At 69.9% G+C, this 57,671-nt stretch carries 46 protein-coding genes (1 of these 46 only partly in view); 26 read left to right on the top strand and 20 right to left on the bottom strand.

All coding sequences use genetic code 11. The features are described 5' to 3' along the window. The first annotated feature begins 53 nt into the window (after positions 1–53). The 3 genes from ASC98_RS11205 (at position 54) to ASC98_RS11215 (ending at position 3,953) form a co-directional block, all read left to right on the top strand. Positions 54–452: a hypothetical protein gene (locus ASC98_RS11205; protein WP_157597865.1), complete on the top strand. Its 399-nt coding sequence runs from the start codon at positions 54–56 to the stop codon at positions 450–452. A gap of 97 nt (positions 453–549) precedes the next feature. After that, on the top strand, positions 550–1,815 hold the full coding sequence (locus tag ASC98_RS11210; protein WP_056804089.1) for an HlyD family secretion protein: 1,266 nt from the start codon (positions 550–552) through the stop codon (positions 1,813–1,815). 2 nt (positions 1,816–1,817) lie between these two features. Continuing rightward, the gene (locus ASC98_RS11215) at positions 1,818–3,953 is read left to right on the top strand and encodes a peptidase domain-containing ABC transporter (RefSeq protein WP_056804093.1); all 2,136 of its coding nucleotides are present in this window, start codon (positions 1,818–1,820) and stop codon (positions 3,951–3,953) included. A 3-nt stretch (positions 3,954–3,956) separates the two neighbouring features. Here ASC98_RS11215 and ASC98_RS11220 read toward each other — a convergent pair whose 3' ends face one another. The 4 genes from ASC98_RS11220 to ASC98_RS11235 all read right to left on the bottom strand — a co-directional run bounded on the left by ASC98_RS11220 (position 3,957) and on the right by ASC98_RS11235 (position 7,194). Continuing rightward, the gene (locus ASC98_RS11220; RefSeq protein WP_056804097.1) at positions 3,957–4,718 is read right to left on the bottom strand and encodes a DNA-binding domain-containing protein; all 762 of its coding nucleotides are present in this window, start codon (positions 4,716–4,718) and stop codon (positions 3,957–3,959) included. Beyond that, complete coding sequence (locus tag ASC98_RS11225) at positions 4,715–5,563, bottom strand: DUF692 domain-containing protein (RefSeq protein ID WP_056804099.1); 849 nt, start codon at positions 5,561–5,563, stop codon at positions 4,715–4,717. Before ASC98_RS11225 ends, ASC98_RS11220 begins: the two co-directional genes overlap by 4 nt. 64 nt (positions 5,564–5,627) lie before the next feature. Continuing rightward, positions 5,628–5,885 (bottom strand): hypothetical protein, encoded by a 258-nt coding sequence (locus ASC98_RS11230; protein WP_056804103.1) that lies wholly within the window; start codon positions 5,883–5,885, stop codon positions 5,628–5,630. Positions 5,886–6,000: 115 nt separating this feature from the next. After that, a complete protein-coding gene (locus ASC98_RS11235; protein WP_056804106.1) occupies positions 6,001–7,194 on the bottom strand; it encodes an amino acid aminotransferase in 1,194 nt (397 codons plus the stop codon). Positions 7,195–7,357: 163 nt separating this feature from the next. Between ASC98_RS11235 and ASC98_RS11240 the strand changes: the two genes are divergently transcribed. After that, positions 7,358–9,466 (top strand): diguanylate cyclase, encoded by a 2,109-nt coding sequence (locus ASC98_RS11240; RefSeq protein WP_056804109.1) that lies wholly within the window; start codon positions 7,358–7,360, stop codon positions 9,464–9,466. Here ASC98_RS11240 and ASC98_RS11245 read toward each other — a convergent pair. The 3 genes from ASC98_RS11245 to ASC98_RS11255 form a co-directional block, all read right to left on the bottom strand. Next, a complete protein-coding gene (locus ASC98_RS11245) occupies positions 9,403–9,888 on the bottom strand; it encodes a glutathione peroxidase (protein WP_056804112.1) in 486 nt (161 codons plus the stop codon). The two genes, ASC98_RS11240 and ASC98_RS11245, sit on opposite strands and share 64 nt — an antisense overlap. Positions 9,889–9,899: 11 nt before the next feature. Then, positions 9,900–11,087 (bottom strand): acyl-CoA dehydrogenase, encoded by a 1,188-nt coding sequence (locus ASC98_RS11250; protein WP_056804115.1) that lies wholly within the window; start codon positions 11,085–11,087, stop codon positions 9,900–9,902. 63 nt (positions 11,088–11,150) lie between these two features. Continuing rightward, entirely contained in the window at positions 11,151–12,695 is a 1,545-nt protein-coding gene (locus tag ASC98_RS11255; RefSeq protein WP_056804118.1) for a 3-hydroxyacyl-CoA dehydrogenase, read from the bottom strand. A 147-nt stretch (positions 12,696–12,842) separates the two neighbouring features. Between ASC98_RS11255 and ASC98_RS11260 the strand changes: the two genes are divergently transcribed. The 5 genes from ASC98_RS11260 (at position 12,843) to ASC98_RS11280 (ending at position 18,730) form a co-directional block, all read left to right on the top strand. Further along, complete coding sequence (locus tag ASC98_RS11260; RefSeq protein WP_056804121.1) at positions 12,843–14,549, top strand: long-chain fatty acid--CoA ligase; 1,707 nt, start codon at positions 12,843–12,845, stop codon at positions 14,547–14,549. Then, on the top strand, positions 14,546–15,532 hold the full coding sequence (locus tag ASC98_RS11265) for a tripartite tricarboxylate transporter substrate binding protein (protein WP_056804124.1): 987 nt from the start codon (positions 14,546–14,548) through the stop codon (positions 15,530–15,532). The genes ASC98_RS11260 and ASC98_RS11265 overlap by 4 nt, the downstream gene beginning before the upstream one ends. A 2-nt stretch (positions 15,533–15,534) precedes the next feature. After that, positions 15,535–16,473 carry a glyoxylate/hydroxypyruvate reductase A gene (locus ASC98_RS11270; RefSeq protein WP_235581233.1) on the top strand — a complete coding sequence of 313 codons (939 nt, stop codon included), beginning with the start codon at positions 15,535–15,537 and terminating at the stop codon, positions 16,471–16,473. Positions 16,474–16,501: 28 nt separating this feature from the next. Further along, positions 16,502–18,010, top strand: a complete 1,509-nt coding sequence (locus ASC98_RS11275) for a class I adenylate-forming enzyme family protein (RefSeq protein ID WP_056804127.1) — start codon at positions 16,502–16,504, stop codon at positions 18,008–18,010. Between the two features lie 183 nt (positions 18,011–18,193). Then, positions 18,194–18,730, top strand: a complete 537-nt coding sequence (locus tag ASC98_RS11280; RefSeq protein WP_056804130.1) for a porin family protein — start codon at positions 18,194–18,196, stop codon at positions 18,728–18,730. A 97-nt stretch (positions 18,731–18,827) separates the two neighbouring features. Here the strand turns inward: ASC98_RS11280 and ASC98_RS11285 are convergent, their stop codons facing one another. Further along, positions 18,828–19,187, bottom strand: coding sequence for a hypothetical protein (locus tag ASC98_RS11285; protein WP_056804133.1), 360 nt, complete (start codon positions 19,185–19,187; stop codon positions 18,828–18,830). A gap of 248 nt (positions 19,188–19,435) precedes the next feature. Here ASC98_RS11285 and ASC98_RS11290 point away from each other — a divergent pair, with 248 nt between their 5' ends. The 6 genes from ASC98_RS11290 (at position 19,436) to ASC98_RS11315 (ending at position 26,984) form a co-directional block, all read left to right on the top strand. Further along, positions 19,436–20,962 (top strand): DUF4331 domain-containing protein, encoded by a 1,527-nt coding sequence (locus ASC98_RS11290; protein WP_056804136.1) that lies wholly within the window; start codon positions 19,436–19,438, stop codon positions 20,960–20,962. Positions 20,963–20,972: 10 nt separating this feature from the next. Continuing rightward, entirely contained in the window at positions 20,973–21,239 is a 267-nt protein-coding gene (locus tag ASC98_RS11295) for a hypothetical protein (RefSeq protein WP_056804139.1), read from the top strand. 37 nt (positions 21,240–21,276) lie between these two features. Beyond that, positions 21,277–22,524, top strand: a complete 1,248-nt coding sequence (locus ASC98_RS11300; RefSeq protein ID WP_056804142.1) for a hypothetical protein — start codon at positions 21,277–21,279, stop codon at positions 22,522–22,524. Continuing rightward, positions 22,521–23,657 (top strand): HupE/UreJ family protein, encoded by a 1,137-nt coding sequence (locus tag ASC98_RS11305; RefSeq protein ID WP_056804145.1) that lies wholly within the window; start codon positions 22,521–22,523, stop codon positions 23,655–23,657. The genes ASC98_RS11300 and ASC98_RS11305 overlap by 4 nt, the downstream gene beginning before the upstream one ends. A 36-nt stretch (positions 23,658–23,693) precedes the next feature. Further along, positions 23,694–24,515, top strand: a complete 822-nt coding sequence (locus tag ASC98_RS11310) for a transporter (protein ID WP_082541825.1) — start codon at positions 23,694–23,696, stop codon at positions 24,513–24,515. An 81-nt stretch (positions 24,516–24,596) separates the two neighbouring features. Further along, positions 24,597–26,984 (top strand): DUF3772 domain-containing protein, encoded by a 2,388-nt coding sequence (locus tag ASC98_RS11315; protein ID WP_056804148.1) that lies wholly within the window; start codon positions 24,597–24,599, stop codon positions 26,982–26,984. A 16-nt stretch (positions 26,985–27,000) separates the two neighbouring features. Here the strand turns inward: ASC98_RS11315 and ASC98_RS11320 are convergent, their stop codons facing one another. Beyond that, complete coding sequence (locus tag ASC98_RS11320; protein WP_082541826.1) at positions 27,001–27,903, bottom strand: AraC family transcriptional regulator; 903 nt, start codon at positions 27,901–27,903, stop codon at positions 27,001–27,003. Between the two features lie 11 nt (positions 27,904–27,914). Between ASC98_RS11320 and ASC98_RS11325 the strand changes: the two genes are divergently transcribed. Further along, on the top strand, positions 27,915–28,463 hold the full coding sequence (locus ASC98_RS11325; protein ID WP_056804151.1) for a GNAT family N-acetyltransferase: 549 nt from the start codon (positions 27,915–27,917) through the stop codon (positions 28,461–28,463). A 25-nt stretch (positions 28,464–28,488) separates the two neighbouring features. On the opposite strand, the gene mdeB is transcribed toward ASC98_RS11325, so the two are convergent. Beyond that, a complete protein-coding gene (gene mdeB / locus ASC98_RS11330) occupies positions 28,489–31,182 on the bottom strand; it encodes an alpha-ketoglutarate dehydrogenase (protein WP_056819957.1) in 2,694 nt (897 codons plus the stop codon). Positions 31,183–31,328: 146 nt separating this feature from the next. Between mdeB and ASC98_RS11335 the strand changes: the two genes are divergently transcribed. The 4 genes from ASC98_RS11335 to ASC98_RS11350 all read left to right on the top strand — a co-directional run bounded on the left by ASC98_RS11335 (position 31,329) and on the right by ASC98_RS11350 (position 36,585). Then, on the top strand, positions 31,329–33,779 hold the full coding sequence (locus tag ASC98_RS11335; RefSeq protein ID WP_082541827.1) for a penicillin-binding protein 1A: 2,451 nt from the start codon (positions 31,329–31,331) through the stop codon (positions 33,777–33,779). Between the two features lie 37 nt (positions 33,780–33,816). Then, on the top strand, positions 33,817–35,658 hold the full coding sequence (locus ASC98_RS11340; protein WP_056819961.1) for a DUF885 family protein: 1,842 nt from the start codon (positions 33,817–33,819) through the stop codon (positions 35,656–35,658). A gap of 21 nt (positions 35,659–35,679) precedes the next feature. Continuing rightward, on the top strand, positions 35,680–36,270 hold the full coding sequence (locus tag ASC98_RS11345; protein WP_056804165.1) for a hypothetical protein: 591 nt from the start codon (positions 35,680–35,682) through the stop codon (positions 36,268–36,270). Between the two features lie 135 nt (positions 36,271–36,405). Continuing rightward, positions 36,406–36,585, top strand: coding sequence for a hypothetical protein (locus ASC98_RS11350; RefSeq protein ID WP_056804169.1), 180 nt, complete (start codon positions 36,406–36,408; stop codon positions 36,583–36,585). A gap of 27 nt (positions 36,586–36,612) precedes the next feature. On the opposite strand, the gene infA is transcribed toward ASC98_RS11350, so the two are convergent. After that, positions 36,613–36,855, bottom strand: a complete 243-nt coding sequence (infA, locus tag ASC98_RS11355) for a translation initiation factor IF-1 (protein ID WP_047501667.1) — start codon at positions 36,853–36,855, stop codon at positions 36,613–36,615. A gap of 11 nt (positions 36,856–36,866) precedes the next feature. Beyond that, a complete protein-coding gene (locus tag ASC98_RS11360; RefSeq protein ID WP_056804172.1) occupies positions 36,867–37,148 on the bottom strand; it encodes a hypothetical protein in 282 nt (93 codons plus the stop codon). A gap of 337 nt (positions 37,149–37,485) precedes the next feature. On the opposite strand from ASC98_RS11360, the gene ASC98_RS11365 reads away from it, so the two are divergent. Further along, positions 37,486–37,803 carry an addiction module antidote protein gene (locus tag ASC98_RS11365; RefSeq protein WP_056804174.1) on the top strand — a complete coding sequence of 106 codons (318 nt, stop codon included), beginning with the start codon at positions 37,486–37,488 and terminating at the stop codon, positions 37,801–37,803. A gap of 2 nt (positions 37,804–37,805) precedes the next feature. On the opposite strand, the gene ASC98_RS11370 is transcribed toward ASC98_RS11365, so the two are convergent. The 7 genes from ASC98_RS11370 to ASC98_RS11400 form a co-directional block, all read right to left on the bottom strand. Continuing rightward, positions 37,806–38,819: a LacI family DNA-binding transcriptional regulator gene (locus tag ASC98_RS11370; protein WP_056804177.1), complete on the bottom strand. Its 1,014-nt coding sequence runs from the start codon at positions 38,817–38,819 to the stop codon at positions 37,806–37,808. Positions 38,820–38,921: 102 nt separating this feature from the next. Next, a complete protein-coding gene (locus tag ASC98_RS11375) occupies positions 38,922–40,154 on the bottom strand; it encodes an alginate lyase family protein (protein WP_056804180.1) in 1,233 nt (410 codons plus the stop codon). A 29-nt stretch (positions 40,155–40,183) separates the two neighbouring features. Then, positions 40,184–42,121, bottom strand: coding sequence for a chitosanase (locus ASC98_RS32110; RefSeq protein ID WP_082541828.1), 1,938 nt, complete (start codon positions 42,119–42,121; stop codon positions 40,184–40,186). 27 nt (positions 42,122–42,148) lie between these two features. Beyond that, a complete protein-coding gene (locus ASC98_RS11385; protein ID WP_056804182.1) occupies positions 42,149–45,130 on the bottom strand; it encodes an RICIN domain-containing protein in 2,982 nt (993 codons plus the stop codon). 358 nt (positions 45,131–45,488) lie between these two features. Then, positions 45,489–46,709: a URC4/urg3 family protein gene (locus ASC98_RS11390; RefSeq protein ID WP_056804185.1), complete on the bottom strand. Its 1,221-nt coding sequence runs from the start codon at positions 46,707–46,709 to the stop codon at positions 45,489–45,491. Then, positions 46,702–48,009, bottom strand: a complete 1,308-nt coding sequence (locus ASC98_RS11395) for a GTP cyclohydrolase II (protein ID WP_056804188.1) — start codon at positions 48,007–48,009, stop codon at positions 46,702–46,704. The genes ASC98_RS11390 and ASC98_RS11395 overlap by 8 nt, the downstream gene beginning before the upstream one ends. A gap of 66 nt (positions 48,010–48,075) precedes the next feature. Continuing rightward, the gene (locus ASC98_RS11400) at positions 48,076–50,856 is read right to left on the bottom strand and encodes a polysaccharide deacetylase family protein (protein WP_056804191.1); all 2,781 of its coding nucleotides are present in this window, start codon (positions 50,854–50,856) and stop codon (positions 48,076–48,078) included. 69 nt (positions 50,857–50,925) lie between these two features. On the opposite strand from ASC98_RS11400, the gene ASC98_RS11405 reads away from it, so the two are divergent. After that, positions 50,926–52,533 (top strand): hypothetical protein, encoded by a 1,608-nt coding sequence (locus ASC98_RS11405; protein ID WP_157597868.1) that lies wholly within the window; start codon positions 50,926–50,928, stop codon positions 52,531–52,533. A gap of 48 nt (positions 52,534–52,581) precedes the next feature. Next, complete coding sequence (purB, locus tag ASC98_RS11410; RefSeq protein ID WP_056804198.1) at positions 52,582–53,964, top strand: adenylosuccinate lyase; 1,383 nt, start codon at positions 52,582–52,584, stop codon at positions 53,962–53,964. Between the two features lie 6 nt (positions 53,965–53,970). Here purB and ASC98_RS11415 read toward each other — a convergent pair whose 3' ends face one another. Beyond that, a complete protein-coding gene (locus tag ASC98_RS11415; RefSeq protein ID WP_056804201.1) occupies positions 53,971–54,585 on the bottom strand; it encodes a glutathione binding-like protein in 615 nt (204 codons plus the stop codon). 78 nt (positions 54,586–54,663) lie between these two features. On the opposite strand from ASC98_RS11415, the gene ASC98_RS11420 reads away from it, so the two are divergent. The 3 genes from ASC98_RS11420 to ASC98_RS11430 all read left to right on the top strand — a co-directional run. After that, positions 54,664–55,551: a LysR family transcriptional regulator gene (locus tag ASC98_RS11420; RefSeq protein WP_056804203.1), complete on the top strand. Its 888-nt coding sequence runs from the start codon at positions 54,664–54,666 to the stop codon at positions 55,549–55,551. Beyond that, positions 55,548–56,378 carry an orotidine-5'-phosphate decarboxylase gene (pyrF, locus tag ASC98_RS11425; RefSeq protein WP_056804206.1) on the top strand — a complete coding sequence of 277 codons (831 nt, stop codon included), beginning with the start codon at positions 55,548–55,550 and terminating at the stop codon, positions 56,376–56,378. The genes ASC98_RS11420 and pyrF overlap by 4 nt, the downstream gene beginning before the upstream one ends. Positions 56,379–56,562: 184 nt before the next feature. Further along, positions 56,563–57,671: the 5' end (the start) of a PAS domain-containing hybrid sensor histidine kinase/response regulator gene (locus ASC98_RS11430; RefSeq protein WP_157597869.1), read on the top strand. Its footprint extends 2,077 nt past the window's final position; 1,109 of the gene's 3,186 nt are visible here — the first part of the coding sequence; the start codon lies at positions 56,563–56,565; the stop codon falls past the right edge of the window.

Below are 57,671 nucleotides of genomic sequence, written 5' to 3' on the forward strand. Positions count from 1 at the left end.
TAATAGGCCGCACAAGAGAGAACGCGTGGGCATTTTCATTTTTGGCAGCCATCGTGGCCATCCTGCCGCCCTTCGTCTTGCTGTTGATATTAGGAGACAGAATTCCATCGCCGGAAACTGCGTCCCACCACCCGATCATTGACAGCATCACGACCCTGATCGCCGCGCCACTTTTTGAATCAGCCCTATTGGTCCCGATGATGGTGATGGCGGAGAGAATAGTCCGCGGAAGAATCGCACCATCCCTCCTGTGCGCCTCTATATGGGCAGCACTGCACGGAATGATAATTCCGGCTCAGGCGATCGTGGCATTCTGGGCATTCCTGATATTCAGCCTCACGCTTCTGCACTGGCGCGAAAGATTGCCCAACTCATACTATTGGGTGCTGGTTTTGACTCATTTCTTCGCCAATCTGCCATCAACAATTCTGCTCGCGTTCGATCTTGTCTAGCCATGCGACACCGAATCCGCTGGTGTCTCATGATGAAACCATTCCGAAGCAGTCCCGACTTATCGCTGCCCCATCGGCCTCTTCAATATCGTTTCCCATGACGCTCCCGCTGTTCAGAGAGCAAGCCCTGCAGCGAGCCACCGACCGCAGCTACGGCGACATCCTGCTCACCCGCCCTCCCTCCTTCGCGTTGCTGACCGGCCTCTTCACCGCGCTTGCCATTGCGATCGTCCTGTTCTTCGCGTTCTTCAGCTACACCCGCAAGGCCCAGGTGTCTGGCGTGATCCTGCCGAGCGCCGGGATGATTCGCGTCGTGGCGCCGCAGCGGGGCCTGATCGCCGAGCGCCGAGTGGTAGACGGGCAACCCGTGAAGGCGGGTGACGTGCTCTTCGTGCTGAGCAGTGAGCGCACCACCGAGACGCAAGGCAATGCCGAGCAGGCGGTGTCCGAACTGCTGCAGTCTCGGCGCGACAGTCTTCAAGTCGACGCTGCCCACCAACTGCGCCAATCGGCCCAGCGCAAGCAAGCCACGCAACGTCGTGCGCGCGACCTGGTCGACGAAGTCCGTCGAGTCGATGAACAGCGCGCGCTCCAGGTTCGGCGCGTCGCTCTCGCCGATGAAGCGGTCCGCCGCTACACCGACCTGCAGGCTGCCCACTTCATTTCTGCCGCGCAGTTGCAAGACCGCTTGGCCGAACTGCTCGACCAGCGGCAACGCCTCGGCGATCTCGAGCGTGCCGCGGCTTCGGCCGCGCGCGAACTCGCGAGCACCCAGGCCGAGCTTCGCGATCTCGTCGTCCAAGGCGAGCGCGACCAGCAAGCAACGCGCCGCAGCATCGCCGTCATCGAGCAGGATCTCATCGAAAGCGAAGCCCGTCGCCGGATCTGGGTGCGAGCGCCGCACGACGGCATCGTCGCGGCCGTCGCGGCGGAGCCGGGTCACGCCGTGGCACCGAACCAGGCCCTGGCCATCGTGTTGCCGCAAAACGGGCAACTCGAAGCCGAGCTCTACGCCCCGTCGCGCGCCGCTGGATTCATCCAGGCCGGCATGACCGTCATGCTGCGCTACCAGGCGTTCTCGCACCAGAAGTTCGGCCAGCACGCGGGCCGCGTGCGAGAGGTGTCCCGCACCGCGATGCGCCCCGAGGAAATTCCGTTTCCGGGTATCGTCGCGTCGACGGGTTCCGCATCGGAGCCGCTCTACCGCATCCGCGTCAGCCTCGGCCGACAGGACGTCCAGGCTTATGGCCTCGCGCAGCCGCTCAGACCGGGCATGGCACTGGAGGCCAGTGTGCTGCTCGATCACCGCCGGCTCTACGAGTGGATCCTCGAGCCGCTGTACAGCATCACCGGCCGCGCCTGAGCATGGCGTTGCGTCAGCCGAACTTCGCCTTCTGGCGCACACCACGCCTGCCCGTGATCCTGCAGACCGAGGCGGCCGAATGCGGCCTCGCCTGCCTTGCCATGGTGGCCGGTTTCCACGGTCATCGGATCGATCTGGCGCACATGCGCATGCGCTTCCCGGTCTCGCTGAAGGGGGCGACGCTGAAGAGTCTCATCGCGATCGCACGCGGCCTGCAGTTGCAGACACGCCCGTTGAAGCTGGCGTTGGAGCACATCGGTGACCTGAAGCTGCCCTGCATCCTGCACTGGGACATGAACCATTTCGTGGTGCTGAAGGCCGCGAAGGCGGGGCACGTGACCCTTCACGATCCCGCCGTCGGCGAACGGCGCCTCACGATCGACCAACTCGGAAAGCACTTCACCGGCGTCGCGCTCGAGGCCTTGCCCGACGCGCAATTCACGAAGCGTGAGGAACGGCGGCAGTTCAACCTGTTGTCGCTGATGGGCCGGGTGAGCGGGCTGCGAGCCGGGCAGCTGCAGTTGCTATTGCTCGGTCTCGCCATGCAGGTCTGCGCGCTCACCGCTCCGTTCTACCTGCAATGGGTCATCGACGAGGCGGTGGTGTCCGCCGACCGCGACCTGCTGACCGTTCTCGGCATTGGCTTTCTGTTGCTGGTGCTCCTGCAAGGCGCGCTGTCGGGCGTGCGATCGTGGGTTACCACGGTGCTCGCGACCCACCTCAACTTCCAGTGGCTCAGCCATGCCTTTGGGCACCTGATGAAGCTGCCGCTGGCCTGGTTCGAGCGGCGACACCTGGGCGACATCGTCTCGCGCTTCGGCTCGATCCAGACCATCCAGCGCAGCCTGGCCACGCAGTTCGTCGAAGGTGTCATCGATGGCGTGCTGGTGCTCGGCACGCTGATCGTGATGGCTCTCTACAGTCCGCGGCTCACGGCGGTGGCCGGCGCGGCGGTGCTGCTGTATGCGCTGTTGCGGTGGACGACCTTCCGCTCGATGCGCGAAGCCACCGCCGAGCAGATCATCCACGCCGCCCGGCAGCAAAGCCATTTCATCGAATCGACCCGCGGCGTGCAAAGCCTGCGCCTGTTCAACCGCATCGACGAGCGTCGCATCGGTTACATGAATGCGCTGGCCGACCAGTTCAATGCCGACCTGCGGATCGCCCGGCTCAGCATCTCGTACCAGACGGTCAACACGCTGCTGTTCGGCGCCGAGCGCGTGATCGTCGTCTGGCTGGCGGCGCTCGCCGTGCTCGACGCGCGCTTCTCGGTTGGCATGCTGTTCGCCTTCATCAGCTACAAGGATCAGTTCACGCAGCGCACGGCCGCGTTGATCGACAAGCTCTTCGAATTGCGCATGCTGCGCCTGCATGGCGAGCGCGTGGCCGACATCATGCTGACGCCGCCTGAAGACGAATCGCATGATGTCGAGGTGGACCTCGGGCACGTGCAGCCGGAGATCGAGTTGAAAGGCCTGGCGTTTCGCCATGCCGATGGCGAGCCGTGGCTGCTGGAAGACGTGTCGCTGAAGATTCCCGCTGGGCAGTTCCTTGCGATCACCGGGGCCTCGGGCTGCGGCAAGACGACGCTGGTCAAACTGCTGCTGGGCCTGCTGGAGCCAACGGCTGGCGAGGTGCTGGTGGGCGGCGTCAAGCTGAAGCAACTGGGGTTGCGCAATTTTCGTGCGATGGTGGCCACGGTGATGCAGGACGACCAACTCTTCGCCGGGTCGATCGCCGACAACATCGACCTGTTCGATCCCTCACCGGACCTCGAACGCATCGAAACCTGCGCGCGGCTCGCGTCGATCCATGACGAGGTCAACGCGATGCCGATGCGCTATCACACGCTGGTTGGCGACATCGGTTCAGGCCTCTCGGGCGGGCAAAGGCAGCGCCTGCTGCTGGCGCGTGCGCTCTACAAGAATCCGAGGATCCTGGTGCTGGACGAGGCGACCAGCCACCTCGACGTGTGGAACGAACAACAGGTCAACGCATCGATCAGGCAGCTTGCACTCACACGCATCGTCGTGGCCCATCGCCCGGAAACCATCGCGATGGCGCAACGCGTGGTGGTGCTGCAGCACGGACGTATCGTGCGAGATCTCGAACAACCGGCGTTGCAAGGCGCGCACTGAGCGCTAGAGGATCAGCACGCCCTCAGTGGTCCACTGCTGGACCACGCCGACCACCGCGACCGCATCGCCAGCGATCTCGCACAGCGCGCTGAAATCCTCGCCCTGCATCGTCGCGGCGAGCAACTGCGCTTCGACCGCGCTCGTCATGGACCGCCAGCGCGTCTCCAGCACCGGCCGCCAGACGATCAGTTGGTGCTCGCCCGCTTCGGGCGCGGCCAGCTCCGGCTCGTCGTCGCCCTGCAGCGCGCGCCATGCGGGCTCGACATGCCAGTCGAGCGTCAGCACCTGCACGCTCGGGTGGAACCGCAGCACGCGCTGCGGCCACCCATCGGCGGGCAGCGCCGCCAGTTGGGCAGGCGTCATCGGCGTCGCATCCGCCGCATCGAAGGCTTCGCGCAGCGCCCACTCCATGCGCGCCAGGTCGACGAAGGCTGGATGCGGCACCAAGTCGGGGTTCGCCGCCATGAACTCCGCCAGCCGGTACCCGAACCAGCGGATCGACGGATGCCGCGACGGATGCGCCTGCAGGTAGGCCTCGGCCAGCGCGTCGAAGGCCTCGTCGCCCATCGCGCGCGGCAGCACGCCGTGGTTGTCGCGTAACGCCGCGACCAGCCGGGCGCGGTAGGCGTTCTGGTAGATGCGCAGCAGCGGCTCGTGCTGCGTGGGTTCGCGCAGCAGGCCGGGCCCGGCCGGTGCGCCGAGCATCGCGGCGTGCAGCGCGCGCTGCTGGTCCGCGAGCGGCACCGCGGCGGCATCGGCTCTCATGCCGCAACCGCCTCGTTCAGTGCCGCCGCTTCCACGGCACGCGCCTGGTCCAGCTCGGCCACCAGCTCCGCCAGCGGCGGGATGTGGTCGTCGCGCTCGATCATCGCCGGCACGCGGCCCAGGCGCCGCACCGTGTACCCATAGAGATCCCACACCGCCTCGCACACCGGATGGTCGTGCGTGTCGATCAGGTAGCTGCCATGGTCCTCGTGGCCGGCGAGGTGGATCTGCCGCACCCGCTCGCGCGGCATCGCGTCGATGAAGCGGTGCGCGTCGAAGCCATGGTTCACGCTGCTGACGTGCACGTTGTTGACGTCCAGCAGCAGCTCGCAGTCGGCGCGCTGCAGCAGCTCGGCGATGAACTCCCATTCGCTCATCTCGTCGGCCGCGAAGCTGACGTAGCTCGACACGTTCTCCAGCACCAGCCGCCGGCCGAGCACATCCTGCACCTGGCGCACGCGCGGCACCAGGTGGCGCAGCGCCGCCTCGGTGTACGGCATCGGCATCAGGTCGTGCAGGTTGTGGTGGTCGACGCCGGTCCAGCACAGGTGGTCGGAGACCCACGCCGGCTCGATGCGCTGCGCCAGCGCCTTCAGGTCGCGCAGGTAGCCGGCATTCAGCGGGTCGGTGCTGCCGATCGACAGCGACACGCCGTGCATCGCCATCGGGTGGTCGCGGCGGATGCGGTCGAGGTGGTGCAGCGGCTTGCCGCCGGGCACCATGTAGTTCTCGGAGATCACTTCCAGCCAGTCGACGCGCCGTCGCAACGACGCATCGCCGTCGCAGAAATCGCGGTAGTGCTCGGTGCGAAGACCGAGCCCGAAGCCGTGCAGCGAAGCGTTCATGGAGGTGTCCACCGAACGAAAAGAGGCCGGCACGGGAGCAGGGCCCGCCGTGCCGGAAGCGTTTTTACTTCAGCACGGTGCCGCCGGCGCTGGTGCACTCCGAGGCGGTCTTCTTGCCGACCCAGCCCTGGCCCTTGCAGCCGTTCTGGCCCTTGCATTCGCTCTTGGCGGTCTTGCAGTCGGACGTGCCCTTGCAGCTGTTGACGCCGGCGCACTTGACGCTGCCTTCGTCGGCGGCTTGGACGCTGGTGGCAACGGTGCCCAGCGAGAACAGGGCGGCAGCGGTGGTGGCCAGGGCGAGGCCGGACTTCAGGTTCAGCATGATCGGTTTCCTTCAGGTTGGTGTGGGGTGCTGCGCGGGATCCATCCCCGCGCTGGCCGGACTCTGTCGGCGCCCGGCCAGCGCCCTTACACGCCCACCTGAAAGAACTTGTGTGCTACTTCAGCACCTCGGCCATCGCGACCGCCGTCGCTTCGACGTTCCCCGAGTTCAAGCCGGCCACGCACATGCGCCCCGAGCGCACCAGGTACACCGCATGCTCCTCGCGCAGCCGGTCGCACTGCTCGGCGCTCAACCCGGTGTAGCTGAACATCCCGCGCTGGCTCAGGAAATACCCGAAGTCGCGGCCCGGCAGCTTCGCGCTCAGCACCGCGTGCAGCTTCTCGCGCATCGCCTTGATGCGCACCCGCATTGCGTCGAGCTCGGCGGCCCACTGTTCGTACAGCGCCGGCGTCTGCAGCACCCGCGCGACGATCTGGCCGCCGTGCGTCGGCGGGCTGCTGTAGTTCTTGCGGATCGTCGCCTTCATCTGGCCCAGCACCAGCGCCGCCTCGGCTGCGTTCGGGCACACCACGCTCAGGCCGCCGCAACGCTCGCCGTACAGCGAGAAGCTCTTCGAGAACGAGCTCGCGACGAAGAAGCTCAGCCCCGCATCGGCCAGCGCGCGGATCGCGAACGCATCCTGCGAGATGCCGTCGCCGAAGCCCTGGTACGCGATGTCGACGTAGGGGATCAGCTTGCGCTGCGCCAGCACCGGGATCAGCTCGGCCCATTGCGCCGCGCTCAGGTCGACGCCGGTCGGGTTGTGGCAGCAGGCGTGCAGCAGCACGATGCTCTTCTCGGGCAGCACCGACAGCGCTGCCAGCATCTCGGCAAAGCGCACGCCGCCGGTGGCCGCGTCGTAGTACGGGTAGGTGCCGACGGTGAAGCCCGCGCCTTCGAACATCGCGCGGTGGTTGTCCCAGGTCGGGTCGCTGACCCACACGTTGGAATTCGGGAAGTAGCGCTTCAGGAAGTCGCCGCCCACCTTCAGCCCGCCGGAGCCGCCGAGCGTCTGGATGGTCGCGACCCGGCCGCTGGTCACCGCCTCGTGCGTCGCGCCGAACAGCAGGTGCTGCACCGCCTGGCGGTAGTTGGCGGCGCCTTCCATCGGCTGGTAGGGGCGTGCGCCAATCGTCTGCAGCATCGCCGATTCGGCCTCGCGCACCGCCCGCATCACCGGCAGCCGGCCGGCGTCGTCGAAGTAGATGCCGATGCTCAGGTTGATCTTGTGCGACCGGGGATCGCGGCCGAAAGCCTCGTTGAGGGTCAGGATGGGGTCGCCCGCGTAGGCGTCGACGTGCTCGAACATGGTGGCTGCCTTGGGTGGAGAAGTCGGTGTCGGATGCAAATTATCGGCGACGCCCTACACCCCCGGTCGGTGCGGCCGATATCCCTCGGGCGAGGCGCCGCCGATGTCCGGCCGGTGCCCGCATCCGCCCCGGCGCAGGGCCTGAGACAAGCGAGTTTTCCGAGTGACTGTCAGATCGATCCGCAGCAAGGCGCACTGGGCCGCTTACCTCACCGTGGTGACACTGGCGGTGGGCATCTTCGTGGCCGCCTGGTCGGCGCGCCAGGACCGGCTGTGGGGCGACATGCAGGACGCCGCGCACGAGGCGGCGCGCGAGGTCGGGCTGTCGACCCGCACCGCCCGCAACAGCGTCTTCATGCTGCAGGGCGTTGCGAACGGCCTGTTCCAGCAACAGGGGCTTGCGCTGTCGAAGGAGCACCAGGCGGCACTCGCCGAGCGGCTGGACATTCCCGGCACCACCGTGCTGCTGCCGATCACGCGCGCCGCGCACCACACCGCGCGCGCGTCGGTCAACAACCATTCCGATTCGCCGGCCTTCAGCATGGCCGGCCCGAAGACGCTGGCCGACGACGAGGCCGGTCGAGAAAAGGGCCGCGAGATCGAGATCGCGCTGTCGCTCGGCCCGGCGCTGATCCAGGCCAAGGCCACGCAATCGGCCGCCGCCGCGGTCTACTACCTGTCGGGCCGCGGCTTCCACCTGATCTACCCGCCGGCCTCCGACGACCTGCAGCTGTTCACGCCCGACATGCTGGCCCGCGACCCGTACCGCGACAGCCTGGTCGAACGCAACCCCGGCCGCGCGCCGGTCTGGTCGGCTTCGTACGACGACCCGAAGGGCAACGGCCTGATCAGCACGCTGGCGATCCCGATCGACGATGCCGACGGCCAGCATCGCGCGATCGCGGCGATGGATTTCCAGCTCGACAGCCTGTCGCAGTACGTGCGCCGCCCGGCCCTCGGCATCGCGACCGCCTTCATCCTCGACGACCGCGACCGCGTGATCGCGCACCCGACGATGGTCGGCGGTGCGTCCGACAAGGCGCCGACGCTGCAGCAGGTCGCGCAGCGCGCCGGGGCGGCGGGCGACTGGAGCGCGCTGCGCACTGCGCCGGCCAACAACCGGCAGGAACTGGCGGCCGACTGGGCGCTGGTCTACGACATCGAATCCACGCCGTGGCGCTACGCGATGGTGGTCGACCGCGCGCAGCTGCGCTGGGCTGCGCTGCGCACGATGCCGCTGGAGGCCGGCGCGCTCGCCGCGCTGCTGTTGCTGCTGGGCTATGCCGAGAAGCGCCGCCGCGAGGCGCTGGTGTCGCTGCGCCGCAAGGCCGCCGAAGACGTGCTGCAGGCCGCGCCGGCGCCGGTCGCGGTGCTGCGCCAGGCCGACCTGTCGATCGTGATGGCCAACGCGGCGCTGCTGCGCCTGTTCGGCGACGACGGCACCACCGACGCGGCGAGCGCCCGCCAGAGCGCGCACGAGCAGTTGCACGACCTGATCAAGAGCCTGTCGTCGCAGGAGCAGATCGAGGCCGGCCGCGTCAGCGAGATGTGCCTGCAGCGCGGCGACAGCACGCCGTTCTGGGTGCTGGTGCGCTGCGTGCCGCTGGTGCATGAAGACGAGCCCGGCTGGCTGTGCAGCCTGACCGAGGTGACGGCGCTGAAGCAGGCGCAGGACCAGCTGGAGACGCTGGCCACCACCGACCCGCTGACCGGCGCGCTGAACCGCCGCGCGATCGCGGTGCGCGGCGGCGTCGAGGTGAAGCGCGTCGACCGCACCGCGGCGAGCTTCTCGGTGCTGCTGCTCGACATCGACCATTTCAAGCGCGTCAACGACGAGCATGGCCACCCGTCCGGCGACCGCGTGCTGCAGGCGGTGTCGCGCGCGTGCCAGGGCGCGCTGCGCGAGCTCGACGTGTTCGGCCGCTGGGGCGGCGAGGAGTTCGTCGCGCTGCTGCCCGACACCGGGCACGACGGCGCGGTGGCCGCCGCCGAGCGCTTGCGCGTCGCGATCGAGGCCTTGAGCGTCGATGACGATGCGGGCAGGCCGATCCGCACGACGGTCAGCATCGGCGTGGCGGTGATCGTGCCGGCGGGCGATTCGCTCGAGGCGCTGCTGTCGCGCGCCGACACCGCGCTCTACGTCGCGAAGGCGGCCGGCCGCAACCGCGTGTGCGTGGCGCCCGCGGGCAACACGCCGGCCGAGGTGGTTCAGGCCGCGAGCGCCGCCTCGATGTCGGCCGACAGCGATTCGGGCGTGTCGGTGGGCGCATAGCGCTTGATCACCTGGCCGTCCTTGCCGACCAGGAACTTCGTGAAGTTCCACTTGATCGCCTTGGTGCCGAGGATGCCCGGGGCTTCGGCGGTCAGCCACTTGTAGAGCGGGTGGGCATCGCCGCCGTTCACGTCCGTCTTGGCCATCATCGGGAAGCTGACGCCGTAGTTCAGCTGGCAGAACGACGAGATCTCGTCGTTGCTGCCGGGATCCTGGTGGCCGAACTGGTTGCTCGGGAAGCCGACCACCACGAGGCCCTTGTCGGCGTACTTCTTCCACAGCGCCTCCAGCCCGGCGAACTGCGGCGTGAAGCCGCAGGCGCTCGCGGTGTTGACGATCAGCAGCACCTTACCGCGTTGCGCGGCGAGCGGCGCCGGCTTGCCGTCGATGGTGGTGGCTTCGAAGTCGTAGGCGGTGGTCATGTCGTTCCCTTTCAGTTTGAGAAAGCCGCGATGCCGGTCTGGGCCCGGCCGAGGATCAGCGCATGCACGTCGTGCGTGCCTTCGTAGGTGTTGACCACCTCCAGGTTCACCAGGTGCCGCGCGACGCCGAACTCGTCGCTGATGCCGTTGCCGCCCATCATGTCGCGCGCCAGCCGGGCGATGTCGAGGCTCTTGCCGCAGGAGTTGCGCTTCATGATCGACGTGATCTCGACCGCGGCCGTGCCCTCGTCCTTCATGCGGCCGAGCCGCAGGCAGCCCTGCAGGCCGAGCGTGATCTCGGTCTGCATGTCGGCCAGCTTCTTCTGCACCAGCTGGTTGGCCGCGAGCGGCCGGCCAAACTGCTTGCGGTCGAGCACGTACTGGCGCGCGCGGTGCCAGCAGTCCTCGGCCGCGCCGAGCGCGCCCCACGCGATGCCGTAGCGCGCGCTGTTCAGGCAGGTGAACGGGCCTTTCAGGCCGCGCACCTCGGGGAAGGCGTTCTCCTCGGGGCAGAACACGTTGTCCATCACGATCTCGCCGGTGATGCTGGCGCGCAGGCCGACCTTGCCGTGCACCGCCGGGGCGCTCAGGCCCTTCCAGCCTTTCTCGAGCACGAAGCCGCGGATCGCACCGCTGTCGTCCTTGGCCCAGACCACGAACACGTCGGCGATCGGGCTGTTGGTGATCCACATCTTCGCGCCGCTCAAGCTGTAGCCGCCATCGACCTTGCGCGCCCGCGTGACCATGCTGCCGGGGTCGGAGCCGTGGTCGGGTTCGGTCAGCCCGAAGCAGCCGATCCACTCGCCGCGCGCCAGCTTCGGCAGGTACTTCTGCCTGGTCGCCTCGTTGCCGAACTCGTGGATCGGCACCATCACCAGCGAGGACTGCACGCTCATCATCGAGCGGTAGCCGGAATCGACGCGCTCGACCTCGCGGGCCACCAGCCCGTAGCAGACGTAGTTCAGCGCGGCACCGCCGTAGGCCTCGGGGATCGTCGGGCCGAGCAGGCCCAGCTCGCCCATCTCGCGGAAGATCGCCGCATCGGTCTTCTCATGGCGGAACGCTTCGAGCACGCGCGGCGCGAGCCGGCCCTGCGCATAGTCGTGCGCGGCGTCGCGCACCTGGCGCTCGTCGCTGGTGAGCTGCTGGTCGAGCAGCAGCGGGTCGTCCCACTGGAAAGCGGCTTTGGGCGTGGACATGGCGGAATCTCCGGGGGGTGTTTCGGGTATCGATGGCACAGGGTAACGCTTGTCGGCGCGTTCTCAGCCCTGTCCCTCGTCGGCCAGCAGCGACAGCCCGAGCAGCGCGCGCCGCTTCAGCCACGGGCTCGGGCGGTAGCGCGGGTCGCCGCTGAAGGCGTGCATGCGTTCGAGGATCGTGAGCACGGTGCGCGCCCCGAGCTTGTCGCCCCAGGCGAGCGGCGGCAGCGGGTAGTTGAGACCGAGCTTGACGGCGAGGTCGATGTCGGCCGGCGTCGCGATGCGCTGCTGCGCGATGTCGCAGGCGATGTTGACGATGGTTGCGACGACGCGCTGCGCGACGAGGCCGGCACTGTCGCGGATCACCGTGACCGGAACGCCGTCGGCCGCGAACAGGCCGTGCGCGGCATCGCGCCATGCGGCGGTGGTGGCCGGCGTGGTCATCACGACGCGGCGGCGCGACAGGTCGAACAGCGTCTCGACCGCGACGCAGCGCTGCGCATCCAGCCCGAGGCGCTGCACGCAGGTGGTGGCGTCGTCGCCGACCGGCGCGACGACGCACAGGCTGTCGGCATGCGGCGTGGCGCCGTCGTCGAGCGGCACGCCCAGCGTGGCCACGAGCGCGCGCAACGCAGCCGGCACGTCGGGCGACAGCCACACCGAGGCCGGGCGCGCGGCAGGCGCCGGCGCTTCGGCGATCGCCTGCTTCTGCCCGCCGTCGTAGCGGTAGAACCCGCGCCCGGCCTTGCGCCCGACCAGCCCGGCCGCGAGCATCTGGCGCGTCAGCGGCTGCGGCCGGTAGCGCGGCTCGTCGTAGTACTGGCGGTAGATCGATTCCATCACCGGGTGCGACACGTCGAGCGCGGTGATGTCCATCAGCTCGAACGGGCCGACGACGAAGCCGGCCACGTCGCGCAGCACGCGGTCGACGTCGTGGAACTCGGCGACGCCTTCGGCCAGGATGCGCAGGCCCTCGGTGCCGAAGCCGCGGCCGGCGTGGTTGACGATGAAGCCCGGCGTGTCCTTCGCGCGCACCGCGGTGTGGCCCAGGCGCCGGCCGAGCGCGAGCAGGTTCAGCGTGACGGCCGGGTCGGTCAGCAAGCCGTCGACCGCCTCGACCACCTTCATCACCGGCACCGGGTTGAAGAAGTGGAAGCCGGCCACGCGCGACGGCCGGCGCAGCGACGCGGCGATCGCGGTGACCGACAGCGACGAGGTGTTGCTCGCGAGCACGCAGTCGTCGCGCACCAGCGCCTCGAGCTGCGCGAACAGCGCCTGCTTGGCGCCGAGGTCTTCGACGATGGCCTCGATGACGACATCGCAGTCGCGCAGCGCCTCGAGCGTGGCGACCGGTGCGAAGCGCTCGGTGGCCGCGGCCGCCTGTGCGGCGCTCAGCTTGCCGCGCTCGTGCAGCGTGCGCAGCGTGGCGGCCAGCTTGTCGCAGCCGGCCGCCGCGCCGCCGTCGCGTGCATCGAAGACCCGCACCGCCAGCCCGGCCTGCGCCGCGATCTGCACGATGCCCATGCCCATCACGCCGGCCCCGACCACGCCGAGGGTCAGCGCGTCGGTCGCGAAACGGGGTTGTTCGGCGCGGGAATCGGTTGGCATGGCGGAACCACTTCGGCAGGCTGGAGACAGCCGCCGATTGTTCATGGTGCCGTCTTCGACTGTCAAACGCCTCGCGGCTGACACCTTGGCGACAGCGGGATTCACCGTGTTTACAAGCCCCCGCAGCGCTCCTAGCATCGCTCTCCCATGCCGCACGCCCACCTTGCCCACTGGCCCCCCGGCCTGCCGCACCACCTGACGCTGCCGCAGACCAACGTCTTCGACAACCTGCAGGTCTCCGCACGGCGCTACCCGGACAAGGCGGCGGTCATCTTCTACGACAGCGTGATGACCTATGCCGAGCTGCTGGCCGGCAGCGAGCGCCTCGCCGGCTGGCTGCAGCAGGCGGCCGGCGTGCAGGCCGGCGACCGCGTGCTGCTCTACCTGCAGAACAGCCCGCAGTGGGCGATGGCGTTCTACGGCATCCTGCGCGCCAACGCGGTGGTGGTGCCGGTCAACCCGATGAACCGCAGCGAGGAGCTGCGCCACTACGTGCACGACAGCGGCGCGCGCGTCGCGATCGTGCCGCAGGACCTGCTGCCGCAGATGCAGCCGCTGCTGGATGACGTCGGCGACGCGGGGCTGCAGCAGCTGCTCGTCGTCACCTATGCCGACGCGCTGACCACGCCCACCGACTTGCCGGTGCCCGAGGTCGTCTCGGCCGCGCCGCTCGCGCTGCACGGCCCGGGCCTCACCGCGTGGCGCGATGCCGTCGCGCCGTCGCACGACCTGCGCCCGGGCCCGCTGACCACCGGCCCGCAGGACCTGTGCGTGATGCCCTACACCTCCGGCACCACCGGCCAGCCGAAGGGCTGCATGCACACCCACCGCAGCGTGATGAGCACGCTGGTCGGCGGCGTGCAGTGGTTCGGCCGCACGCAGGATGCCGTCTACCTGTCGGTGCTGCCGTTCTTCCACGTCACCGGGATGGCCGGCAGCCTGAACGGCCCGCTGTTCCTCGGCGCGACGATGGTGGTGCTGGCGCGCTGGGACCGCGACGCCGCCGCGCAGTGCATCCAGCGCCACCGCGCGACGGTGCTGCAGGCGATCTCGACGATGGTGGTCGACTTCCTGTCGAACCCGCGTCTTGCGGACCACGACCTGTCGAGCCTGCAGGGCATCCGCGGCGGCGGTGCGGCGATGCCGGCCGCGGTGGCCGCGCGGCTGCGCGAGCTGACCGGGCTCGACTACGTCGAAGGCTACGGCATGACCGAGGCGATGGCCGCGACCCACATCAACCCGCCGCACCGGCCGAAGCCGCAGTGCCTGGGCATCCCGGTGTTCGACGTCGATGCGCGCGTGGTCGACCCCGTGACGCTCGCCGAGCTGCCGGCCGGCGAGACCGGCGAGGTGGTGGTGCACGGCCCGCAGGTGATGCGCGGCTACTGGAACGACGAGGCCGCGACCCGCGCCGCCTTCGTCGAGATCGACGGCCGCGCCTTCCTGCGCACGGGCGACCTCGCGCAGGTCGACGCCGACGGCTACTTCTTCATGGTCGACCGGCTGAAGCGGATGATCAACGCGTCCGGCTTCAAGGTCTGGCCGGCCGAGGTCGAATCGCTGATGTACCGCCACCCGGGTGTGCTCGAGGCCTGCGTGATCGCCGCGCACGACGAGCGCCGCGGCGAGACGGTGAAGGCGCTGGTCGTGCGGCGCGCCGGCCATGAGGCGCTGACCGCGCAGGCGCTGATCGCCTGGAGCCACGAGCACATGGCCGCGTACAAGAGCCCGCGCATCGTCGAGTTCGTCACGGCGCTGCCGAAGTCCGGCAGCGGCAAGGTGATGTGGCGCGAGCTGCAGGAGCGCGAACTCGCCGCGGCCCCATCAACGACACCACGAGGAGACACCCGATGACGAACTTCCCCCTGCTGCGCCGGCGTTCGCTGATCGTCGCCGCCGGCGGCGCGGCGCTCGCGGCACCGCTGCGCGTGCTGCGCGCCGAGAGCTTCCCGAGCAAGCCCGTCACGCTGATCGTGCCGTGGCCGGCCGGCGGCTCCACCGACCGACACCTGCGCACGCTGGCCGACATCGCCGGCAAGCTGCTGGGCCAGAACATCATCGTGCAGAACCAGCCTGGCGCCGGCGGCACGCTCGGACCCGGGATGATGGCCGGCACCGCCAAGCCTGACGGCTACACGCTCGCGCAGTACCCGATGGGCATGCTGCGGCTGCCGCACATGCAGAAGGTGGCCTGGCACCCGATCAACGACTTCACGTTCATCATGGGCATTTCCGGCTACACCTTCGGCTTCACGGTGCGTGCCGATTCGCCGTTCAAGACCTTCAACGACTACATCGAGGCGGCGCGCCGCGAGCCCGGCAAGGTCGACTACGGCTCCACCGGCATCGGCACCTCGCCGCACCTGCTGATGGAGGAGCTGGCCGACAACGCGAAGGTCACGCTGAACCACATCCCGTTCAAGGGCAATGCCGACCTGCAGCAAGCGCTGCTCGGCGGGCACGTGATGGCGCAGAGCGATGCGACCGGTTGGGACAAGTTCGTCGACAACGGCCAGATGCGGCTGCTGGTGACCTTCGGCGAGAAGCGCACGAAGCGCTGGCCGAACGTGCCGACCGCGAAGGACCTGGGCTACGGCGTGGTGTCGAGTTCGCCGTACGGGCTGGTCGGCCCGAAGGGCATGGACCCGGCCATCGTGAAGACGCTGCACGATGCGTTCAGGAAGGCGATGGACGACCCGCGGCACGTCGAACTGCTGGACCAGCTGAACCAGGAGGCCTGGTACCGCAGCGGCGACGACTACGCGAAGTGGGCGCGCGAGACCTTCGTGAAGGACAAGGCCTTGATCGAGCGCCTCGGCCTCGCGACGAAGACCTAGGCGTGGCGGCTGAGATGGGTGTGCTCGCGCTGCTGTCGCCGCTGCCGGTGGCGCCGTATGCCGACGCGCTGCGGCGGGCCGCGCCCGGCCTCGACGTGTGGACCCGCGAGGACGACGCGCCGCCGGATCGCGTCGAGGCGATCCTCGCGTGGCGGCTGCAACCCGGCCAGCTCGCGCGCTACCCGAACCTGCGGCTGGTGTGCAGCATCGGCGCCGGCGTCGACAAGCTGATGCCTGCCGACCTGCCGGCCTCGGTGCTGCTGACGCGCGTCGTCGATCCGAACCAGGGCTGCGAGATCGCGCAGTACGTGCTGGCCTGCACGCTGGGCTTCACGCGCGAGCTCGGGCGCTATGCGCAGCAGCAGGCGGCGGCGCAGTGGCTGCGGCATCCGGTGCGGGCCGCGGCGCAGTGCCGCGTCGGCATCCTCGGCCTCGGCGCGGTCGGGCAGGCGGTCGCGCGGGCCTTCATGCCGCTGGGCTACCCGGTCGCGGGCTGGAGCCGGCGCGGTGAGCCGGTGCCCGGGGTCGAGGTGTTCAGCGGTGAAGGGGGCCTGGCCGCGTTGCTCGCGCGCAGCGACCTGCTGGTCTGCACGCTGCCGTTGACGCCGGCCACGCGCGGGCTGCTGAACCGGCGCACGCTGTCGCAGCTGCCACGCGGCGCCTTCGTCGTCAGCGTCGGCCGCGGCGAACACCTGGTCGAAGCCGACCTGCGGGCGCTGCTCGACGAAGGCCACCTGGCCGGCGCCGCGCTCGACGTGTTCGAACGCGAGCCGCCGGACGCGTCGAACTGGGTGTGGCATCACCCGAAGGTGGTCGCGACGCCGCACATCGCGGCGCAGGCCTCGTTCGACACCGTCGCGGCGCAATGCCTCGACGCGCTGCGCCGCGCACGCGACGGCTTGCCGCTGCCGCATGCGGTCGACCGCGCGGCGGGTTACTGAGCCCGCCCACACCCACCGATCGCACCCCATGGACGAAGACTTCCGCACGCTGCCCTCGCTGATCCGCACCCATGCGCAGGCGCGGCCGGCGCACGCCGCGCTGGTGCAGGCGGACGACCGGCTGTCGTATGCCGCGCTCGATGGGTTGATGGACCGCATCGCCGCCGCGTTGCAGCGCGACGGCGTGCAGCCGGGCGACGCGGTCGCGGTGTGCGCCGGCACGTCGACGCGTTACGCCGCGCTGTTCCTCGGGGCGCTGCGCGCCGGTGCGGTCGTCGCGCCGCTCGCGCCGTCGTCCACCGCCGCGAGCCTGGCGGCGATGCTGGCCGATGCGCAGCCGCGTGCGCTGTTCGTCGACGCGGCAGCCGCTGCGTTGATCGCGCCCTCCGAGCTGCCGCGCATCGCGCTCGATGACGATGCAGCGTTCGAGCGCTGGCTCGCGCCGGCCGGCACATCGTTCAACGAGCCGCCGCTGCCGCCCGAGGCGCCGTTCAACATCATCTACTCGTCCGGCACCACCGGCGTGCCGAAGGGCATCGTGCAATCGCACGGCATGCGCTGGGCGCACGTGCAGCGCAGCCGGCAGTTCGGGTACGCGCCCGACGGCATCACGCTGCTGGCGACGCCGCTGTACTCGAACACCACGCTGGTGGTGTTCTTCCCGACGCTGGCTTCCGGCGGCTGCGTCGTGCTGATGCCGAAGTTCGACGCGGCCGACTACCTGGCGCTCGCCGAACGGCACCGCGCGACGCACACGATGCTGGTGCCGGTGCAGTACCAGCGGCTGATGGCGCTGCCGGGTTTCGAGCGGCACGAGCTGCGCAGCTTCATCCACAAGTTCTGCACCAGTGCGCCGTTCAGTGCCGCGCTGAAGGCCGATGTGCTGGCGCGCTGGCCGGGCGGGCTGGTCGAGTTCTATGGCATGACCGAGGGTGGCGGCACCTGCATCCTCGCGGCGCACGAGCATCCCGACAAGCTGCACACGGTCGGGTGCCCGGCCGAAGGGCACGACATCCGGCTGATCGACGACGACGGCCGCGAACTGCCGCCCGGCGCCACCGGCGAGGTGGTCGGCCATTCGCCCGGGATGATGCTGGGTTACCACCGGCAGCCGCAGAAGACGCGCGAGGCCGAATGGTTCGATGCGGCGGGCCGGCGCTTCATCCGCACCGGCGACGTCGGGCGCTTCGATGCGGACGGCTTCCTGGTGCTGCTCGACCGCAAGAAGGACCTGGTGATCAGCGGCGGCTTCAACATCTACCCGAGCGACCTCGAGGCGGTGCTGCGCGAGCACCCGGCGGTGGCCGATGCGGCGGTGGTCGGCGTGCCGTCCACCGAATGGGGCGAGACGCCGGTGGCCTTCGTCGTGCTGCGCGCCGATGCCGCGGCGGGCACCGACGCCGAGGTGCTGAAACAGTGGCTGAATGCGCGCGTCGGCAAGACGCAGCGGCTGGCCGGCGTCACGCTGATCGACGAGCTGCCGCGCAGCGCGATCGGCAAGGTGCTGAAGCGCGAGCTGCGCGAGCGCTGGCGCTGAGCACAACGGCCGCGCACTTTCTTGCAGCAGGATGAAAGACGGGCGAGTTCATCGGGTATCCAAACGTCAAGAACGAGGGACCCGGGTTTACACGTAGGATCCCGGCCGCCAGGGGTTCCACCCGCGGCGCCGGCGGCAGTCAACAGCCGGATTCATCCCTACGAGACAACACAGGATTCCCCCATGAAGAAGATCCTCCTCACCGCCTTCATCGCGCTCGCCGCCAGCGCCGGCGTGCACGCCGAAGGCATCTACGTCGGCGTGGCCGCCGGCGGCACCAACACCGACATCGACTGCTCCGGCGCCCCCAGCTGCGACAAGAGCGACACCGGCTTCAAGCTGTTCGGTGGCTACAAGCTGACCGAGAACATCGCCGTCGAAGCGCACTACGCCGACTTCGGCAAGGCCAAGCTCAGCGGCGCCGGTTTCTCCGTCGACGTGAAGATGTCGAGCTTCGGCATCGGCGCGGCGTTCCTGGGCGACTTCACGCCCGACTGGAACGGCGTGGTCCGCGCCGGCCTCGCACGCAACAAGGTGAAGCTGGATGGCGCGCTCTCCGACTCGGAGAGCAAGACCAAGGCCTACGTCGGTGCCGGCGTCGGCTACAAGCTGACCAAGGAAGTCGCGCTGACCGCCGCCGTCGACTACACCGAAGGCGAGATCCAGGGCGACAAGGCCAAGGCCACGCTGTACACGATCGGCGTCAACTACAACTTCTGATCTCCCACCCCCGAGGCGCTGCGCGCCTCCCCCTCAAGGGGGCGCCTCCAGTGGACCGGCGGAGCCGGATCCACGGAGGCAGCTTGATCGGGCGGCGCTACTTCTTCGCGCGTTGCGCTTCGCCCCACAGGCCCTGGCATTGCTGTGCCAGCGGGCCCGAGGCGGCTGAGGCGGGCGCCACCGGCGTCTTCTTCAGGCGCTTCTGCTCGGCGACATAGGCGCTGCTCTTGCGCAGCGCGGCCAGCTTGCCGAGCATCTTCTCGTCTTCCGGCACGTGGTACAGCCGCAGGTAGGCCACGTCGCGCTGGCCTTTCATTTCCGGGTACATCGTCTCGCAGCGCTGGTAGCTGGCGTCGTAGCGGGCGAGCTTCTTCGCGTCGAGCGTCAGCGCCTGGGCGGGGCCGGCGAACAGCGTGAGGGCAGTCAGAGCGGTCAGGGCGGTCAGGATTGCGCGCATGGTGGTGTCAACAACTGGTGAGGCCGCAAGCATAGGGCGGTGCCGGGGTGACTGCGCATCAAGTTGCAACCCGGGCGGGTGCATCGATGCCACCGGGCGCGCCTGCTACGCCGCAGCCCGCCGTCTGGATGCAAGCCCCTGCCGGCAAAGCGCCGGCACGGCGTCGCTGCGTCCACCACCCTCCTCCCGACGTAACGCAGGTCAGCCGGCACCCCGCCGGCTGCCATGCCAACACGCCAGGAGAAGCCATGACACCCACCCACCTGCGCACCGCGCCATTCGCGCTGGTCGCGACCCTCGCGCTGTGCGCTGCCGCGCACGCTTCCAGCCACCGCGAGGCGCCGTTCATCGCCACGCAACCCAAGGTCGACGCCACCGATTTCTACATGTTCCGCAGCTACGAGGCCGGCCGCACCGACTACGTCACGCTGATCGCGAACTACCTGCCGCTGCAGGACGCCTACGGCGGACCGAACTACTTCTCGATGGATCCGAACGCGCTGTACGAGATCCACATCGACAACAACGGCGATGCGAAGGAAGACCTGAGCTTCCAGTTCCGCTTCAGGAACACGCTGAACAACGTCAAGCTGCCGATCGGCGACAAGAACGTCGCGATCCCGCTGATCCAGGCCGGACCGGTCACCGACCTGCGCTCGGCCTCGCTGAACCTCACCGAGACCTACACCGTGGACGTGGTGCGCGGCGACCGCCGCAGCGGCAAGCGCAGCGCGATCACCAACGCGGCCGGCGGCAGTGCCACCTTCGACAAGCCGGTCGACAACATCGGCGTGAAGACCCTGCCCGACTACGCCGCCTATGCGGGCAAGCACATCTACACGGTGAACATCCCGGGCTGCGCGATGCCGGGCAAGGTGTTCGCCGGCCAGCGCAAGGATCCGTTCGCGGTCAACCTGGGCACCATCTTCGACCTGGTCAACGCGCCGGTGGCGGTGATCACCGACCCGGCCCTGATCAATGCGGCGCCGAACACCATCGACGACAAGAACGTCACGACGCTCGCGCTCGAGGTGCACAGGAGCTGCCTGACCGCCGGCACCGACCCGGTGATCGGCGGCTGGACCAGCGCCAGCCTGCGCCAGGTGCGCCTGCTCGACCCGACGCCGAAGCCCGGCCACCAGACCACCGAGAAGGCCGGCGGCGCCTGGACCCAGGTCTCGCGCCTGGGCATGCCGCTGGTCAACGAGGTGGTGATCGGCCTGCCCGACAAGGACCGCTTCAACGGCTCGAAGCCGAAGGACGACGCGCAGTTCGCCGCCTACGTCACGAACCCGACGCTGCCCGCGCTGCTGGAGATCGCGCTGCAGCTGCCCGGCACCGCGCCGAAGAACCTGCCGCGCACCGACCTCGTGACGGCCTTCCTGACCGGCATCCAGGGCGTGAACCAGCCGGCGAGCGTGACGCCTGCCGAAATGCTGCGGCTGAACACCGCGATCGCGCCGGTGGCCTTCGCCGACCAGAACCGGCTCGGCATCGTCGGCAACATCCTCGCCGGCGGCACCGACAACGCCGGCTTCCCGAACGGCCGCCGGCCGAAGGACGACGTGGTCGACGTCTCGCTGGTCGCGGTGATGGGCGGGCTGTGCATCGCGAATGGCGACACCGACAAGTTCGGTTTCGGCGCGAACTGCAAGCCGGCCAACGTGCCGCTGGGGGCCACCTCGCTGAAGCTGCACGACGCGGTCGACCAGGCCGTGCTGCCGCTGCTGCCGGGCTTCCCGTACCTGTTCACGCCGATCGGCGGAACGCATTGAGGAGCACGGCATGAACAACAAGCTTCTTCATGCGTTCGGCATCGCCTTGACGGGTGCCGCTTTGCTGACAGCGTGCGGCGGTGGAGGAGGGTCCGGCGGCGACGCGCCGGCCCCGGACGACACTGCGGTCCCGGCCAGTGCCGCGGCCACGCCGGCGGCGTACACCGAGTATGCCGCGGCGCGGGTGAACGTGGCGTCCGACAGCGGCGAGCCGCTGAGCCTGGACGCCGTCACGAACGTGCCGACCAGCGAGACGGACGAGCCGGCCGCGCTGTAGTGCGCGTCGCCCGGATGCCGATCCGGGTTGTCATGTCATGACGATCCCCGGATCCGGCATCCGGGCTGCAACCGAGGTGACGATGTTCCACTCGATCTTCCGGTGGTGGCCGGTCGCGCTGCTGCATGCCGCGCTGTGCCACGCCGCCCCCTTCATTCCGGCCGGCGACGACACCCTCGTCGAACGCCTGCCGGTCCGCATCGGCGATGCTGCCGAGCGCCGGCAGCAACGCGCGCTGCGCGAGCAATTGCGCCGGCACCCGGCCGAGCTGTCGCTGGCGACGCGGCTGGCACGCGACGCGATCGCACGCGCCCGCCGCGACGGCGACCCGCGCGAACTCGGCCAGGCGCAGGCGGCATTGGCCCCGTGGTGGAACGAGCTGCGACCGCCGGCGCCGGTGCGCCTGCTGCGCGCGATCGTGCGGCAGAGCCAGCACGACTTCGACACGGCGCTGCAGGACCTCGACGCGCTGCTGCAACCCGGCCCGCAGCCGGTGCCGCTGGCCATCCAGGCGCAGGCCGAGCTGACACGCGCCTCGGTGCTGCAGGTGCAAGGCCGCTGGCGCGAGGCCGATGCCGGTTGCGAGCGCTTGCTGGGTGCGCACTACGCGGACCTCGGCGCGGCCGTGCGGCTGCCGGCGCAGGTCTGCCGCGCCGAACTGATGAGCCTGCAAGGCCAGGCCGCGCAGGCAGCGGCCGCGCTGGCCGAGATCGCGCAGCGGCCCGACGTCGACGCCGGCTGGCTCGCCCTCGTGCGGGCCGAACTGGCCGAGCGCAGCGCAGACGCTGCTGCTGCCGGCGTGCTGTACCGGCGCGCGATCGCCGCGTCGTCATCGCCCGATGTGTACACACTGGCGGCGTATGCCGACTGGCTGCTGGCGCAGCACCGCGAGCGCGAGGTCGCCTCGCTGCTGGCCGGGCGAGAGGATGCCGATGCGCTGCTGCTGCGCCTGGCGATCGCGTGGAAACGCAGCGCCGACCCACGCGCGGCGCCGGCCATCGCCACGCTGGCGGCACGCTTCGATGCCGCGCGTCTGCGCGGAGACCGCAGCCATGGCCGCGAGCAATCGCGCTACCAGCTCGACCTGCGGGGCGACGCGCCGGCCGCGCTGGCGAGCGCGCAGGCGAACTGGGTCGTGCAGAAGGAACCGGCCGATGCGCTGCTGCTGGTGCGCGCCGCGCTGGCGGCGAAGCAGCCGCAGGCGGCGCAGCCGGTGTGGCAACTGATCCGCGACGCCGGCTGGCAGGATGCGCGGCTGCAGGCGCTGGCCGGGAGCGGCGAATGAACGCGCGCCTGCTGCTGATCGTCGGCCTCGGGCTGCTGCCGCTCGTCGCGCAGGCCCACAAACCGAGCGACGCCTACGTCCACCTGCAGGTCGATGGCGCCGTCGTCACGCAGCGCTTCGACATCGCGCTGCGCGACCTGGACCGCGAGCTTGCACTCGATGCCGATGACGACGGCCAACTCAGCTGGCGCGAGGTGCGCACCCGCTGGGCCGACATCGACCGGCTGTCGCTGCAAGGCCTGGACATGCAGGCCGACGGCGCACCCTGCGTGCCCGGTGCCGCCGGCGTGCCGCAACTGGACGAGCACAGCGACGGCCGCTATGCGGTGCTGACGCGGCGCTGGACCTGCGCCGCGCCGGTCGGGACCTTGACGCCCGTCTACCGGCTGTTCGCACAGAGCGATCCGACGCACCGTGGCATCGTCCGCGTGCAGCAGCCAGGTCGCGACGAAACCGCCGTGCTGGTGCCCGGTGCCGAGCCGCGCAGCTTCGGCGCCGCCGCCGCCGGGCCCGCCTTCGCCGGGTTCGTCCGCGAAGGCGTGCACCACATCCTGATCGGCAGCGACCACATCCTGTTTCTGCTCGCGCTGCTGTTGCCGGCGGTGCTGGCCTCGCCGCGGCTCGCGCCGGTGCTGGCGGAGGTGCTGCGCGTCGTCACCGCGTTCACCGTGGCGCACTCGATCACGCTGGCGCTGGCTGCCTTCGACCTGGTGAACCCGCCGTCGCGCTGGGTCGAATCGATCATCGCGGCCAGCGTCGTGTTCGCGGCGCTGAACAACCTGGTGCCGATGGTGCGCGAGGGCCGCTGGAAACTGACCTTCGCGTTCGGGCTGGTGCACGGCTTCGGGTTCGCCGGCGCGCTGAAGGACGCCGGGCTCGCGCAAGGCGCGCTCGCGCTGCCGCTGCTCGGCTTCAACCTCGGCGTCGAAGCGGGGCAGCTCGCGATCGTCGCCGTCTTCGTGTCGTGCGTCTGGGCGCTGCGCACGACGCGCTTCTACCGGCAGGTGCTGCTGCGCGGCGGTTCGGCGGCGATCGTGCTGGTCGCGGTGCTGTGGCTGGCCGAACGCGCGTTCGACGTCCAGCTGGGGGTCGCCGGTGCCGAGGCAGTTCCGCTGAGCGGCGTTGCCGGATAGCATGGACTGTGCGGGATGCTTTCGCCGGGAGACGAGATGACAGCAGCCATTCTTTCGCCGGTGCCGGCGGCGGCCCTCGCCACCGCCGTGCTGGTCGGTGCCCTGGCGGTGCCGCAGGCCCATGCCGCGGACGCGCTCACCACCGACCGCCCCGACTTCGTCGAATCCAGCGACGTCGTCGGCCGCGGCCGCGTGCAGATCGAGACCGGCGTCGGCTTCGAACGCAACGAGGCCGATGGCCTGAAGACCCGCATGCGCAGCACGCCGACGCTGCTGCGGCTGGGGTTTCGCGACGACATGGAATTCCGCGTCGAGACCGACGGCCTGCTGCGCAGCCGCGTGCAGGACCTGTCGACCGGCAGCTCGCAGACCGAGCGCGGCACGGCCGACACCTCGATCGGCATCAAGTGGCGCACGCAGCAGGGCGACGAGGCCCGCGGCACGCCGGGCATGGCCTGGCTCGCGCACGTCGACCTCGACACCGGCTCCGCCGCGTTCCGCGGCCAGGGCCTGCGGCCGTCGCTGCGCTTCGTCGCCGAATGGGACCTGCCGCACGACATGGCCGTCGGCGTGATGCCCGGCGTCGTCGCCGACAAGGCCGACGACGGTTCGCGCTTCGCCGCCGGAATGTTCGCGGTGACGCTCGGCCAGGGCTGGTCGCCGGCCTGGCACGGCTTCGTCGAGATCGCCGCGCAGCGGCTCGCGAGCCGGGCGCACGGCGGCAACGTCGTCAGCTTCGATTTCGGTGCGACGTACCTGGTCAACGATTCGCTGCAGCTCGACCTCAGCGCGTCGCGCGGGCTGACCCGCGACACGCCCGATTTCCAATGGGGCGTCGGCCTCTCGTTCCGTTTCTGAACCGATCCCCCCGTGTTTGCCAAGCCGCTGCCCCGATGGCAGGATCGGCGGCTCCATCCGGACACGAAAGGATCCCGAGGCATGCGAGGCCGACTGCTGGCAATCCTGTTGCTCGTGCTGGGCGCCGCGATGGCGCAGGCCCAGCCCGCCGACGACCCCGACGTCACGCTCGAAGCGGCCCGCCAGCGCGTCGATTCGATCGAGAAGCGCCTGCAAGGCGACAGCACCGATGCCGAGCTGGTCGCCATGCGCGATGCGCTGCTCGAAGTCCAGCAGAGCGCCGAGCAGATCGCGCAGACGCAGGCCCCCGACCTCGCCCGCGCGCAGGCACGGCTGACCGAACTCGGTGCCGCACCCGAGGGCACGCGCGAAGACAGCGATGTCGCCACGCAGCGCGGCAGCCTGCAGAAGACCACCGAAGCGCTGAACGCACGCATCAAGCTCGCGCGGCTGCTGTCGGTCGAGAGCCTGCAGCTCGCCGACCAGGCCGCGAAGCAACGGCGCTCGCGCTTCCAGGCACACCTGTTCGAGCGCACCGATGCGTTGCTGAGCACCTCGTTCTGGCACGACCTGCGCGATCTCTTCAGCGCCGACGGCGTACCGCACTCGCCGTGGCAGGGCCAGCTCGCCGCCGCATTCGCGCGCATGTCGGCCGCCGCGTGGCTCGCGTGGCTGGGTGTGGCGCTGATCGGCATCGCGCTGCGCATCGCGCTCGGCCGCCTCGTCGCGCGGCTCGCGGCCACCCACTCGCCGGCCGCGCGCGTGCGGCGCACGCTGTACGCGCTCGCGCAGACGCTGCTGTGGATGCTGGTGCCCGGCGCCATCGCATGGGGCCTGATGCTCGGGCTGAACTGGCAGCGCCCGACGCCCGAACCGCTGCACGGCCTGCTGACGAGCTTCGTCGGCGCCGTGCTGTTCTCGTCCTACCTGGCCGGGCTCGGGCGCGCGCTGCTGTCGGCCGACCAGCCCGCCTGGCGGCTCGTGCCGATGGCCGATGCGCTGGCACGCGCGCTGCGCTGGCAGCCGGCGGTGATCGGCAGCGTCACGCTGTGCGGCTGGCTGTTGCAGCGCCTCGCGGCGCTGGTGCAGGCCGACCTGGCCGCCGAGGTCGCGATCAACTGCGTCTACGCCCTGGTGCTGGCCTTCGTCGTCGGCCGCAGCCTGCGGCACGGCGAGCGGCTGCGCCGCGCCGCGCTGGCCGCCCGGGCGGCCGAGCCGGAATCGCCGCTCGATGCGCTGCCCCGGCCGCTGTGGGTCTCGCTGATGCTGACCGGCGTGTGGCTCGCGCTGGTGGCGAGCGTCGTCTGCATCGTGATCGGTTATGTGGCGCTCGGCGGCTTCGTCGCGCGCCAGGTGATCTGGGTGTTCGTCGTCTCGCTGACGGCCTACCTGCTGACGCTGCTGGTGGCCGACGTGTTCGACACCTGGGTGCGCTCTCCGCCGGTCACCGGGCCGGATGCCGAAGAGCCGGACGGTGCGATGGAGCCGCAGTCGGACGCCGCGGTGTCGCCGTCGCACCTGCGCAACCAGGTCGCGGTGATCGCCGCCGGCGGGCTGCAGCTGGCGGTGCTGCTGGTCGCGCTGGTGCTGATCCTCGCGCCGTTCGGCGAAGGCCCGGGCGACCTGTGGCAGCGCCTCGGCCAGCTCGACGTCGGCGTCGCGGTCGGCGAGCTGCAGGTGCGGCCGATCGCGGTGCTGCGCGCGCTGCTGGTGTTCGGCCTCAGCATGCTGGCGGTGCGCGCGCTGAAGCGCTGGCTGACGAACAGCTTCCTGCCGACCACCCGGCTCGACGCGGGCATGCGCAGCTCGACGACCACGCTGTTCGGCTTCGTCGGCACGGTGCTGGCGATCGCGTTCGGGCTGTCGGCCATCGGGCTCGCGCTCGACAAGATCGCGTGGATCGCGAGCGCGCTGTCGGTCGGCATCGGCTTCGGCCTGCAGGCGGTGGTGTCGAACTTCGTGTCGGGGCTGATCCTGCTGGCCGAGCGGCCGGTGAAGGTGGGCGACTGGGTCGCGCTCGGCGGCATCGAAGGCGACATCCGCCGCATCAACGTGCGCGCCACCGAGATCCAGATGGGCGACCGCTCGACGGTGATCGTGCCGAACTCCGAGTTCATCACGAAGACGGTGCGCAACGTGACGCTCGCGAGCCCGCTCGGCCTGGTGCAGATCAAGCTGCCGATGCCGCTGGACACCGACACCGAACGGGTGCGCGACCTGCTGCTGCAGGCCTTCAGGCAGCACGACGAGGTGTTGGACACGCCGGAGCCGAAGGTCTTCCTGGACGGCTTCGACAACGGCAACCTGGTGTTCAACGCGACCGGCTACGTGGTGTCGCCACGGCAGTCGTATGCGGTGAAGAGCGCGCTGCTGTTCCGCGTGCTGAAGGAACTGCGCGACGCCGACCTGCCGATGTGGCGGCCGCCGTCGCTGGTGCTGCGGGATCCCCGGACCGACGCGCCGGTCTGAGGCCGCTCGCACGGCCTCAGCGGCGCATCTGCCGCAGCCACGCCCCGGGCGACAGCCCGGTCGCGCCCTTGAACCGCCGCGTGAAGTGGCTCTGGTCCGCGAAGCCCACCTCGGCCGCTACCTGGGCCAGCGGGGTGCCGTGCAGCAGCAACGCGCGCGCCTTCGCGAGCCGGACGGCATTCAGGTACAGGTGCGGCGGCACGCCGAAATGCTGCGCGAACGCCCGGCTCAGGTAGACGCGGGACACTCCGGCATCGCGCGCCAGCACGCCGATCGACAGGTCCCGGTCGGCGTGCTCGCGGATGTGGTCGCGCACCCGCAGCAGCCGCTTCAGCCCGGCCCCCACCGGCGGCAGCGCCGCCCGGGCCGACTCGCCATGCCGCAGCAGCAGGTGCACGAACGCGCCGGTCAGCAGCGCTTCGGCCCGCATCGACTCCTGCGGCTGCTCCGTAGCCCCGATCGCACGGTGAAGGGCAGCGGCCAATTGCGGGTCGCGAACGACCGCGTCGCGGAAGTGGCGGCTGCCCTGCGTCCCGGCCGCCGGCTCCAGCAGGCCCGGCAGCACCTCGGTGTCGACATACAGCATGCAGTAGCCGTAGCCGCCGGCGCTGCCGCGCAGCCCGTCGTGCGCCTGGTCGGGGTTCAGGAAGATGACGTCGCCCGGCGTGCTGGTCTGTGTCGTGCCGCGGCAATTGAAGGTCTGCACGCCGCTGCAGGTCACGCCGATGCCGTACTCCGCATGGCTGTGCCGCTCGAACGCATGGTCGGTGAAATGCGCTCGCATCAGCGTCACCCCCGGCATGCCGGCGGGGCGGTAGCGCACCCAGTCCGACGCGACCTGCGGCGCGGCGATGCCGTCTACAGCGGTACAAGACGCCGGCCGGCGCGTTGACGACAGTGGGGGATTCCTCGGCTTCATTCGACACCTCCATGCACATCCGGCCTGCAAGCCTCGACGACATCCCCACAATCCAGGCGCTCTACGCCGAAGCCATCGCGTTCCAGCGCGCCGGCGGACATCCTTCGTGGCGGGAACTCGACCTGGGCGTGGTCGAGCAGGACATCGCCGCGCGCAGCCAGCACGTCGCCGTGCTCGACGGCCAGGTGGCGGGCATCTTCAGCTTCTGCCCGCCGTCCGCGATGGACCGCGAGATCTGGGACGGCATGGCGCCGGCGTCGGCGCGCTACATCCACCGGATCATCGTCGGGCAGGCCTGGAAGGGACGGCAGCTGTTCGCCCCCATGCTGGCCTGGTGCGAGGCGGAGGCCTTGCGCCTGGGCCTGGGCAGGCTGCGCCTGGACACCTGGGCGGAAAGCGCCGCGCTGATCCGCCACTACGCGCGCTTCGGCTTCCGGTGGGTGGGGGAGCGCACCACCTCGGCGAACGATGCGGTGCCGCCGCCGTACCGCGGCCTCCACCTGGCGATCATGGAGAAGCCGCTGGATGCCGGGCGCCTCGGTCCCCCGTGGGCCGGATGACGCCGTCATGCGATGTCCTGAACGGTCAGCCCTGCCACGGCGCCTGTGCCGCGGCGTCCACGCCGTACTTCGCCACCGCCTGCGCCAGCACCGGGCGCTCCAGCGTGCCGTCGCGCACCAGCGCCTGCAGCGCGGCCAGCACCACCTGGTGGCGGTCGACCTCGAAGAAGCGGCGCAGCTGCTGGCGGGTGTCGCTGCGGCCGAAGCCGTCGGTGCCGAGCGTCACGTAGCGCGCGTCGACATATTCGGCGATCAGTTGCGGCCAGGCGCGCACGTAGTCGGTCGCGGCGATCACCGGGTCGTGTCCCTTCAGCAGCGTCGCGACGTGCGAGGCGGCCGGCGCGCCGCCCAGCCGCTCGGCGCGGTCGCACGCGCGCGCGTCGCGCGCCAGCTCGCTGAAGCTCGTCACGCTGAACACCTCGCTCGCGACCTTCCAGTCGGTGGCCAGCAGCTCGGCCGCGGCGATCACCTCGCGCAGGATCGCGCCGCTGCCGAGCAGCCGCACGCTGCCGGCCGCCTTCTTCACCGCCTGCGCCTGCAGCCGGTACATGCCGCGCAGCAGGTCGGCCTGCGCCGCGTCGGGCAGCGACGGTTGCGCGTAGTTCTCGTTCATCAGCGTGACGTAGTGGAACTCGTCGCACTGCTGCTCCAGCATGCGGCGCGCCGCATGGTCCACGATCACCGCGACCTCGCCGGCGAACGCCGGATCCCAGGCGCGGCAGTTCGGCACCATCGCGGCCATCACCAGGCTGCTGCCGTCCTGGTGCTGCAGGCCTTCGCCGCCGAGCGTCGTCCGCCCCGCAGTGGCGCCGAACAGGAAGCCGCGCACGCGCTGGTCGGCGGCCGCCCAGATCAGGTCGCCGACGCGCTGGAAGCCGAACATCGAGTAGTAGATGTACATCGGCAGCATCGGCAGCCCGTGCACGCTGTACGAGGTGCCGGCGGCGATCCACGACGCGAGTGCGCCGGCTTCGGTGATGCCCTCCTCGAGCAGCTGGCCGTCGCGCGCTTCGCGGTACGACAGCATCGAGCCGGCATCCTCCGGTTCGTACAGCTGCCCGTGCGGCGAGTAGATGCCGATCTGCCGGAACAGGCTCGCCATGCCGAAGGTGCGCGCCTCGTCGGCGACGATCGGCACGATGCGCGGGCCCAGCGCCTCGTCCTTCAGCAGCCCGGCGACCATGCGCACCGCGGCCATCGTCGTCGACATCTCCTTGCCGTCGGCCTGCAGCGCAAAGCCGCCCCAGCCGGACAGCGCCGGCACCGGCAGCACCGGCGCCTGCGGCTTGCGCGCCGGCAGCGCCCCGCCGAGCGCGCGGCGGCGCTCGTGCAGGTACTGCATCTCGGGGCTGTCGTCGGCCGGCTTGTAGAAGCGCAGCGCGGCAACGTCGTCGTCGGACAGCGGCAGCGCGAAGCGGTCGCGGAAGGCCTTCAGCGCGCTGATGTCGAGCTTCTTCGCCTGGTGCGAGGTCATCCGCGATTCGCCGACGCCGCCCATGCCGAAGCCCTTCTTGGTCTTCGCGAGGATCACCGTCGGCCGGCCCTTGTGCGCGCGTGCCGACGCGAAGGCCGCATGCAGCTTGCGGAAGTCGTGCCCGCCGCGCTTCAGCGCATCGATCTCGTCGACGCCCATGTGCGCCACCAGCGCCTGCACCTGCGGGTCCTGGCGGAAGAAGTGCTCGACGTTGTAGGCGCCGTCGTTCGCGCCCAGCGTCTGGTACTGGCCGTCGACGGTGGCGGCCAGCCGCTGCAGCAGCACGTGCTGGGTGTCGCGGGCGAACAGCGCATCCCAGTCGGAGCCCCACAGCACCTTCACGACGTTCCAGCCGGCGCCGGTGAACAGCGATTCGAGCTCCTGGATGATCTGGCCGTTGCCGCGCACCGGGCCGTCCAGGCGCTGCAGGTTGCAGTTGACGATGAAGGTCAGGTTGTCGAGCTGCTCGCGCGCGGCGAGCGTCAGGCCGGCGATCGATTCGGGCTCGTCCATCTCGCCGTCGCCGAACACGCCCCAGACGTGGCGCGGCGCGGTGTCGGCCAGCCCGCGGTGCGCCAGGTAGCGCATGAAGCGCGCCTGGTACACCGCGCTGATCGGGCCGAGCCCCATCGAGCCGGTCGGGAACTGCCAGAACTCGGGCATCAGCCACGGGTGCGGGTACGAGCACAGCCCGTGGCCGCCGACCTCCTGGCGGTAGTTCGCGAGCTGCTCCTCGCTGAGCCGCCCTTCGAGGAAGGCGCGCGAGTAGACGCCCGGCGCCGAATGCGGCTGGAAGTACACCAGGTCGGCATCGCGACCGCCCGGCGTGCGGCTGTCGTCGCCGCGGAAGAAGTGGTTGAAGCCCATCTCGAAGAGCTCGGCCGCCGACGCATAGCTCGCGATGTGGCCGCCCAGCTCGCCATAGGCCTGGTTGGCGCGGACCACCATCGCGAGCGCGTTCCAGCGGGTGATCGCGGTCAGCCGCTCCTCGATCGCCAGGTCGCCCGGGTAATGGCCCTGGCGCTCCAGCGGGATGGTGTTGCGGTACGCCGAATACGGCTGCACGTGCGGCACGATGCCCAGCTGCTGCGCCTGCTCCTCCAGCTGCTCCAGCAGGTAGAGGCCGCGCTCGCTGCCGCCCTCGGCGACGGCGGCGCGCAACGCGTCGAGCCACTCCTTCGTCTCCAGCGGGTCGGTGTCGCTCGCGGCCTGGGCGAGCAGGTGGCGGGGGGTCTGGCCGTTCATGGGGCGGTCCTGCAGCGGGGGGAGCCGAGACTATAGAAGCAACATGCCGAAACGGCCTCGGGCGGGACATTGCATAGACTCCCCCCTCCCTGGCCCGCCGTTTGCCCGCTGGTGCCCGGCGCCCGCCCGTTGTCCGAAGGATCCCGATGTCGAGTTCCCGTCCCGCCCCGTTGCCCACCGTGCCCGGCTTCGAACCCGAGCCCGCCTGGCGCGAGCGGCTGCGCCGCATCGGGCTGTGGTCGGCACTCGGCGCCGGCGTGCTGGCCATCGCGCTCGGCATCTACGTGGTGGTGCTGCTGCGCATCACGCCCAGCGTCGACGACCTGAAGCAGGTGCAGGCGCAGCAGCCGAGCGTGCTGCTGTCGGCCGACGGCCAGCAGATCGCGAGCTTCCGGCGCGCGCAGCAGGAGCGGCTGACGCTCGACAAGGTCTCGCCCTTCGTCGTGAAGGCGCTGGTCGCGACCGAGGACAAGCGCTTCTACGAGCACCGCGGCATCGATTTCGTCCGCTCGGTCGGCGCGGTGCTGCACAGCGCGGCCGGCGACATGCAGGGTGGCTCGACGATCACGCAGCAGCTGGCGCGCAACCTGTTTCCCGACGAAGTCGGGCGCGCTCGCAACCTGCACCGCAAGGCCAAGGAATGGGTCACCGCGATGCGCATCGAGCGCGTCTACGACAAGACGCAGATCCTCGAGGCCTACCTGAACACCGCGCCGTTCCTGTACAACGCGGTCGGCATCGAGATGGCGGCGCGCACCTACTTCGACACCTCGGCCGCCGAGCTCGACGTGCTGCAGAGCGCGACGCTGGTCGGCATGCTGAAGGGCACGTACTACTACAACCCGGTGCAGCACCCCGAGCGCGCGCTCGCGCGGCGCAACGTCGTGCTGTCGCAGATGGCGAAGGCGCAGGCGATCACCGACGAGCAATTGCGCACGCTGAGCGCGCAGCCGCTGGAACTGCACTGGAGCCGCCAGCCCGATTTCCCGGCCACCGCGCCGCACTTCGCGGCCTATGCGCGCAAGTGGCTGCTCGACTGGGCCGATGAGCATGACGAGGACCTGTACGCCGACGGCTTGGTGATCGAGACCACGCTCGACAGCCGGTTGCAGGCCGAGGCGGAGCGCGCGGTGCAGGTGCAGGCCGATGCGCTGCAGCAGGTCGCCGACACCGAATGGAGCCGCCCGGCGCTGCCGGCGGTGGCGACCGCGCCCGAGGCCTATGCGAAGTTGCTCGGCAAGTCCGAGCCTTTCGGCTTTCTCTGGGCCGGGCGGCGCGACCTGGTCACCGCGTTCGTGCGCGAGTCGCCAGAGTTCAAGAAGGCGGTTGACGGCGGCGCGAGCCCGGAGGCTGCGCTGGAGAAGCTGCGCGGCGATGCGCCGTTCATGGCGCGGCTGAAGGCGCAGAAGACGCGGCTGGAGGCCGGCTTCGTCGCGATGGACCCGCGCAACGGCGAGATCCGCGCCTGGGTCGGCAGCCGCGATTTCGCGCAGGAGCAGTACGACCACGTCGCGCAGGCCGAGCGCCAGCCCGGCTCGACCTTCAAGCCCTTCGTCTACGGCGCGGCACTGGAGGCCGGGCTGACGCCCGACCGGACCTTCGTCGACGGGCCGGTCGAGGTCACGATGGGCGGCTCCGTCTGGCGCCCGACCGACATGTCGGGCTCGACCGGCGAGCCGATGACGATCCGCGACGGCCTGGCGCTGTCGAAGAACACCATCACCGCGCAAGTGATGCAGGAGGTGGGCATCCCGCGCGTGGTGGCGCTCGCGAAATCGCTGGGCGTCGACCAGAGCCCGCTGGAGCCGGTGCCGTCGCTCGCGCTCGGCACCAGCCCGGTCACGCTGCTGGAGATGGTGAACGCCTATGCGTCGATCGCGCAGGTGGGCAGCGTGCACAAGCCGGTGTTCGTCAAGCGCATCAAGGACCGCACGGGGCGGGTGATCGCCGAGTTCGGCGAGGCCCCGCGCCGCGGCATGTCGCCCGAGGCCGCGACCGACCTGATCGACATGATGCGCGGCGTGATCGCGCGCGGCACCGGCACGCAGGTCCGCAGCCGCTTCGGCGTGACCGGCGACCTGGCCGGCAAGACCGGCACCACGCAGAAGAACACCGACGGCTGGTTCATCCTGATGCACCCGGAACTGGTGGCCGGCGCGTGGGTCGGCTTCAACGATGCGCGGGTCACGCTGCGCAGCAGCTGGTGGGGCCAGGGCGGGCACAACGCGGTGCGGCTGGTCGGCGATTTCTTCCGCGATGCGCAGAAGAAGGGGCTGGTCGACCCGAAGGCGAGCTTCCCGCCGCCGCGCGTGCCGGTGCCGCCGGTCGAGCCGGCCGCGTCGGCGCCCGAGGGCGCCAACGATGGCGAGGGCGGCAGTCTCGAGCCGGCGAACGGCGACGACCAGCCGCCCAAGACCTCGGAGGAGCTCGGGCAGATCCTCAACGGCATGGGCCTGGACCCGAAGACCGGGGTGCCGAAGGCGCCGGGCGACCGGCCTGCGCCGCGGCCGCAACCGAGCGTTCCATCGACACCGCCTTCCAACGAAGAGCCGGCGCCGCCACCCGCGGCCCCGGCGGCTTCCGACAGCAGCCCATGAGGCTATTTCCATCGACCTGACCCGGGAGAAGACAACGATGACTTTTGCGACGACCTGGCTGCGTGCCGCGCAGCCTGCCATGCTGGCGGTGCTGATCGCCGTGGCCGGCCCCCTCCAGGCGCAACCGGCGGTGCCGTCCGACGCGGCGGCTTCCGCAGCGCCGGCGGACGAGGCCGCCGTGTTGCGCGGCCTGCTCGATGCCGACCTGGCCGAGAACTTCCGCCGCGAGCCGATGTGGGCGACGGTGTTGGGCATTCCGGGCTACAACGCGTTGCTCCCGGACCTGTCGGACGCCGAGAAGCTGCGCCGGCAGGCCTACGAGCGCGACACCCTCGCGCGCGTGCAGGCGATCGACCCGGCGGGCCTGCACGGGCAGGACCGAGTGTCGCGCGAGTTGCTGCTGGTCAAGATGCGCAGCGCCGTCGAATCGCAGCAGTTCGTGCACGCGAACGAGCTGGTGCTGACGACGCTGTGGGGCATCCAGTCGATGATGCCGCTGGCCGCGCAGATGACGCCGATGCGCGGCGCCGACGACTACCGCGATTTCACCGCGCGCGTGAAGGCGGTGCCGCGCATGGCGGAGCAGGTGCAGCAGCGCCTCGCGCTCGGCCTGCAGTCGGGCTGGGTGCAGCCGCAGGGCGTGGTCGACCGCGTGATCGCCGGCATCGACGCGCACCTGGTGGCCAATGCCAACGACAGCGTGCTGCTGAAACCGTTCAAGGCCTTCGTGCCAGCGGTGCCCGAAGACCAGCGCGACGGGTTGCTGCAGGCCGCGCGCGCCGCGGTGCGCGACGACTACCAGCCGGCGCTGCGTCGGCTGCGCGAGTTCCTTGCGACCACCTACCGGCCGAAGGCGCCGGTCGACGTCGGCCTGTCGGCGCTGCCGGGCGGCGACGCGTACTACGACTTCCTGATCCGCACCGGCATCGTGCAGGACCTGGACGCCGGCAAGATCCATGCGCTCGGCCTGCGCGAGGTGGCACGGCTGCGGCGCGAGATTGCGCAGGTGGCGCGGCAGACCGGCTTCAAGGGCAGCACGCAGGCCTTCATCCACCGCGTGAGCCACGACAAGCGCTTCTTCTTCACGTCGGAGGAAGCGGTGCTGGCGAGCTTCCGCGCGATGTCGGCGCGCATCGATCCGCAGCTGCCGAAGCTGTTCCACACGGTGCCGCGCATGGCGTACCAGGTGCGTGGCATGACGGCATCGGAATCGGCCAGCAGCACCGCGGCCAACTACACGCCGGGCTCGCTGGAGCTCGGCACGCCCGGCTACTTCACGGTGAACGCGCGTGGCTATGCGAGCGAGCCGACGTGGGAGGTCGAGACGCTGTTCATGCACGAAGCGGTGCCGGGGCACCACCTGCAGACCGCCCGCGCGGCCGAGATCGAAGGGCTGCACGACTGGCGCCGCCGCGGCGGCTGGAACGTGGCCTACGGCGAAGGCTGGGCGCTGTACGCCGAATCGCTGGGCTTCGAGCTCGGCATGTACCGCGACCCGTACCAGCACTACGGCCACCTGCAGGCGCAGCTGTTCCGTGCGGCGCGGCTGGTGGTCGACACCGGCATCCACGCCTACCGCTGGCCGCGCGCGAAGGCGGTCGACTACATGATCCGGCAGGCCGGGCTCGAGCCGGCCAACGCCGCCAGCGAGGTCGACCGCTACTTCTCGAACCCGAGCCAGGCGCTCGGCTACCTGCTGGGCAAGCGCAAGCTGCTGGAACTGCGCGAGCGGTCGCAGAAGGCGCTGGGCAGTCGCTTCGACCTGCGCGACTTCCACGCGGTGGTGATCGACAGCGGCACGATGCCGTTGTCGGTGTTGGAGCAGCGGGTGGATGCCTGGATCGCGCGCGGCGGCGGGCGGCCGGATGCCGAGGGCTGACCGAGCTGGGAGAATGCGCGGATGACGACGACCGAAGCACCGCTGATCCAGATCGCCCGCCGCTACTCGCACATCGGCATGCAGGTGGCGAAGGCCTACCACCAGCGGCAGGCGGAGCTGGAGCTCGACAAGGTGTTGATGCCCGAGCGGCTGTCGACGCCCGATGGCACCGCCACCTCGATCGCGACGCTCGAAGAGCTGCGCGAGCTGACCGCGACCCACCGGCAGGCGTATCAGAAGCTGATGGTGGCGTTCGCCGGCGAGATGGCCAAGGCGTTGGAGGAGTTGCCCGAAGCCGTGCGCGATGCCGAGCGCGACCGCATCGTGCCGATGCTCGAATGGCAGTTCAACGCGCAGCGCGAGTTCTACGAGAACCGCGACCGCTGGATCGCCGCGGCGGAACAGGTCTGCGAGCTGATCGATGAGCGGCGCGCCAAGCTGACCTTCACCGACGACGGCGTGCTGTTCGAGGCCGACGACGACCTCGACCGCTTCCAGGCGCTGATGGGCTCGCTCGACGAGATGCAGCAGCGCGAGGTCGAGCAACTGGCGCAGCGCATCGAGCGCATGAAGCGCTCGGCCGCGGCGCTCGGGATGAGCTTCAGCGAGTAGGGATCGAGCGGGAAGAGCCGGTCAACGAGCCGCCTTCTGGCGACCACCGCGCTCACGGGCGGTGCTCTTTGCAGGGCCATTGCGTCCGGACGGACGCATGGCGGCTACGATGGGCCTCAACTTGTCGAGACCCAGATGAACCAATTCCTGCTGCAACCCGCCGCCACGATCACGGCCGCACTGATCACCAACCCGGCACCCGGGGTGTCACGCACGAAGATCGAAGACGTGGGCGCGCTGTTCACCATGGTCTACAACGAACTGGCCAAGGCGGCTGCCGCCGACACCGAGAAGGCGAAGACGGCGGCCCCCTGAGGGCGAGCAGAACCTCAGCGGTTCTGCTCAGCGGTTCTGCTGCGGCGGCCGGCCGAGGTGGCGGAACGTGATCCGCCCCTTGCTCAGGTCGTACGGCGACATTTCCAGCGACACGTTGTCGCCGGCCAGGATGCGGATGTGGTGCTTGCGCATGCGTCCCGAGGTGTAGGCCACCAGCTTGTGGCCGTTCTCCAGCGTCACGCGAAAACGCGAGTCCGGCAGGATTTCGTTGACGACGCCGCTCATTTCGATCAGTTCTTCCTTGGCCATGAGGACACTCCTTAGGGGTTGGACGGGGATGGCACGGCCACGCTGCGGCCCGCGACCCAGGCGAGGCCCTGGTCGGTGGCGTAGCGCAATGCGGCGCGTGCGGTCTGGAAGAGCGGCGAGAAGCGCATGACCCGGTCGTGGGTGGCGCTGCCGTGGCCGCTGCGGATGGAGACGGCGGCCTCGTGGCGGCCGTCGCTGCGGGAATGGCTGAATGGCGAGACGAGGTATCTGCCGATTTCGATCGAGGTCTTGATGCAGTTCTTTCTAGGGCGCGACCGGCTTGCAAGGGCCATCGGAAACGGCTGCTGCAGCGTCGGTCGGGAGTTGGGGCGTCGATGCCGTCAGAGGATGCAGCCCGCGGGACAGGCCGCCCGACACGCGCCAGGAGGAAGCACGCAGTCTACCACTGCGGGCTTTTCCAGGCCACAGCGCCGCGGCGGTATCCCCGTGAACGACTGGGCGGTCTGTCAGACGGAGCGGCAGCGACACGATGGCCTGGCCGCTCGCGGGCGGCAGTCTGTCCCCGTGAGCGCTCTGTGGGGCTCGACATCCGTAGCCCATGGGCTACATTCCCGCGATGCGTGTCGAGAAGACGGAGGCCTATCGACGCATTTTGAGGAGTAGCCTGCCATGCCCAAGATCCCGTCGAAGAAGCCCGTCCGCACGAAGGCGACGCCGTACGACGTGGCCGAGCATCTGCGAACGCCGGAAGAGATGGCTGCGTACCTCGATGCCTGGCTTGAGGAAGCGCCGGATGACGCTGCGGGCATCGCACGGGCATTGGGCGACATTGCCCGAGCCAAAGGCATGAGCCAGGTGGCCAAGGAGGCCGGCCTGAGTCGCGAGAGCCTGTACCGCGCGCTCAGCGCCGAAGGCAATCCCAGCTTCGCCACGGTGCTGAAGGTGGCCAAGGCCCTGGGCTTCAGGCTGCACGCCTCGGCCCTCTGAACTCAGCCCTTCTTCGGCCTCGCCAGCGAATCCCGCAGGATCAGCTCGGGGGCGAACTCGCGCGACACCGGCAGGTCGGTGCCAAAGCACATGTTCGACAGCAGCCGGCAGGCGTTCAGCCCCATGTCGCCGACGACGATGCGGATCGTCGTCAGGCGCGGCGACAGCCACGCGGCGATGTCGGTGTCGTCGTAGCCCATCACCGACACATCGCCCGGCACCGTGAGGCCGGCCGACTGCAGGCGCGACATCGCGCCCATCGCCATCTGGTCGTTGCAGCAGAACAGCGCGGTGAAGCGGGCCTTGTCGGCCAGCAGCTGGTCGGCGCCGGCCCAGCCGCTCTCGGCGGCGAAATCGCCGGTCATCGTCGGCACCGACTCGCGCGCAATGCCGGCCTCGGCCAGCGTGTCGAAGAAGCCCTGCAGCCGCAGCCGGTTGTCCGGCGCGCCCGACGGCCCCGCGATCACCGCGATGCGGCGGTGCCCGTGCTCCAGCAGCGTGCGCGCCGCGAGCGCCCCGCCGGTCTTGTGGTCGACCGTGAAGCACTGGCTGCGCATGCCCTTCACGTCGCGGTTGACCACCGCCAGGTTCGGGAAACGCCGCTTCAGCCCGACGATGTCGGCATCGCGCAGCGCATAGGTCGTCAGCAGCATGCCCTCGCACTGCCGGTCCATCAGGAACTCGATGCCGCTCAGCGCCTGCTCGCGCACGTCTTCGCCGCCGTGGCCGTTGGCGATCACCATGTGGCGATCCAGCGCGCGCAGCTCCATGTCGATCGCATGCAGCATCGGGCCGTAGAACGGGCCCTTGAAATCGGGCACGTAGACGCCGATCGCGTTGGTGCTCTTCATCGACAGCGCGCGCGCGATCCGCGACGGCCGGAAATCCAGCTGCTCGATCGCCGCCTGCACGCGCGACGCCGAGTCGGCCGAGAACGGTCCCTTGCCCGAAATCACGCGCGATGCCGTGGCGACACCGACGCCTGCCAGACGCGCCACATCCTTGATCGTGCCCACTGATTGCACCTGCCCCAGACTACCGAATTGGCTCGGATCATAGTCTGGAGCTTGGGGCTTGGGCGTTTCTGTTTCGCAATCGACGATGGTGTCGATCGCGAATCAGTAGTCGTCGCGGCCGTGCGTGGCGGTCGTGAAGCCGAGGAACTGCATCGAGCCGCCGTCCGGGCGGCGCGCCTTCGCGAGCGCCTGGAAGTTCGGGATCGCGACGCCGCGGTTCATGTAGCCGTTGACCGCGATGTCCATGTAGCCGGCCTCCAGGTGCTGGCCCTTGCAGTTGCGCACGCCGCTGCCGCTCTGCAGCGATTTCGCCATGTACTCCAGCCCCTTGGCCAGCCGCGGCGTCGTCTCGCCCGAGGCCTTCCACAGCCAGACCGAGGTGTCGCCGGCCTGGATCACCGCGATCTCGGCGGCCTGCGCCAGGCCTTCGAGGTTGTACTGCGGGTGCGTGCAGTCGCGGTCCTTCAGCTCGTTGACCTCGCCGCTGGAGAAGACCGACAGCGGGATCATCTCGGTGACGCGCTGCAGGCCGGCCGCGTAGCGCGTCGGGTTGTCCTGGTAGGCGCCGGCGGCCATCATCGCGAGACCGGCCGACACCGCCCAGTTGTTGACGCGGGTGCGCGCCTTCGCGGCCTCGGTGTACTGGCGGTCGATGAAGCCGTTGAAGGTCGTGATGTCGGCCTGCGCCCAGCCGGCCTCGCCGTTGTTGTAGTGGCGGATGATCTCGGCCGCGCTGACCCACACCGGCAGCATCCACGCCGCCTCGAGCTGCACCTGGGCGGCGTTCGTGCCCGAAGCCACCGAGAAGCTGCGGAAGGTCCTGCCCCAGTCGTTCAGGATCGCCACCGCCTTGTCGCGGTGCCGTGCGTCGCCGGTCTTGACCCAGCGCAGCGCGTTCAGGTAGGCCGCCTGCGCATCGTTCTTGAAGCGCGCCTCCTGGTCGCCGATCGCGCTGCCCACCACCTGCACGTTGGACAAGGCCTTGTGCGAGTAGGTGTAGGCACTGCGCGAGTCGTTCATCACGACCTGGTAGCCGGTCTTCAGCACGCTCGGGTTGGCCGAGTTCTGCGCGGCCTTGAAGCTGTCGAGCCGCGCCTGCGTCAGGAAGATGCCGGGGTGGCGGAACGTGGTCGGCGTGATGGCCTGCGCAGCTTCGCGCGCCACCGACACGTCGTCGGTCGGAGCGTCGGCCACCTGCGCGCTGTCGTCGGAGGCCGACGCCTGCGCACCGTCGTCTTCACCGGTGTTGCCGCCGCCGCACGCCGCCAGCAGCGCCAGTGCGATCGGGGCGAGGGCCCAGCGCAGGCGCCGGGTCGATGCATGGATGTTCGTCATGGGAGGTCTCCTCGCTGTCGGGTTCGTGTTCACTTGATGCTGTAGCTGTCGCCGTAGACCTTCCAGCTCAGCGGCGTGTTGAGGTCGAAGTTGCCGGCCTTCAGCCAGACGCGCTGCGCGGTGTCGACGCGCGTCGTGTCGCTGTGGGCCTCTTCCTTGTTCATCTCGACCACGCGGGCATCCATGAAGGCGTTCAGGTAGGTCGCCTCGTCGCCGCCCTGGGCGGGGGTCTTGGCCTTGGCCATCGCCGCCTTGCGGACGCTCATCGCACCTTCGTAGCCGTGCATCACCGCCGCGTCGTAGTAGGCGAACTGGCCGAGTGCGCGCAGGCCGTCGCTCTTCGCCCGGTTGACCGAGGGGGTGAAGTAGACGTTGTCGCGCTCGTAGTCCTGCGACTGCTGGAAGATCACGTCGGCGGCGGCCGTCTTCCAGTCGCCGGTGAAGGTCGGATCGAGCCCGGCGTGCGACTCGGTGTTGTTCACCTTCTTCAGTGCCGGCAGGTACTTGGCCAGCACGTTGCCCGGCTTGCGGTTGGTGTATTCCTGCACCACTTCCAGCATGTCGCCGGTGCCCGAGCAGAAGCCGATGATGCCGGCGGTGTAGCCGCGGCCGTCATGGATGTCCTGGATGTAGGCGTACTGCGCCTTCCAGTTCAGCGACGAGTTCTCGGCACTGGAGACGATCTGCATCGCGATGTCCTTCTTGCGAGCATCGAACAGGTCTGCGGACGACGGAGCCGGCGCTGGGGCCGGAGCCGGCGCGGGCGCCGGAGCAGGTGCCGGGGCTGGTGCAGGAGAAGGTGCGGGCGCCGGTGCGGGTGCCGGTGCGGGAGAAGGTGCCGGCGCGGGTGCGGGGGCCGGCGCTGGGGCGGGCGCCGGAGCCGGAGCAGGCGCGCCGACCGCGGTCAGCTTCCATTGCTGGTTCGCGCCGGTGCCGCAGTCCCATTGCTGGATCGCGCCGCCGGCCGCCGTGCTGTGGTCCTTCACGTCGACGCACTTGCCGCTGTGGCGGGCCTTCAGCGAGAAGCCGGCACCCGACACGGCGACCGCGAAGCGCTGGTTGTCGCTGGCGGCGGTGGCCCATTGCTGGATCAGCGCGCCGTTGGCGGTCGACACGTCGGTCACGTCGAGCGACTTGCCGCTGTTGACGTTGACCAGGCGGAAGGTGCCGCCCGTCTCTCCGCGCAGCTCGAAGCGCTGCGAGGCCACGTCGGCGCAGGCGCTCTGCTGCGCCTTGGCGCCGTCGGCGGTGCCGGCACCGGCGATGTCCAGGCACAGGCCTGACTCGACCGACTTGACTTCGTAGACGCCGACCGCGACTGCCGCGGTGGCGTTGCCGCTGCGCGGCAGGAACCGGAACGACTGGCCGCCGCTGGTGCCGGTGCTGCACGACAGCTGCTGCAGCACGGCGCCGTCGGCGGTGGAGGCACCGGTCACGTCGACGCACTTGCCGCTGCCGGCATTGACCAGGCGGAAGCGGTCGCCGCCCAGGTGCTCGATGCGGAAGCGCTGCGCGTTGGTGCCGTTGTCGACCCACTGCTGCACGGCCGCGCCGTCGGCGGTGGAGGCCGACGCGACGTCCATGGCCTTGCCGCTGCCGCCGTTCACCAGCTTGTAGACACCGCCGCCGACGGCGCTGAGTTCGAACGACTGGGCGGCGTTCTTGTTGCAGCTGGCCTGCTGCAGCCGGCCGCCGTCTTCGGTGCTGGCGCCGGCCACGTCGACGCACTTGCCGCTCTGCGCATTGACGATGGTGTAGATGCCGTTGGCGAGCGTGATGGTGCCGGCTGTGCTGGCGCGTGCGGCCTGCGCGGCTTCATGGCTGTCGGCGGCGCGGTCCGCGCTGTCGGGCGCGGTGCTGCCGTCGTTGCCGCCGCAGGCAGCGAGGAAGGCGCTGCTCATCGCGACAGCGAGCGGCAGGCGGGCGAGGTGGTATCGCTTGGAAAGCTTGGATTCTTTGGTGCGCATGGTGTGCTCCCGGATAGGGTGGGGGATTTACTTCCAGTCGGAGGTCTGCAGCAGCGGATCGATCGTCAGCCCGAAGGTGTTGGCGACCTTCGCGCCCACCGTTCCCGGCGTCGCCAGTTGCGCACTGCCGCAGGAACCACCACCCGTCTTGATGATGGCCCACAGCATCGCGCCGTCGCGTGCGTTGCGGTTGGCCGCCGTGCCGTTCGCGACCGCATTGGTGTAGCGCTGCACCGAGTACGGCTGGTTCAGGTTCGCGCCGTACTGGTCCTGCAGGTTGCGCGAGCCGGTGCACTGGGCATCGGCGTCGTTCACCACCAGCATGCCGCCGGCCCAGCCTTCGGGCGACGGTTCCAGCCCGATCGACACGATGGTCTTGCTCGGGAACAGCGAGCGGTACTGGTTGTACGCGGTGATGCCGTCGTAGTGCTCGAAGCGGGCGTCGTAGCTCATCACGTTGACCAGGTCGAGCATGTTCGCGACCGCCGGGTACTTCAGCACCACGCCGCGCTCGCGCCCGGCATTGCCGCCCCAGTACGACATCTTGCCGGCGCAGGCCGGATCGGCCGTCGTGCCCGAGGTGCAGTCCGCTCCGCTCGACCAGCCCGCCAGCGTCAGCACGCGGCCGCCACCGGCCAGGTCGACGGCCTTGCGCAGTGCCTTGATCGCGTTGGCATAGCGGTCCACGTCGCCGTCGGCTTCGTAGTCGACGTCGAGGCCGTCGAAGCCCATCTCGGTCTGGATCTTCGCCAGGGCGTTGATGATCGAGCCGCTGCCGGCCGCCCCTTGCGACGCGAGCGGGCCCCAGTTGTTGTAGGTGGCGCCGCCGACCGCGAGGACCACCTTCTGGTTGCGCTGGTGCAGCACGTCGATCGCGGCCTTGATGTCCTTCGGCGACGCACTGAACGTGATGCCGGTGCCCGAGAAGCTGTTGGTGGCGAGGCCGGCCCACGAGAAGTTCGGGTCGGCGAACGACACCATCACGTGCGTGTAGGTGGCGGGCACCTTCGCGAACTTGCTGGCCTTGTAGACGTCGTTGGCGGTCTTGCCGGTGGCGTCGAACCAGTTGTCGCTCCAGGTCGGGTAGTAGCCGACGTAGACGCGCTTGGTCTGCACGGCCTTCAGCGCTTCAGGCAGCGTCAGCGTGCCGTTCGGGGCCGGAGCCGGGGAGGGGGCGGGCGCAGGGGCCGGCGACGGCGCGGGGGCCGGTGCGGGCGACGGAGCCGGGGCGGGTGCCGGTGCAGGCGTCGGGCCGCACGACGCGCTGGTCGGCGTCCACAGCGTCGGCGTCGCGGCCGGGTTCCAGTTCGCGCCGGCGAACGCGGTGTGCGTCACCAGGGCCTTGTACTGCCTGCCCTGGTAGCTGACGACCTGGCCGACGTTGTAGGTGATGCCTTCGGTCCAGGCCGCGCAACTCGTCGGCGCGGGCGCGGGTGCAGGTGCGGGGGCCGGCGTCGGTGCGGGGGCCGGCGCAGGCGTGGGAGCCGGTGCGGGCGCAGGCGTCGGGGCAGGTGCGGGAGCAGGCGACGGCGCCGGTGCGGCCGACACCGGGATCAGCGCCCACTTCTGGTTCGCGTTGACGCTGCAATCCCATTGCTGGATGCCGGCGCCGGGGGCGCTGTTCCAGTCCTTCACGTCGACGCACTTGGCGCTGTTGGCGGCCTGCAGGCGCACCGTGCCGGTGGCGGTGTCGGTCAGCATCGCGAAGCGCTGGTTGGCGCCGCTGGTGTTGGCCCATTGCTGGATCAGCGCGCCGTTCGCGGTCGACACGTCGGTCACGTCGAGCGAGCGGCCGCTGTTCATGTTGACGATGCGCCAGGTGCCGCTGGTGTCGGGCACGAACGAAAACACCTGCGACGCGGCGCCGCTGCAGTTCTGCTGCACGACCTTCGCGCCGTCGGCGGTGCTGGCGTCGGCGATGTCCAGGCACAGGTTCGAGAACGACGACTTCACGGCGTACTGCTTCGCGGTCGGCGCCGGGGCCGGTGCGGGTGCAGGCGCCGGTGCAGGCGGGTTGCTGTCCTTGGCGGTCGCGAAGATCTGGTAGTACTCGTAGTCGCGCGTGTTCGCGCGGCTGAAGTCGTCCTTGCTGCCCGAGCCGACGCGGTCGCGCTGGGCCGCCCAGTACGACAGCAGGCCGATGCCCTTCTGCTTCGCGAAGTTGGCGACGACCGTCGCATCCGCCGGCGTGAAGATCTCCGACGCTTCGTCGTTCTGGCCGATCATCGGCGTGATGCCGATCATCGCCCACAGCTGCGCATCGGTCTTCGACGGGTACACGCCCTTCAGCTGGTTGAAGGTGGACTGCGCTGCCGAGACGGCGAGGTCGCCCATCTTCTTGCCGCCGCTGTAGTAGGTGCCGTAGTCCATCGCCATGATGTTGACCATCGACACCGTGACGCCGGCGCTCACCGCGCCCTTGATCAGCTCCAGCGCCTTCGGCGGCAGGCCGCCCGGCTCGGAACTGGTGCGGAACGGGTCCACCGGCAGCGTGAACGAGGTGTACAGATCCGGGTAGATCGCCTGCAGCTGCTTGATCGCCGCGTTGCGCACGCCGTTCAGGCGCGTGTCGCCGAGCTGGCCGCCTTCGATGTCGAAGTCGAGCATGCGCGTGCCGTGCGTGTCGATCAGCTGTCGGATCAGGCTGACGAGGTTGGCCGTCGAGCAGACCGATTCGAGGTAGGTGCCGCTGGCGCCGCCGAACGACAGGATCACCCGTCCGCCGCCGTTGATGTAGGCCTTGACGTCGGCCTTCACCGACGCGTTGTTCATCGTGGCATCCATGCCGCCGCTGAGCGAGCAGGCGCCGTTGTTCGAGATCGCGAACGCGATCGTCATGCCGTCCATGCCGGCGCGAGATTTCGCCTCGGTCAGGTTCTTGAACTTGTAGTCGGTGCTGTTGAAGCTCCAACCGAAGAAGTACGGCGCGACGATCGTGCCCGCATGGGCCATCGACGTCGCGGCCACACCGGCGGCGAGCGCGAGCGCGCTCAGCTTGAATCTGTTCATGGTCCCAACCCTCTCGCGGCCTCGGCGCTGCGGCGCCCGGCCCTGCCTTGTTGATTCGATCTCGCGTCGACGAACTGCGCGGGGCCTACGCGAGGGCCTTGCTGCGGTTGCGCTTCATCAAAGTGGAAACGCTTCCACAAGACCAATTGAAGCATCCCTGGTCATCAGACAAACCAGGGTAAACCCGTACGAATTGCCGCGGCAAGGTGACGAGTTGTGTGCAAAGTTGCAGCTTTCGTGGCACGCATCCGGTGCACGGCGAGGCATCCATTCGCGACGGCGATGGATGGATCGAACTTCTGGTATCAGTTTGGTCTTGTGACGAAACCGGCGCCGCGGATCGGGAAACCCGATGGGTTCAAAACACCGTGCCGTCGCTGTCGATCGCGAGCGGCGGGCTGCCGCCGCGCAACTCGCGAGCCATGGCGCGGCCTGCAGCCCAGGTGCCGCCTTCGAGGATGCAGGCGAGCGGCATCTCGGCGACGGTCTTGCCGAGGCGATGGCGCACCAGCGGCGCGAGCTCATCGATCAGCGCGACGGTGAGCGCGCGCCATTCGACGATGGCTTCGTCGCCGGTTGTATGACGACGACCTGACAAGCCGGGGTCGCGCGGCACGATGACCCCGCTGTCGAGCAGCAGCCCGCCGTTGCGGTACTCCGGCAGGCCGGTCAGCCCGTCGAGCCGGGTCACCGGCACGCCGGCCCATGCGAAGGGCTCGAGCAGCGAGTAGCACAGCCATTGGCTGAGCTTGTGGAACGGCACCCAGCCGGCGCTCGCGCCGCTGCCGCCGGCCAGCGGGTGGCGCCAGCAATCGCCGAGCGGCAGGCCGTTGAGTTCGTTGCCGGCCAGCCAGATGCCGCTCAGCGTGTCGAGCAGGGCCTGCAGCAGCTGCGGTGCGCCCAGCGGCGCCTGGTGCGACTTCAGCGCGAGCCGGTCGAACAGCGCGCCGGGCCGGCCGACGGATCCGAAGCTTGCGTGCTGCACCTGCATCGCCTCGCCGAGCCGGCGCAGCAGCAGCGTGCGGCCCTCCAGGCCGACCAGCGGGTTGTCGTCGCGCACCTGGAACATCGCGGCGAGCGTGGCCGCGTCGAGCCGCAGCAGCGCGGCCGCATCGACGCGCAGCGGCTGCGACGGATCGCTCGAGAACAGCCCCTGCATGAAACCGCGGAAGCTCGCGACACCCAGGCCTTCGGAGCGGCCGAAGGTCTGCCCGCTCTCGGCTTCGGCATAGCGCCACGACGCCCCTGCGCCGGCATCGAGCAGCACGCTGATCACCGTGAGGTCGATGCGTGCGTGGGCCTGCGCGGCCGCATCGAGGCCCGCCAGCCGCGCATCGAGTTCGCCCTTGCGGTCGACGCCGCCGGCTTCGAAGTGGCGCCATCGGCTGTGGTACGGGATGCGCAGGTCGGGGTAGTGCTGCCGCGTGACCTGCTCGACGCGCTGCGCCGCATCGGCCAGCTTCGTGCGATCGAGCGTGAAGTGCGCGGAGCGCCCCTCGCCGACCGCACGCAGGATGTTGGCGCAGCGTTCGCGGATGGTGTCCGCCTGCCGCAGCGTGGCGACGGCGGGGCTAGACAAGGCCGCGCCCCTTGGTGGCCGCGAGCTTGATGTCGTCGGGCACGCTGCCGTCGGTGAAGTAACCGGCCGCGATCTTGGCCTCGATCTCGACCTTGGCGTCGGCCGGCACCAGTTCGTCGGGAATCTTGATGCGCTCGCCGACCGTGATGCCGCTCCCGGTGATCGCGTCGTACTTGTCGTTGCTCATGCTGACGAGGCGGTGGATGCGCTGCACGCCGAGCCAGTGCAGCACGTCGGGCATCAGTTCCTGGAAGCGCATGTCCTGCACGCCGGCGACGCATTCGGTGCGCAGGAAGTACTTGTCGGCGCTGTCGCCGCCCACCTGCCGCTTGCGTGCGTTGTAGACGAGGAACTTGGTGACCTCGCCGAGCGCGCGGCCTTCCTTGCGGCTGTAGGCGATCAACCCGACGCCGCCGTGCTGCGCGCCGCGGATGCACTCCTCGATCGCATGCGTCAGGTAGGGCCGGCAGGTGCAGATGTCGGAGCCGAACACGTCGGAGCCGTTGCACTCGTCGTGCACCCGCGCGGTCAGCGTGACGCTCGGGTCGGCGAGGTCGCGCGGGTTGCCGAAGAGGTAGAGCGTCTGCCCGCCGATCGGCGGCAGGAAGACCTCGATGTCGCTGCGCGTGACGAGCTCGGGGTACATGCCGCCGGTCTCCTCGAACAGGTGGCGGCGCAGGTCGCCTTCGCTGACGTTGAAGCGCTTCGCGACGCCCGGCAGCCACCACACCGGCTCGATCGCCACCTTGGTGACGACGGCCGAGCCGTCTTCCAGCAGCACCCGGCCGTCGACCTGCAGGCGCTGGAAGGCGAGCGCCTGCCGCACCTCGGGCAGGTGGATGTGGGCCTGCGTGACGGCGATGGTCGGACGGATGTCGTAGCCCTCGGCGATGTAGTCGCCGAACACGTCGGCGACCGACGCGCCCCACGGGTCGATCGAGACGATCTTCGAAGCGTCCCCCCAGGCCGGGTACGGGCCGATCAGGTCGGTGGGCGCGGTGTTCGTGAGGTCGGCGCGATGGCCCTTCTTCAGGTTGCCGGCCGCGAGGGCCAGCGCACGGTACACGCCGTACGAGCCGCTGTGGGTGCCGACCACGTTGCGCTGGCTGCGGTTGGTGGTGGTGCCGACGATGGGGCCGCGCTCCAGCGCGGTGGCGGCGCCCCAGTGGAGGGCCGGCGCACCGGACGGACCCTGCTGGCCGGGGTGAGAGGTCAGGCGGATGTGCCTCGAGGGCTCGCGCCCGGAGGACGGACCGCCGGTGGATTTGGGACGGGGCTCAGTGCGGGGCTCGATGCTCATCGCGGTCGCTCCTGGTGGCGCAGGCCGGAAGGCCTTGCGCCCCGAGGATACGACGGCGATGCCGATTCAGGGCAACCGCGGCCGATGCGCCGCATCCGGCGCCGCGATCCACGCCTGCAGCTCCGGCACCCGTGCTTGCTTCGGCGCCAGCCCGACAAAGGTCGTGTACGCCTTCAGCGCCTTCGCGTCGTCGCCGGCCTGCAGCTGCGCATCGCCCAGGTTCAGGTACGCGAGCGCCCGGCTGCCATCCATCTCGATGGCCTTCTCGAACCAGCGCGCCGCCTCGGCCGGCTTGCCGCGCTTGAAGTAGACGAAGCCGAGGTTGTTGGCCGCCAGCGCGAACACCGGCTGCAGCTTCAGCGCCTCGGTGAACGCGGCCTCGGCTTCGTCGTAGCGGCGCTCGCGGTACAGCGCCAGCCCGCGGTCGTTCGCGCGCTGCGCCGCCACGCGTGGCGCGACCGGCGCGGCGGCCGGCGTCGACAGCTTCACGTCGCCGCCTTCCAGGTTCTTGATGACGACCTGCACGTCCTTCGCCGCACCCTTGCCGGCGCCGGGCTGCAGCGCCGCCGTCTTCGCGTCGTCGAGCTGCTTGTTCAGCTTGCTGGCGTCGGCATCGAGCTGCGGCGAATCGCCGCTCAGTGCCTCGCGGTCGGCCGGCAGCTCGAACACGAACTCGCCGCCCTCCGAACCCGGCAGGCTGCCGAAGGCCGGGGTCTGACGCGCGATCGCCGCCACCGACGGCGCGACGTAGGCCGCCAGCTCGGTGCCGGTGATCACGCCGTCGCCGTTCAGGTCGGCCTTGCCGTTCAGCGCCTGCAGCAGCGTCCAGGTGAACACCGAATGGCCGCCCGGGCCGTCGTCGGCCACCTGCTGGTCGGCACCGCCGGCGGTCAGCATCTGCCGGCCGAGCCGCCGCGCGTTGTCGGCCAGGAAGTTCGCGGTGCTGCCCGCGCCGCCGCCGCGCGTGAGCCCGAGGCCGGAGTAGCACGCGTCCACCATGAACAGCACGTGCTTCGCGCTGATCGCCTCGGCCACCTCCTGCAGCTGCGGCATCGAGATCGCGTCCGACGCGAAGTCCGCCAGCGCCGCATCCACCGGGATCAGGTAGCCGACGTCGCGCCCGCTCGTCAGCTTGCGCGTGCCGCCGTGGCCGGCATAGAACACCACCACGCGGTCGTCGCGCCGCACCTTCTTCGCATCGGCCAGCTTGTCGTTCAGCACGCGCAGGATGTTGGCCCGCGTGGCCTCGCCGTCGTAGAGCGCGGTCACGTTCCCGGCCTTGAAGCCGAAGCGCGTCACCAGCGTCTCCTGCACCGCGCGCGCATCGCGCACCGCATGGTGCAGCTGCGGCCACCTGGCGTACTGGTCGATGCCGATCACCAGCGCGAAGCTGTCGCGGTACAGCGTGTCGGCGCTCGCGGCCAGCGCGGCATCGGGCACCGCCTTGCGCGGTGCGTTGACGATGAACCGGCCGTCGCGCCAGGTCGCGAAGCGGTAGCCGTCGGCCACCAGCTGGTCCAGCACCAGCGGCAAGGCCTGCACCGTGCGGCCCTGGATGTCGTGGAACAGGACCACGCCGCGGCCGGCCTTGTCGACCTCGCTCAGCACGCGCTCGGCGATGCTCTTGGGCACCGGGTCGGCCCAGTCCATCGAATCGACGTTCCACATCATCGAGCGCAGCTTCAGCCCTTCGACGGTGCTGAGCGCGCCCTCGGTGCGAGCGCCATACGGAAAGCGGAACAGCGACGACGGCTGGCGCCCTGTGGCGTCGAGCAGCGCCTCGGTGTCGGTGGTTTCGCTGCGCACCGCGTCGTCGCTCAGCCTGGCCATCACGCTGTGCGTGAAGCTGTGGTCAGCGAGCTGGTGGCCGGCCGCCAGCACCCGCTTCGCGACCGCGCCGTTCGGGCCGAGCTTCGCCTTGCCGTCGGCGCCCACCGTGCCGAGGTTGCGCCCGAGGTTGAAGAAGATTGCCGGCGCGTCGTAGCGCTTCAGGATGTCGAGGATGTCGTCGGTGTACTTCGGGTGCGGGCCGTCGTCGAAGGTCAGCACCACGGTCTTCGGCGGCAGCGAGGCGCCGAAGATCTCGCGCGAATCGGGCTCTTCGCTCGCGCCCGACCGGGTCGACGGCGCGGTGTACGGCACGATGGTCGCGAAGTCCTTCAGGATCTGTTCGCGGTTGTAGAGCTTCGAGACCTTGGCGACGTAGTCGGCCCACTTCTCGCGCTGCAGTTCGATGCCGCGCTTCGCGAAGCGGCCGAACACATCCTTCAGTTCGCGGTCGTAGGCTTGCTCCACCTCGGCCAGCACCGCCAGGTCTTCGTTGGCACGGCGCGCGAGCTTCAGCCCGGCGATCGACTGCGATTGCGCGTACTGCGCCGCAAGGCGGGTCAGGAATTCCTTGAAGGCAAGGCGGTCGGCATCGAACCACGACGGCTCGCCCTCGATGCGGTCGAGCAGCGCTTCGAGCGCCGGCAGCGTCGCCGGGTTGGCGGTGTCGGCCGCCGCGGTGGCGAGCGCATCGACACGCTCCTGCAGGTCATGGAACAGCAACTGCCCGACGGCCCCGACCGCCCGCCGCTCGGCCGGCTTCAGCGCACGCTCGCCGGTCATCAGCACGACCATCTGGCGGTGCGCGGCGAGCACGCCGTCGGCGCGTTGCTGGAGCTGGGCGGCAAGCGCGCCCGCAGACGATGAAGCCGCACTGGGTGCCGGCGCGGCTGCAGCAGCCGAGGCAGCGACCGGCGCCACCGCAGGGCTCGCGGGCGCCTGGCGGCGGTCGCACCCCGCCGCGACGAGCAGCATCGCAGCAGCGACGAAGAAGGAGCGTGCGCAAGGGGAGGCGGGCATCGGAAGCAATCGTTGAACTGTCGGCGCGCCGATGTTACTCAGGCTGTTCACGCAACCCAGACGACTGAAATGAGTCCCGTCAAGAAGGGATCACCAGAAAGGCAACCCTCCTTGGAACGCGGCGGCGGGCGGCTGTTACTCAAGGGGCATCGCGGAACGACGGAGAACGGTGTGACAGACAAGATGGGACGGCACACCAGCCTGCGGGGGCGAGTGCCTTCGCTGCACATCAGGAAGCTCCACGGCACCGACGGCGATGAACCACCTGCCCGCCTGCAGCCGCAGTTCAGGCCGGCCACGCAGAACCGTCTCCCCCCATCAGGCCCCGTGGCCCTGTTCGGCCACGGCCAGGTGCTGCCGACGACCGTGGCAGATCGGTCGCAGGTCATGCGCTTCAGCCTGCGGGAGGACGGCGGCCCCGGCGCCTGGCTGACCAACGAGATCTTCGATCGCGGCATCGACACCGACCTGACCCTGTGCTTCGGGTGCCCCGCGCAAGGTGACGAGCAAGGCCCGTTGACAGACGAGGGTGTGAAGTCGCTGGTGGGTTGGATCGGTCGGTGGGTGCCGCTTCTGCCCGACGTGCCGATCAAGCTCGACCTCAGCGGCAACCAGATCACGGCGCGCAGCCTGCGGTCGCTCGCTGAATGCCTGAAGCGTCACCCGAGGATCCAGGGGCTCGACCTGTGCCGCAATCAGGGGCTCACGGGGCTGTTGCCTGCCAAGCCCAAGACTGCCAGAAGGGCCATCGGCAAGACGTGGACGTCTCCCCGGTCCACCCAGAGGAAGAAACAGCAGCTCACGGCCGGTGAGGCCATCAGGCAATTGCTGGCGACCACCTCGCTTCAGGAGTTCCGCGTGAGCGATAACCCGTTCAGCCCGGCAGACCGGGCGCTCATCCTCCAGGCGGCCGCAGCCAGCCCCACGCTGTGCAAGTTCGACATGTCGAACTGCGCGTTGTCTGCGGCCGAAGTGGAGGTATTGATCGGCGAGGTTCCCGGCAAGAAATGGCGCCACCTGGGCCTGGGCACGAACTTGAAGCAGGCCATGGTGAACTTCATCGCCAACCATCTCTTGCCGGCGACCCCCACCCTCGTCTCGCTGGACCTGGGAACCACCGAGCCGTATTCGTCGCTCGACGTCATCCCCGTGCTCCGCGCGCTGGAGAACCACCCCTGCCTGAAGACGCTGTCTCTCGCCGGACACGGCCTGCGGGGCGACGCGAAGATGCTGACGGAAGCATTGCGCCTGAACAAGGTCCTGCGCACGCTGGACTTGTCGCGCTGCACCATGGACTGCGCCTTTTTCGAGGCGTTGACCAATTCGCTGAAATGGGGCGCCGCCAGGGATGAAGCCTCGAAGCCCAACCACGCCCTGACGCGGTTGATCCTGACGACCTTCGACGACCCACTCTTTCCCCGTGACCAACAGGAATCCTTGGCCCGGATGTGCGCCATCGCGATCGATCGCAACCGCCATCTCACGTTGAGGGCCCATGCGGCCGAGGCCTTCCATGCCGGCCTGTGGTCCTCGCCATGGAAGGGTCTGCCACTGCCACTTTGTTCGCTCATCGTCGAACAGCTTGGCGATGACAAGACCAGCGTGCGCAACCTGGCGACTGTGGTCCCGGCGCGGGGCGCTCGAACTGCCGGGTGGAGGGTCGGGAAGCCGGGGTAGCAGACCGTCCGCCTAAAATCGACGCTTTCCGCCCGCTTGCCCGTCCCCATGAACCTCTCCGCCCTGTCCGCCCTGTCCCCGCTCGACGGTCGCTATGCCGCCAAGGTCGCAGCCCTGCGCCCGCTGCTCAGCGAGTTCGGCCTGATGCACCGCCGCGTGCAGGTGGAGGTCGAGTGGTTCATCGCACTGTCGGACGCCGGCCTGGCCGAGTTCAAGCCCTTGAGCGAGGCCGCGCGCGGCCTGCTGCGGGGCCTGGTGGCCCGCTTCAGCGAGGCCGATGCCCAGGCCATCAAGGACATCGAGCGCACCACCAACCACGACGTGAAGGCGGTCGAGTACTGGCTGAAGGGCCGTTTCGAATCGAATGCCGAGCTGAAGGGCGCCGGCGAGTTCGTGCACTTCGCCTGCACCAGCGAAGACATCAACAACACCAGCCACGGCCTGATGCTGAAGGCGGCCCGGAGCGAGGTGCTGCTGCCCACGCTGGACCGCATCGTCGACAGCCTCGCCGCGCTGTCGGTCGAGCTGGCCGACGTGCCGATGCTCAGCCGCACGCACGGCCAGACCGCCAGCCCGACCACCGTCGGCAAGGAGATCGCGAACGTGGTCGCGCGGCTGCGCACCTCGCGCGAGCGCATCGCCGGCGTGCAGCTGCTGGCCAAGATGAACGGCGCGGTCGGCAACTACAACGCCCACCTGGCGGCGTATCCGGAGGTCGACTGGGAGGCGTTCTCGCGCCGCGTGATCGAGGGCGCGCTCGGCCTGAACTTCAATGCGTACACGATCCAGATCGAGCCGCACGACTACATGGCCGAGCTGTTCGATGCGGTGACGCGCACCAACACCATCCTGATCGACTGGTCGCGCGACGTCTGGGGCTACATCAGCCTCGGCTACTTCAAGCAGCGCACGAAGGAAGGCGAGATCGGCTCCAGCACGATGCCGCACAAGGTCAACCCGATCGACTTCGAGAATGCCGAAGGCAATTTCGGCCTGGCGAACGCGCTGCTGACCCACCTGAGCCAGAAGCTGCCGATCAGCCGCTGGCAGCGCGACCTGACCGACAGCACGGTGCTGCGCAACATGGGCGTGGCGCTCGGCTACGCGGTGCTCGGCTACGACAGCCTGCTGCGCGGCCTGGGCAAGCTCGAGGTCAACCGCGAGGCCCTCGCGGCCGACCTCGACAGCGCCTGGGAAGTGCTGGCCGAGCCGATCCAGACGGTGATGCGCCGCTACAAGCTCGCGAACCCGTACGAGCGGCTGAAGGAGCTGACGCGCGGCAAGACGATCACGCGCGACGCGATCCAGCAGTTCATCGGCACGCTGGAGATCCCCGAGGCCGAGAAGACCCGGCTTCTCGCGATGACGCCGGGCAGCTACACCGGCATCGGGGCCGAGCTGGCGAAGCGCATGGGCACGCCGAAGCGCTGAGGCGCGTCAGTCCTTCAGCAGGCCCTCGGCGCGCAGCGCCTGTTGCACCGCCGGCCGCTCCGACACGCGCGCCATCCAGGCGCGCAGGTTCGGGAAGTCCGACAGCGGGATGCCGAGGAAGTTGCTCCAGTTCACGATCGTGAAGCCGTAGGCGTCGGCGACGCTGTAGTCGCCGGCCAGGAATTCGCGCGTCGCGAGGTGGCGGTCCATGTCGGCGAAGCGCGCGGCGAGCTTGAGCTTCGCGTCGCGCTTCGTGCTGTCGGCCGTCTCCTTGTGCCACAGCCACGGGCTGAAGGTCTTGTGCAGTTCGGTGCTGACGAAGGTCAGCCACTGCGTCACGGCCAGGCGCCGCCGGCCGGCGGGCGCACCGATCAGCGCCTGCGACGGGTCCAGGTCGGCAAGGTACTGCAGCAGCGCCGTGCCTTCGGTCTGGCGCGAGCCGTCGTCGAACTCCAGCAGCGGCACGTAGCCGCGCGGCGAGATCTCGAAGTAGTTGCCGCCGCCGTCGGCCAGCGTGTGGGTCGCGAGGTCGACCTGGTGCGCCTCGAAGGTGGCGCCGGTTTCGCGCAGCGCGATGTGAACGGCCAGCGAGCAGGCGCCGGGGGCGAAATAGAGCTTCATGGGAAAGTCCTGTTGAGGTTTCGGTGGCGTCACTCTAGGATTGCGCCGGTGCATCTGAAATAGGCGAAGCGGCAAACGATGACTGCATCCATGCAATCGGGTGGCGGGCCGATCGGCACCGGCGAACTGGCGGTGCTGCTGGCGCTGGTGCGGGGCGGCAACCTGGCCGCGGCCGGGCTGCTGGCCGGCGTCGACGGCTCGACGGTGTTCCGCACCGTGCAGCGCAGCGAGAAGGCGCTGGGGCAGCGCCTGTTCGAGCGCTCGCGCGACGGCTACCGCGCCACCGAGCTGGGCCTGCAGCTGGCGCAGCACGCCGAACGCATCGAAGCCGAACTGGAAGCCGCGCGTGCGGTGGCGCGGGTCGAGGCGGGGGCGGTCAGCGGGCTGGTGCGCATCAGCACCACCGACACCATCCAGAGCGGGCTGCTGCTGCCGGCGCTGGCCGGCCTGGTCGCGGCCCATCCGCTGCTGCGGCTGGAGATCACCGCGCGCAACGAGCTCGTCAACCTGTCGCAACGCGAGGCCGACATCGCGTTGCGCGCGACCGTGAAGCCCCCGCCGCACCTGGTCGGTCGCGAGCTCGGGCCGATCCGCTCGGCGGTGTACGGATTGAAAGGTCGCAGCAGGGCGAAGGTCGATCTGGCGTCGGCACGCTGGATCGTCGTCGACGATGCGCTGCCCGAGCACCCGTCGGTGCGCTGGCGCAAGAAGCACCTGCCGAAGGTGGAGCCGGCGCTGCGCGTCAACAGCGTGCAGGCGGTGATCGATGCCACCGCCGCCGGGCTGGGCGTCGGCATCGCACCGCTGTTCAGCGCCGGGCAGCGGCGCGAGCTGGTGCAGCTCAGCGATCCGCTGGCCGAATGCGAAACGCAGCTGTGGCTGCTGACGCATCCGGAGTCGCGGCACCTGCGGCGCATCGCGGCGGTCGCGGCGCACCTGGCGAGCCACCTAAAATCCCCGCCATGAAATTCACCGACCAGCTGCGCCGCGCGGAACGCCGCAACGATTCCCTGCTCTGCGTGGGCCTCGATCCCGATCCGGCGAAGTTCCCCGGGGCCTGGAAGGGCGATGCCGGGCGCATCTACGACTTCTGCAGCGCGATCGTCGATGCCACCAAGGACCTGGTGATCGCCTTCAAGCCGCAGATCGCCTACTTTGCCAGCCACCGGGCCGAAGACCAGCTGGAGCGCCTGATGGCCCACATCAAGCGCGTCGCGCCCGAGGTGCCGGTGATCCTCGACGCGAAGCGCGGCGACATCGGCCCGACCGCCGAGCAGTACGCCCGCGAAGCCTTCGAGCGCTACCAGGCCGACGCGGTCACGCTGTCGCCCTTCATGGGCTTCGATTCGCTCGAGCCGTGGCTGCGCTACGGCGACCGCGGCCTGATCCTGCTGTGCCGCACCTCCAACCCCGGCGGCTCCGACCTGCAGGCGCAGCCGCTGGCGAATGGCACAGGGGGCGAGTTGGTCTACGAACGCGTGGCCCGGCTGGCGCAGGGCGACTGGAACCGCAGCGGCCAGCTCGGCCTGGTGGTCGGCGCCACCTTTCCCGGCGAGATCGCCCGCGTGCGCGAGCTCGCGCCGACGCTGCCGCTGCTGATCCCGGGCGTCGGCGCGCAGGGCGGCGATGCGGCCGCCACCGTGCGCGCCGGCTGGCGTGCCGAGGCGCCGATTGTCGTCAACTCGTCGCGCGCGGTGCTGTACGCGTCGAACGGCGACGATTTCGCGAGCGCCGCCCGCCGCGTCGCCCAGGCCACGCGCGTCGAGCTGAACGCGCACAAGCCGGCCGCCTGAAGCACCGCGCCGTCGTGCAGTCCTGCACGACATGCCGGCGGAATCGGGAAAACCAGCCCGCATCGGCGGCAGCGCGGTGCCACACTCCGTGGCATCGCGCGGGTGGTTTGTCGATGCGCGGTCCCTCGCCGTGCCGCTCTCCTCGCCCCTGCCCCTTCTGCCGAGCGAACCCCTGGACCGGATGGTGGCCCGGCTGTTCTTCGGCGCCGGTATCGCGATCTCGCTGATCGGCGCGCTGATCTACCTCTCTCCGTCCTTGCCGGCGCGCCCTGCGATGCGGGCGCTGCTGGTCGGCGACTGCCTGGCGCTGGCGCTCAGTTTTTCGATCGGGCTGTGGGCGATGCGCCGCGTCGCGTTGCCGCGCCTCATGCAAGGCATGGGCTGGATCGCGTCGATCGCGGTCCTCATCACCACCATCGGCCTCGGCCAGGGCGTGCACGCGCTGAACCTCGGCTACCTCGGGCTGCTGATCTGCGTCGTGACCGTGCTCGCGAGCCCGGTCTCGGGCATCGTGCTGGCGCTTGCGATGGCGGCCGCCGTGGCCGGCCTGGCCGCCGCCCACCACGCCGGCTGGCTGCCCGGGCCGACGGCGATGGCCGGCATCCCGCTGCCGTTGCGCGTGGTCACGCACTGGCTGATCTTCGGTTCCGCCACCGCCAGCGGGATGCTGATCGCCGGCCTGGTGCGGCGTGCGCTCGGCGAGGCGCGCGACCGCGAGGAGCGCTTTCGCAGCCTGCTGCTGATGGCCGCCGACTGGTACTGGGAACTCGACGCCGACCTGCGCTTCACCCACATCAGCGACAAGCTGAACCAGTACTCCGGCATCGACGCGAAGGAACGGCTGGGCCGCCGGCCCTGGGAGATGCCACAGATCGGGCTGGATGCCGACACGCTGGCGCGCCACCGCGCCGACCTGGAAGCCCACCTGCCGTTCAGCAACCTGATGGCGAGCCGCCCGGGCGAAACCGGCGAGCTGCGCCACAGCGTGGTCAGTGGCCGGCCGCGCTTCGATGCCGACGGCCGCTTCCTCGGCTACTGGGGGCTGGGCCGCGACATCACGGCCGAGGTCGAGGCGAGGCGCGCCATCGCCGAAAGCGAGGGCCGCTACCGCGAGCTGTTCCGCCTCTCGCCGACCGCGCTGGTGCTGCACCGCCACGGCGTCGTGGTCGACAGCAACGACGCCGCCGCGCGCCTGTTCGGCTTCGCGTCGGCCGACGCGATGAAGGGCTTCGACCTGACCCGGCTCTACCCGGAAGGCGACGCGCGCGACCAGGTGCGCCGACGCGTCGCGTC

The organism is Rhizobacter sp. Root1238 (assembly GCF_001425825.1).
GTDB lineage: Bacteria > Pseudomonadota > Gammaproteobacteria > Burkholderiales > Burkholderiaceae_C > Rhizobacter.

Excerpts from the sequence above, each read along its gene's own strand:
- ASC98_RS11210 (WP_056804089.1), top strand. The coding sequence starts at position 550 with ATGACGCTCCCGCTGTTCAGAGAGCAAGCCCTGCAGCGAGCCACCGAC.
- ASC98_RS11215 (WP_056804093.1), top strand. The coding sequence starts at position 1,818 with ATGGCGTTGCGTCAGCCGAACTTCGCCTTCTGGCGCACACCACGCCTG.
- ASC98_RS11220 (WP_056804097.1), bottom strand. The coding sequence starts at position 4,718 with ATGAGAGCCGATGCCGCCGCGGTGCCGCTCGCGGACCAGCAGCGCGCG.
- ASC98_RS11225 (WP_056804099.1), bottom strand. The coding sequence starts at position 5,563 with ATGAACGCTTCGCTGCACGGCTTCGGGCTCGGTCTTCGCACCGAGCAC.
- ASC98_RS11230 (WP_056804103.1), bottom strand. The coding sequence starts at position 5,885 with ATGCTGAACCTGAAGTCCGGCCTCGCCCTGGCCACCACCGCTGCCGCC.
- ASC98_RS11235 (WP_056804106.1), bottom strand. The coding sequence starts at position 7,194 with ATGTTCGAGCACGTCGACGCCTACGCGGGCGACCCCATCCTGACCCTC.
- ASC98_RS11245 (WP_056804112.1), bottom strand. The coding sequence starts at position 9,888 with ATGACCACCGCCTACGACTTCGAAGCCACCACCATCGACGGCAAGCCG.
- ASC98_RS11250 (WP_056804115.1), bottom strand. The coding sequence starts at position 11,087 with ATGTCCACGCCCAAAGCCGCTTTCCAGTGGGACGACCCGCTGCTGCTC.
- ASC98_RS11255 (WP_056804118.1), bottom strand. The coding sequence starts at position 12,695 with ATGCCAACCGATTCCCGCGCCGAACAACCCCGTTTCGCGACCGACGCG.
- ASC98_RS11260 (WP_056804121.1), top strand. The coding sequence starts at position 12,843 with ATGCCGCACGCCCACCTTGCCCACTGGCCCCCCGGCCTGCCGCACCAC.
- ASC98_RS11265 (WP_056804124.1), top strand. The coding sequence starts at position 14,546 with ATGACGAACTTCCCCCTGCTGCGCCGGCGTTCGCTGATCGTCGCCGCC.
- ASC98_RS11275 (WP_056804127.1), top strand. The coding sequence starts at position 16,502 with ATGGACGAAGACTTCCGCACGCTGCCCTCGCTGATCCGCACCCATGCG.
- ASC98_RS11280 (WP_056804130.1), top strand. The coding sequence starts at position 18,194 with ATGAAGAAGATCCTCCTCACCGCCTTCATCGCGCTCGCCGCCAGCGCC.
- ASC98_RS11285 (WP_056804133.1), bottom strand. The coding sequence starts at position 19,187 with ATGCGCGCAATCCTGACCGCCCTGACCGCTCTGACTGCCCTCACGCTG.
- ASC98_RS11290 (WP_056804136.1), top strand. The coding sequence starts at position 19,436 with ATGACACCCACCCACCTGCGCACCGCGCCATTCGCGCTGGTCGCGACC.
- ASC98_RS11295 (WP_056804139.1), top strand. The coding sequence starts at position 20,973 with ATGAACAACAAGCTTCTTCATGCGTTCGGCATCGCCTTGACGGGTGCC.
- ASC98_RS11300 (WP_056804142.1), top strand. The coding sequence starts at position 21,277 with ATGACGATCCCCGGATCCGGCATCCGGGCTGCAACCGAGGTGACGATG.
- ASC98_RS11305 (WP_056804145.1), top strand. The coding sequence starts at position 22,521 with ATGAACGCGCGCCTGCTGCTGATCGTCGGCCTCGGGCTGCTGCCGCTC.
- ASC98_RS11310 (WP_082541825.1), top strand. The coding sequence starts at position 23,694 with ATGACAGCAGCCATTCTTTCGCCGGTGCCGGCGGCGGCCCTCGCCACC.
- ASC98_RS11315 (WP_056804148.1), top strand. The coding sequence starts at position 24,597 with ATGCGAGGCCGACTGCTGGCAATCCTGTTGCTCGTGCTGGGCGCCGCG.
- ASC98_RS11320 (WP_082541826.1), bottom strand. The coding sequence starts at position 27,903 with ATGAAGCCGAGGAATCCCCCACTGTCGTCAACGCGCCGGCCGGCGTCT.
- ASC98_RS11325 (WP_056804151.1), top strand. The coding sequence starts at position 27,915 with ATGCACATCCGGCCTGCAAGCCTCGACGACATCCCCACAATCCAGGCG.
- mdeB (WP_056819957.1), bottom strand. The coding sequence starts at position 31,182 with ATGAACGGCCAGACCCCCCGCCACCTGCTCGCCCAGGCCGCGAGCGAC.
- ASC98_RS11335 (WP_082541827.1), top strand. The coding sequence starts at position 31,329 with ATGTCGAGTTCCCGTCCCGCCCCGTTGCCCACCGTGCCCGGCTTCGAA.
- ASC98_RS11340 (WP_056819961.1), top strand. The coding sequence starts at position 33,817 with ATGACTTTTGCGACGACCTGGCTGCGTGCCGCGCAGCCTGCCATGCTG.
- ASC98_RS11345 (WP_056804165.1), top strand. The coding sequence starts at position 35,680 with ATGACGACGACCGAAGCACCGCTGATCCAGATCGCCCGCCGCTACTCG.
- ASC98_RS11350 (WP_056804169.1), top strand. The coding sequence starts at position 36,406 with ATGAACCAATTCCTGCTGCAACCCGCCGCCACGATCACGGCCGCACTG.
- infA (WP_047501667.1), bottom strand. The coding sequence starts at position 36,855 with ATGGCCAAGGAAGAACTGATCGAAATGAGCGGCGTCGTCAACGAAATC.
- ASC98_RS11360 (WP_056804172.1), bottom strand. The coding sequence starts at position 37,148 with ATGGCCCTTGCAAGCCGGTCGCGCCCTAGAAAGAACTGCATCAAGACC.
- ASC98_RS11365 (WP_056804174.1), top strand. The coding sequence starts at position 37,486 with ATGCCCAAGATCCCGTCGAAGAAGCCCGTCCGCACGAAGGCGACGCCG.
- ASC98_RS11375 (WP_056804180.1), bottom strand. The coding sequence starts at position 40,154 with ATGACGAACATCCATGCATCGACCCGGCGCCTGCGCTGGGCCCTCGCC.
- ASC98_RS32110 (WP_082541828.1), bottom strand. The coding sequence starts at position 42,121 with ATGCGCACCAAAGAATCCAAGCTTTCCAAGCGATACCACCTCGCCCGC.
- ASC98_RS11385 (WP_056804182.1), bottom strand. The coding sequence starts at position 45,130 with ATGAACAGATTCAAGCTGAGCGCGCTCGCGCTCGCCGCCGGTGTGGCC.
- ASC98_RS11395 (WP_056804188.1), bottom strand. The coding sequence starts at position 48,009 with ATGAGCATCGAGCCCCGCACTGAGCCCCGTCCCAAATCCACCGGCGGT.
- ASC98_RS11400 (WP_056804191.1), bottom strand. The coding sequence starts at position 50,856 with ATGCCCGCCTCCCCTTGCGCACGCTCCTTCTTCGTCGCTGCTGCGATG.
- ASC98_RS11405 (WP_157597868.1), top strand. The coding sequence starts at position 50,926 with ATGAGTCCCGTCAAGAAGGGATCACCAGAAAGGCAACCCTCCTTGGAA.
- purB (WP_056804198.1), top strand. The coding sequence starts at position 52,582 with ATGAACCTCTCCGCCCTGTCCGCCCTGTCCCCGCTCGACGGTCGCTAT.
- ASC98_RS11415 (WP_056804201.1), bottom strand. The coding sequence starts at position 54,585 with ATGAAGCTCTATTTCGCCCCCGGCGCCTGCTCGCTGGCCGTTCACATC.
- ASC98_RS11420 (WP_056804203.1), top strand. The coding sequence starts at position 54,664 with ATGACTGCATCCATGCAATCGGGTGGCGGGCCGATCGGCACCGGCGAA.
- pyrF (WP_056804206.1), top strand. The coding sequence starts at position 55,548 with ATGAAATTCACCGACCAGCTGCGCCGCGCGGAACGCCGCAACGATTCC.